The 55388-nt window shown below is 65.7% G+C and carries 54 protein-coding genes, 1 tRNA gene and 2 pseudogenes (2 of these 57 cut by a window edge); 26 read left to right on the top strand and 31 right to left on the bottom strand.

Features of this window, described 5'->3' with window-relative positions:
• On the bottom strand, positions 1-2611 hold the 5' end (the start) of the coding sequence (locus tag V3B30_RS14215; RefSeq protein ID WP_329809680.1) for a CshA/CshB family fibrillar adhesin-related protein. 3455 nt of this gene lie to the left of the window's left edge; only the first 2611 of its 6066 coding nucleotides appear in the window; its start codon is at positions 2609-2611; its stop codon lies beyond the left edge, outside the window.
• Between the two features lie 480 nt (positions 2612-3091).
• A complete protein-coding gene (locus V3B30_RS14210; protein WP_262083818.1) occupies positions 3092-3658 on the bottom strand; it encodes a TetR/AcrR family transcriptional regulator in 567 nt (188 codons plus the stop codon).
• A 170-nt stretch (positions 3659-3828) separates the two neighbouring features.
• On the opposite strand from V3B30_RS14210, the gene V3B30_RS14205 reads away from it, so the two are divergent.
• Positions 3829-4659 (top strand): universal stress protein, encoded by an 831-nt coding sequence (locus V3B30_RS14205; RefSeq protein WP_262083819.1) that lies wholly within the window; start codon positions 3829-3831, stop codon positions 4657-4659.
• On the opposite strand, the pseudogene V3B30_RS14200 reads toward V3B30_RS14205, so the two are convergent.
• Positions 4607-5013: pseudogene (locus tag V3B30_RS14200) on the bottom strand (helix-turn-helix domain-containing protein); the annotation flags it as partial. The gene V3B30_RS14205 and the pseudogene V3B30_RS14200 overlap by 53 nt on opposite strands.
• Between V3B30_RS14200 and V3B30_RS14195 the strand changes: the two are divergent.
• Complete coding sequence (locus tag V3B30_RS14195; RefSeq protein WP_262083820.1) at positions 4989-5273, top strand: hypothetical protein; 285 nt, start codon at positions 4989-4991, stop codon at positions 5271-5273. The pseudogene V3B30_RS14200 and the gene V3B30_RS14195 overlap by 25 nt on opposite strands.
• Before the next feature lie 7 nt (positions 5274-5280).
• Here the strand turns inward: V3B30_RS14195 and V3B30_RS14190 are convergent, their stop codons facing one another.
• A complete protein-coding gene (locus V3B30_RS14190; RefSeq protein WP_262083821.1) occupies positions 5281-5745 on the bottom strand; it encodes a GNAT family N-acetyltransferase in 465 nt (154 codons plus the stop codon).
• Between the two features lie 164 nt (positions 5746-5909).
• On the opposite strand from V3B30_RS14190, the gene V3B30_RS14185 reads away from it, so the two are divergent.
• The gene (locus V3B30_RS14185) at positions 5910-6800 is read left to right on the top strand and encodes a dihydrodipicolinate synthase family protein (protein ID WP_262083822.1); all 891 of its coding nucleotides are present in this window, start codon (positions 5910-5912) and stop codon (positions 6798-6800) included.
• Between the two features lie 107 nt (positions 6801-6907).
• On the opposite strand, the gene V3B30_RS14180 is transcribed toward V3B30_RS14185, so the two are convergent.
• Both V3B30_RS14180 and V3B30_RS14175 read right to left on the bottom strand, forming a co-directional pair.
• Positions 6908-7453: a hypothetical protein gene (locus V3B30_RS14180; RefSeq protein ID WP_262083823.1), complete on the bottom strand. Its 546-nt coding sequence runs from the start codon at positions 7451-7453 to the stop codon at positions 6908-6910.
• Between the two features lie 346 nt (positions 7454-7799).
• Positions 7800-8357, bottom strand: coding sequence for a hypothetical protein (locus tag V3B30_RS14175; RefSeq protein WP_262083824.1), 558 nt, complete (start codon positions 8355-8357; stop codon positions 7800-7802).
• 409 nt (positions 8358-8766) lie between these two features.
• On the opposite strand from V3B30_RS14175, the gene V3B30_RS14170 reads away from it, so the two are divergent.
• Complete coding sequence (locus tag V3B30_RS14170; protein ID WP_262083825.1) at positions 8767-8970, top strand: hypothetical protein; 204 nt, start codon at positions 8767-8769, stop codon at positions 8968-8970.
• Between the two features lie 731 nt (positions 8971-9701).
• Here V3B30_RS14170 and V3B30_RS14165 read toward each other — a convergent pair.
• Positions 9702-9778: transfer RNA gene (locus V3B30_RS14165), tRNA-Arg, on the bottom strand.
• A gap of 183 nt (positions 9779-9961) precedes the next feature.
• Between V3B30_RS14165 and V3B30_RS14160 the strand changes: the two genes are divergently transcribed.
• From V3B30_RS14160 to V3B30_RS14130, 7 genes are all read left to right on the top strand, one after another.
• The gene (locus tag V3B30_RS14160) at positions 9962-11494 is read left to right on the top strand and encodes an aldehyde dehydrogenase family protein (RefSeq protein ID WP_049445849.1); all 1533 of its coding nucleotides are present in this window, start codon (positions 9962-9964) and stop codon (positions 11492-11494) included.
• Positions 11494-12297: an SDR family NAD(P)-dependent oxidoreductase gene (locus tag V3B30_RS14155; protein WP_329809675.1), complete on the top strand. Its 804-nt coding sequence runs from the start codon at positions 11494-11496 to the stop codon at positions 12295-12297. Before V3B30_RS14160 ends, V3B30_RS14155 begins: the two co-directional genes overlap by 1 nt.
• 138 nt (positions 12298-12435) lie before the next feature.
• Positions 12436-12720 (top strand): DUF4190 domain-containing protein, encoded by a 285-nt coding sequence (locus tag V3B30_RS14150; RefSeq protein ID WP_100472091.1) that lies wholly within the window; start codon positions 12436-12438, stop codon positions 12718-12720.
• A 4-nt stretch (positions 12721-12724) separates the two neighbouring features.
• Positions 12725-13495, top strand: coding sequence for a class I SAM-dependent methyltransferase (locus V3B30_RS14145; RefSeq protein ID WP_262083827.1), 771 nt, complete (start codon positions 12725-12727; stop codon positions 13493-13495).
• An 8-nt stretch (positions 13496-13503) separates the two neighbouring features.
• Positions 13504-14559, top strand: a complete 1056-nt coding sequence (locus tag V3B30_RS14140; RefSeq protein ID WP_100472089.1) for a quinone-dependent dihydroorotate dehydrogenase — start codon at positions 13504-13506, stop codon at positions 14557-14559.
• Between the two features lie 8 nt (positions 14560-14567).
• Complete coding sequence (murB, locus tag V3B30_RS14135; RefSeq protein WP_262083828.1) at positions 14568-15629, top strand: UDP-N-acetylmuramate dehydrogenase; 1062 nt, start codon at positions 14568-14570, stop codon at positions 15627-15629.
• Positions 15630-15661: 32 nt separating this feature from the next.
• Complete coding sequence (locus tag V3B30_RS14130) at positions 15662-16549, top strand: DMT family transporter (RefSeq protein ID WP_262083858.1); 888 nt, start codon at positions 15662-15664, stop codon at positions 16547-16549.
• 33 nt (positions 16550-16582) lie between these two features.
• Here V3B30_RS14130 and V3B30_RS14125 read toward each other — a convergent pair whose 3' ends face one another.
• Together V3B30_RS14125 and V3B30_RS14120 are read right to left on the bottom strand one after the other, a co-directional pair.
• A complete protein-coding gene (locus tag V3B30_RS14125) occupies positions 16583-17587 on the bottom strand; it encodes an aminoglycoside phosphotransferase family protein (RefSeq protein ID WP_100472087.1) in 1005 nt (334 codons plus the stop codon).
• A 119-nt stretch (positions 17588-17706) separates the two neighbouring features.
• The gene (locus tag V3B30_RS14120) at positions 17707-18114 is read right to left on the bottom strand and encodes a hypothetical protein (protein ID WP_262083829.1); all 408 of its coding nucleotides are present in this window, start codon (positions 18112-18114) and stop codon (positions 17707-17709) included.
• A 318-nt stretch (positions 18115-18432) separates the two neighbouring features.
• Here V3B30_RS14120 and V3B30_RS14115 point away from each other — a divergent pair, with 318 nt between their 5' ends.
• Entirely contained in the window at positions 18433-18858 is a 426-nt protein-coding gene (locus V3B30_RS14115) for a DoxX family protein (RefSeq protein ID WP_262083830.1), read from the top strand.
• On the opposite strand, the gene V3B30_RS14110 is transcribed toward V3B30_RS14115, so the two are convergent.
• Together V3B30_RS14110 and V3B30_RS14105 are read right to left on the bottom strand one after the other, a co-directional pair.
• Positions 18831-19634, bottom strand: coding sequence for an APH(3')-II family aminoglycoside O-phosphotransferase (locus tag V3B30_RS14110; protein WP_262083831.1), 804 nt, complete (start codon positions 19632-19634; stop codon positions 18831-18833). The two genes, V3B30_RS14115 and V3B30_RS14110, sit on opposite strands and share 28 nt — an antisense overlap.
• 41 nt (positions 19635-19675) lie before the next feature.
• On the bottom strand, positions 19676-20179 hold the full coding sequence (locus V3B30_RS14105; protein WP_100472084.1) for a DUF2938 domain-containing protein: 504 nt from the start codon (positions 20177-20179) through the stop codon (positions 19676-19678).
• Positions 20180-20234: 55 nt separating this feature from the next.
• On the opposite strand from V3B30_RS14105, the gene V3B30_RS14100 reads away from it, so the two are divergent.
• The 4 genes from V3B30_RS14100 (at position 20235) to V3B30_RS14085 (ending at position 24440) form a co-directional block, all read left to right on the top strand.
• Positions 20235-20909 carry a metalloregulator ArsR/SmtB family transcription factor gene (locus tag V3B30_RS14100; protein WP_262083832.1) on the top strand — a complete coding sequence of 225 codons (675 nt, stop codon included), beginning with the start codon at positions 20235-20237 and terminating at the stop codon, positions 20907-20909.
• A 14-nt stretch (positions 20910-20923) separates the two neighbouring features.
• A complete protein-coding gene (locus V3B30_RS14095; RefSeq protein WP_262083833.1) occupies positions 20924-21652 on the top strand; it encodes a GNAT family N-acetyltransferase in 729 nt (242 codons plus the stop codon).
• Between the two features lie 28 nt (positions 21653-21680).
• Positions 21681-22397 (top strand): SDR family oxidoreductase, encoded by a 717-nt coding sequence (locus tag V3B30_RS14090; RefSeq protein WP_262083834.1) that lies wholly within the window; start codon positions 21681-21683, stop codon positions 22395-22397.
• 96 nt (positions 22398-22493) lie between these two features.
• On the top strand, positions 22494-24440 hold the full coding sequence (locus V3B30_RS14085) for an EAL domain-containing protein (protein ID WP_262083835.1): 1947 nt from the start codon (positions 22494-22496) through the stop codon (positions 24438-24440).
• On the opposite strand, the gene V3B30_RS14080 is transcribed toward V3B30_RS14085, so the two are convergent.
• Entirely contained in the window at positions 24437-25048 is a 612-nt protein-coding gene (locus V3B30_RS14080; RefSeq protein WP_262083836.1) for a TetR/AcrR family transcriptional regulator, read from the bottom strand. The genes V3B30_RS14085 and V3B30_RS14080 overlap by 4 nt on opposite strands.
• Before the next feature lie 104 nt (positions 25049-25152).
• Between V3B30_RS14080 and V3B30_RS14075 the strand changes: the two genes are divergently transcribed.
• Both V3B30_RS14075 and V3B30_RS14070 read left to right on the top strand, forming a co-directional pair.
• Positions 25153-26229: an MBL fold metallo-hydrolase gene (locus tag V3B30_RS14075; RefSeq protein ID WP_262083837.1), complete on the top strand. Its 1077-nt coding sequence runs from the start codon at positions 25153-25155 to the stop codon at positions 26227-26229.
• Between the two features lie 197 nt (positions 26230-26426).
• Complete coding sequence (locus tag V3B30_RS14070) at positions 26427-29546, top strand: discoidin domain-containing protein (RefSeq protein WP_262083838.1); 3120 nt, start codon at positions 26427-26429, stop codon at positions 29544-29546.
• Between the two features lie 23 nt (positions 29547-29569).
• Here V3B30_RS14070 and V3B30_RS14065 read toward each other — a convergent pair whose 3' ends face one another.
• The 9 genes from V3B30_RS14065 to V3B30_RS14025 all read right to left on the bottom strand — a co-directional run bounded on the left by V3B30_RS14065 (position 29570) and on the right by V3B30_RS14025 (position 40172).
• On the bottom strand, positions 29570-30544 hold the full coding sequence (locus V3B30_RS14065) for an ABC transporter substrate-binding protein (RefSeq protein ID WP_262083839.1): 975 nt from the start codon (positions 30542-30544) through the stop codon (positions 29570-29572).
• A 16-nt stretch (positions 30545-30560) separates the two neighbouring features.
• Positions 30561-32306: an amino acid ABC transporter permease/ATP-binding protein gene (locus tag V3B30_RS14060; RefSeq protein ID WP_315973633.1), complete on the bottom strand. Its 1746-nt coding sequence runs from the start codon at positions 32304-32306 to the stop codon at positions 30561-30563.
• Positions 32303-32854 (bottom strand): GNAT family N-acetyltransferase, encoded by a 552-nt coding sequence (locus V3B30_RS14055; RefSeq protein WP_262083840.1) that lies wholly within the window; start codon positions 32852-32854, stop codon positions 32303-32305. Before V3B30_RS14055 ends, V3B30_RS14060 begins: the two co-directional genes overlap by 4 nt.
• Positions 32851-34071, bottom strand: a complete 1221-nt coding sequence (locus tag V3B30_RS14050; protein WP_315973634.1) for a M20 aminoacylase family protein — start codon at positions 34069-34071, stop codon at positions 32851-32853. The genes V3B30_RS14055 and V3B30_RS14050 overlap by 4 nt, the downstream gene beginning before the upstream one ends.
• Positions 34072-34075: 4 nt before the next feature.
• Positions 34076-35419 carry an LLM class flavin-dependent oxidoreductase gene (locus V3B30_RS14045; RefSeq protein ID WP_262083842.1) on the bottom strand — a complete coding sequence of 448 codons (1344 nt, stop codon included), beginning with the start codon at positions 35417-35419 and terminating at the stop codon, positions 34076-34078.
• Between the two features lie 18 nt (positions 35420-35437).
• Positions 35438-36415 (bottom strand): MsnO8 family LLM class oxidoreductase, encoded by a 978-nt coding sequence (locus V3B30_RS14040; protein WP_262083843.1) that lies wholly within the window; start codon positions 36413-36415, stop codon positions 35438-35440.
• A gap of 14 nt (positions 36416-36429) precedes the next feature.
• Positions 36430-36792 carry a DUF3088 domain-containing protein gene (locus tag V3B30_RS14035; protein WP_262083844.1) on the bottom strand — a complete coding sequence of 121 codons (363 nt, stop codon included), beginning with the start codon at positions 36790-36792 and terminating at the stop codon, positions 36430-36432.
• Between the two features lie 169 nt (positions 36793-36961).
• Positions 36962-37543, bottom strand: a complete 582-nt coding sequence (gene msuE / locus V3B30_RS14030) for an FMN reductase (RefSeq protein WP_100472070.1) — start codon at positions 37541-37543, stop codon at positions 36962-36964.
• A gap of 52 nt (positions 37544-37595) precedes the next feature.
• The gene (locus V3B30_RS14025) at positions 37596-40172 is read right to left on the bottom strand and encodes a TonB-dependent receptor (protein WP_262083845.1); all 2577 of its coding nucleotides are present in this window, start codon (positions 40170-40172) and stop codon (positions 37596-37598) included.
• Between the two features lie 262 nt (positions 40173-40434).
• Here V3B30_RS14025 and V3B30_RS14020 point away from each other — a divergent pair, with 262 nt between their 5' ends.
• Complete coding sequence (locus V3B30_RS14020; protein ID WP_262083846.1) at positions 40435-41436, top strand: helix-turn-helix domain-containing protein; 1002 nt, start codon at positions 40435-40437, stop codon at positions 41434-41436.
• Between the two features lie 26 nt (positions 41437-41462).
• Here the strand turns inward: V3B30_RS14020 and V3B30_RS14015 are convergent, their stop codons facing one another.
• A complete protein-coding gene (locus V3B30_RS14015) occupies positions 41463-41957 on the bottom strand; it encodes a hypothetical protein (RefSeq protein WP_262083847.1) in 495 nt (164 codons plus the stop codon).
• A 91-nt stretch (positions 41958-42048) separates the two neighbouring features.
• The gene (locus V3B30_RS14010; protein ID WP_262083848.1) at positions 42049-42636 is read right to left on the bottom strand and encodes a TetR/AcrR family transcriptional regulator; all 588 of its coding nucleotides are present in this window, start codon (positions 42634-42636) and stop codon (positions 42049-42051) included.
• Between the two features lie 207 nt (positions 42637-42843).
• Here V3B30_RS14010 and V3B30_RS14005 point away from each other — a divergent pair, with 207 nt between their 5' ends.
• From V3B30_RS14005 to V3B30_RS13995, 3 genes are read left to right on the top strand one after another with little or no spacing between them, the layout of a single operon-like run.
• Positions 42844-43299, top strand: a complete 456-nt coding sequence (locus V3B30_RS14005) for an SRPBCC domain-containing protein (RefSeq protein ID WP_262083849.1) — start codon at positions 42844-42846, stop codon at positions 43297-43299.
• 8 nt (positions 43300-43307) lie between these two features.
• A complete protein-coding gene (locus tag V3B30_RS14000; protein ID WP_100475187.1) occupies positions 43308-43622 on the top strand; it encodes a metalloregulator ArsR/SmtB family transcription factor in 315 nt (104 codons plus the stop codon).
• Between the two features lie 2 nt (positions 43623-43624).
• Positions 43625-44083, top strand: a complete 459-nt coding sequence (locus tag V3B30_RS13995; RefSeq protein ID WP_262083850.1) for an SRPBCC family protein — start codon at positions 43625-43627, stop codon at positions 44081-44083.
• Positions 44084-44117: 34 nt separating this feature from the next.
• Here V3B30_RS13995 and V3B30_RS13990 read toward each other — a convergent pair whose 3' ends face one another.
• Positions 44118-44537, bottom strand: coding sequence for a hypothetical protein (locus V3B30_RS13990; protein WP_262083851.1), 420 nt, complete (start codon positions 44535-44537; stop codon positions 44118-44120).
• Between the two features lie 151 nt (positions 44538-44688).
• On the opposite strand from V3B30_RS13990, the pseudogene V3B30_RS13985 reads away from it, so the two are divergent.
• Positions 44689-44918, top strand: a pseudogene (locus V3B30_RS13985) (hypothetical protein); the annotation flags it as partial.
• Positions 44919-44967: 49 nt separating this feature from the next.
• Here the strand turns inward: V3B30_RS13985 and V3B30_RS13980 are convergent.
• The 4 genes from V3B30_RS13980 to V3B30_RS13965 all read right to left on the bottom strand — a co-directional run bounded on the left by V3B30_RS13980 (position 44968) and on the right by V3B30_RS13965 (position 48063).
• On the bottom strand, positions 44968-45750 hold the full coding sequence (locus V3B30_RS13980; protein ID WP_262083852.1) for a 3-hydroxybutyrate dehydrogenase: 783 nt from the start codon (positions 45748-45750) through the stop codon (positions 44968-44970).
• Positions 45751-45830: 80 nt separating this feature from the next.
• On the bottom strand, positions 45831-46310 hold the full coding sequence (locus V3B30_RS13975; protein ID WP_262083853.1) for a hypothetical protein: 480 nt from the start codon (positions 46308-46310) through the stop codon (positions 45831-45833).
• Positions 46311-46394: 84 nt separating this feature from the next.
• Positions 46395-47126, bottom strand: coding sequence for a hypothetical protein (locus V3B30_RS13970; RefSeq protein ID WP_262083854.1), 732 nt, complete (start codon positions 47124-47126; stop codon positions 46395-46397).
• A 97-nt stretch (positions 47127-47223) separates the two neighbouring features.
• Complete coding sequence (locus tag V3B30_RS13965; protein ID WP_262083855.1) at positions 47224-48063, bottom strand: type 1 glutamine amidotransferase domain-containing protein; 840 nt, start codon at positions 48061-48063, stop codon at positions 47224-47226.
• A 96-nt stretch (positions 48064-48159) separates the two neighbouring features.
• Between V3B30_RS13965 and V3B30_RS13960 the strand changes: the two genes are divergently transcribed.
• The 3 genes from V3B30_RS13960 to V3B30_RS13950 all read left to right on the top strand — a co-directional run bounded on the left by V3B30_RS13960 (position 48160) and on the right by V3B30_RS13950 (position 50653).
• Positions 48160-49077, top strand: coding sequence for a LysR family transcriptional regulator (locus V3B30_RS13960; RefSeq protein ID WP_329809671.1), 918 nt, complete (start codon positions 48160-48162; stop codon positions 49075-49077).
• 366 nt (positions 49078-49443) lie between these two features.
• Positions 49444-49791 carry a hypothetical protein gene (locus V3B30_RS13955; RefSeq protein ID WP_262083112.1) on the top strand — a complete coding sequence of 116 codons (348 nt, stop codon included), beginning with the start codon at positions 49444-49446 and terminating at the stop codon, positions 49789-49791.
• A 520-nt stretch (positions 49792-50311) separates the two neighbouring features.
• Positions 50312-50653 (top strand): hypothetical protein, encoded by a 342-nt coding sequence (locus V3B30_RS13950; protein WP_262083111.1) that lies wholly within the window; start codon positions 50312-50314, stop codon positions 50651-50653.
• A gap of 47 nt (positions 50654-50700) precedes the next feature.
• Here the strand turns inward: V3B30_RS13950 and V3B30_RS13945 are convergent, their stop codons facing one another.
• From V3B30_RS13945 to V3B30_RS13935, 3 genes are all read right to left on the bottom strand, one after another.
• The gene (locus V3B30_RS13945; protein WP_262083110.1) at positions 50701-51084 is read right to left on the bottom strand and encodes a histidine phosphatase family protein; all 384 of its coding nucleotides are present in this window, start codon (positions 51082-51084) and stop codon (positions 50701-50703) included.
• An 86-nt stretch (positions 51085-51170) separates the two neighbouring features.
• Entirely contained in the window at positions 51171-52172 is a 1002-nt protein-coding gene (locus tag V3B30_RS13940; RefSeq protein ID WP_262083109.1) for a restriction endonuclease, read from the bottom strand.
• A 29-nt stretch (positions 52173-52201) separates the two neighbouring features.
• On the bottom strand, positions 52202-55388 hold the 3' portion of the coding sequence (locus tag V3B30_RS13935) for a type ISP restriction/modification enzyme (RefSeq protein WP_262083108.1). It continues 1733 nt past the right edge of the window; only the last 3187 of its 4920 coding nucleotides appear in the window; the start codon falls outside the window, past its right edge; its stop codon occupies positions 52202-52204.

Raw genomic sequence — 55388 nt, 5'->3', positions numbered from 1 at the left:
CGGTGAGGGTGACCACGCCGGTGGTACGCGCACGGCTCACGGTTACGCTCAGTGTGTAGTCGATGCGGTCGCCGACCCGCACCGGGCCGCCGGTGGAGGCCTGCTTGGCGTACACCACCTGTGGACTGGCCATCGGCGTGGTGGTATCGCAGCTGCCCACGCAGGACGGGTTGTCGGTGCCGCTCGGCACCACCGCGTTGCGCACCTGGCCGCTGGCCTGCGCATTGACAATGCCGGTATAGGAGAACGCGTAGCTGCCCGGCACCGTGCCGGCCGGCAGCGTGCACACCAGCGGGTTGCCCGGCACGCAGCTGAAACCGCCGGCATTGGTCAGGCTGCCGAAGTCCAGGCCGGTACCCAGCGTATCGGTCAGCGTGGTCACTGCCGTGGTGCGCGCATCGGCCACCACCGCGGTAACGGTGTAGGCGACGCTGTCACCCACCGCGACGGGACCGGTCGTACTGCTGGCCTTGGATACCGAGATCTTCGGCGCCGCCATCGGCGTGGTGGTGGTGCAGTTGCTGCTGCAGGTGGGCGTATCAGTGCCGGTGCCAACCACGGTGTTGACCACCTGGCCGCTGGCCTGGGCATTGACGGTGGCCGTATAGCTCAGGCTGTAGGTGCCCGGCGCGGTGCCGGCCGGCAGCGTGCACACCAGCGGATTGGCCGCGTTGCAGGTGAACGGACCGGCGTTGCTGACACTGGCGAAATCCAGGCCGGTACCCAGCGTATCGGTCAGGGTCAGCACATCGCGGGTATTGCCATCGGCCACGGTAACGTCGACGGCGTAGCTCACCGTCGCACCCACCGCCACCGGGCCAGCCGTATTGGAACGCTTGGCATAGCTGACGCGCGTCACCGGCACGGTCACGTCACTGCGCGTGCAGTGGTCGGCATCGGTGCAGCTGCTGCCCGGCGCCGGCGGCGTGCCGTTGTTGAACGGATCGTGGCCACCGCCCACGCTGGCGTGGTTGGTCAGCACGCCCGACGCCGAGGCGGTTACGGTGACCGGCAGCGTGAACACCGAGCTCGAGCCGGCGCTGCCCGCCGCCGCCAGCACCTGGTTGCTGGTGCAGGTGACGTCCTGGCCGCTTGCGGTGCAACTCCAGTTGCCGCTTGCATGCACGCCCATCCAGTTCGGCACGATACCGGCCGGCAGCTGGTCGCGCACGACGATCGGGCCGGCGGGCACATTCGGTGGATTGCCGGTCGGCACATCGCTGGTGTTGCTCACCGTCAGCGTGTATTCGGTGCCGGCTTGGCCGTAGTTCCATACACCCCCGGTGGCGTTGTTGCTCTTCACCACTTTCAGTGCAGGCGCGGTGATGGTAATGCGGTGATCCTCCACTTCGCCGTCGTCGGCCACGCCGGTCGGGCTCTGGATCTGCATCGCGTTGGTGGCGTAGCGCAGCCGCACATAGCTGGTACCTGCGCTGACCGCAGTAGGCACGGTCCAGCCCAGGTTGGCCTGGCCCCCAGTGCAGGCAGCGGTCGTGCTGCGTTCGCTGGCGTCGAACGTGCCATTGCGGTTGAAGTCGATCCAGCCCGCCACGCTGCCATTGCCCACGCAGGCCACCGGCTGGTTGATCTGGGTACCGGCCTGCATCACCGTCAACCGGTAGCTGGTCGGCCACGCATCTTCTTCGCGGCTTCCCGCCTGCGGGAAGTTGTCATCGCCCAGTGCATCAGCGCTGTAACTGCTTTTCTGCTCGGTATCCGGGCCCAGGCTGCCGAGGAAATCGGTCAGCGGCGGCGCCAGGCCACCCGGTGCATAGGCGGCGGTGTTGATGTTGAAGTTGCTGCTGCCCTGCGGAATACCGTCGGAGCGGAACTGCAGATCGTCCACCACGTGCATGGCGTCGCCGTAGCTCTGCGGTGCATCGCCGAAGTCGGCATACGGCACCAGCAGGCCGATGGCGATGGCGGTGGTGCCGCCGCCGCGCATCGAAAAGCCCATGTTCACTGCCAGGTTGCCCGGCGCATGCGCGGCGTTGTCGAAACTGAGGAAGGTGACCGCGGCCGTGTTGTCGTCGTTGCCCGGACCGAAGCGGATGACCTGGTTGCCGCCGCTGGTCGACTTGTTCACCAGGTAGGGAGTACTGTTGGCCAGGTTCTTGCGGACCTCCACCACGTTCCACGTGCCCTGCGCGCTGGCTTCGACGAACTCGCCGCTGTTGTTGATCGACTCGGCGTCGGCCATCACCACGCCACGCAGGCGGTACGGCGCACCGCCCATGGTCGAGGTGCAGGTGATGCTGAAGCTGGACGTGCCGGCCGTGCGCGCGATGCCGGCGATCAGCTGGTTGGCTGTACCCGTGCCACCGATGTTGTACAGGTCATCGAGGCTGTCGCCACGCCAGTTGCCCGGGCGATAGCTGCGCAGCACGTTGGTCTCGGCGGTATTCAACCGGCAGTCCACGCGCAGGTTCACCCCGGCAGCGATCGGCATGTCGATGGAAGAAGTGGCACCGTCGTTGAGCACGATGTTGTCGACGCCATTCGCGCCGCCGCCCCAGGTCAGCCACAACACGGTATTGCGGTAGGGGCTGCTGCCGCCGGTCGCATAGGCCGCCGCCGACGCCAGCGATGGCAACGCCATCGCCAGCAGCATCAGCACGACGATCGCCATCCAGCGGCGAGGGTGCAGGTGCTGCAGGTTTTTTTCAGGATGAACGCATCCACCGCCCGCGCGAATGCGCGACGTCGTCGACTGCCACATGGTGATTTCCCCGGTCGGCCCGCACGGGGCCGCAGTTCGGTGGGTAACCTGGGACGAACTCACGCGCCTGGCGACACGCGCGAACGCGCGTTCTGCCGGCTCCATGGCCACTACAACCGTCCCTGGACCCCGTTGGTCAGGTGTAAAGTTCTACGATTACGATACCGCACTGCAACAATAACGTGATGAACGTCTCATTTAATTTCGCGGAATCGAGCACGCTTTCACGACCACAGTTGTAGCAACCCGATGGCGGCACGCAGTGCACCATTCCGGCAGCACGAATGCCCTTTCCGGCAAGACGCCACGCAAATTCGGCGCACGTTGCAGTGCCCAACCATTACGACGCGATACGCGCCGCAGGCATCGCACTCAGACCTTCATCGCCCCATGACGGAACGACGCCAGCAACGTTGATGCCGCCATCGCCGGTGCCAGCCGACCGCGCGCCAGTGACCAGGTGATGCCGTAGAAGCAGGTCCAGTAGAAGTCCGCCAACCACACTGCACTGAATTCGACGTTGAACACGCCTGCGTGCTGGCCGCGCAGGAAAAATGCCTCGAAACGCTCGCCGATCGGCGCCCAGCGCTCGGGCAGCAGGTGCAGGTCACCCTGCCGCTGCTGCTCTTCCATCATGCGTGCAAACAGCAGCGTCACCAGTTCCCAATCCGCCAGCAGCGTGTGGGTGACCTGCTCGAGCACCTGCATCGCATCGGCATCCCCGTCGAACCACGTGGCTGCGGCTTCCAGCCGCTCGAAGCCCGCGGCAAACAACGCCTCGTCGATCGCTTCGCGGGTAGGTGCGAAGCGGTACAGCGTGGCCCGGCTGATACCGGCGCCACTGGCCAGCTCGCTGAGTGTGCAGCGCGGATGGCTGACCAGGGTGGCAGCAAGGGCGTGGTGCAGGTCGCGGCGTGTACGTGCTGCGGCAGGTCGCATGGAGGGGCCTGGAGGCGGTGTCCACTCACGCTAGCATGAATCATCAATTAATAAACTGAATCAAAAATGATTCATTGGAATCACGGATGCGCTACAACGGAGGCGCGTCCGGTGCACCCGGGTCGGTGCATGGCAGGGAACGCGTCACAGGCATCGAAGGAGACAACGCCATGCTGCATCCACTACGCGACATCGCTGTGCTGTTCGATGCCAGCGACACCGGGGACCGCGTACTGAACATCGCCGCCCATCTGGCGCAGGCCCAGCAGGCACACCTGGTTGCGGTATCCACCGCCCAGCATCCCACCGACATCGCCAACGGTTTCGCCCGCGGCGCGGGCATCGCCGCCGCACTCGACCATGAAGCACGTGCCGATGCCGCCTGCACCGCACAGCTCATGCAGAACCTGCGCGCGGCCTCCGAGCCGCTGCAGATCAGCACCGAACTGCGCATCGTCTCGGACTATCTCGGTGGCGCCGACCTGGCCCTGCAATCGCTGTACTGCGACCTGATCATCGCCGGCTATCCGCACACGCCCGGCGCGCCCTCCGGCTGGCGTCCGCTGGGCACGCTGCGCCAGACCGGCGTGCCGATGCTGCTGGTGCCACCGCACTGGCATGGCGAACAGGTCGGCCGGCGCATCGTGGTGGCCTGGAATGCCAGCAAACAGGCCCGTCGCGCTGTAGCCGATGCACTGCCGTTGCTGGCGCGCGCGCAGGCGGTGCACCTGCTGATGGTCGACACGCCCAAGGCCGAAGCCACGCCCGGTGCCGAGATGGCCCAGCACCTGGCCCGCCACGGTGTCGAAGTCGAGATCCAGGCGATCAGTTCCACACAGGGCGGTGTTGCCGCAACCATCCGCCAGCATGTCCTCGATGCCGAGGCCGACCTGCTGGTGCTGGGCCCTTATAGCCGCAGCCGGGTGGTCGAACGCGTGCTTGGCGGGGTTACCGAAGATCTGCTGTCCGAGGTACCAGCACCGATGTTCGTGTCCCACTAGCGTCGCCCTGCCCCGCACGGCGGTAGCCGGTCAGCGACTGCCCGGTGTGCCGCCGGAAGTAGCGGTACAAGTAGGACGCATCCTCAAAGCACAACCGCTCGGCAATGCGCCCGATCGGCAGCTCGCTGTAGCTCAGCAGCGCCTTGATCGCCAATACCACCTGGCGGTCGGCGCTGCTGCCGCCTTCTGCACCGGCAGCAGCGTGGCGAACTTCAGGAAAAAGGTCTGCAACAGGTTGCGCCGCATCACGTGCCGATAGCGGCCACCCGCGTGCTGTGCGTCCATCAGCTGCTGCAGCCAGCCCTGCAGCAGCGGCGCCTCCAGCGGCGATGGCACGCAATGCGGGTGCTCATGACGTCCATGCACTGCAACGTCGCGAGGATGGTCCCGCCGTCGGCTGTATCGGCATCCTGATCGGACCCGACAGCAAGGTCGGTATCGGCGAGTTCGCCGACAACCTGCCATCGCCGGCCACACGGAGCAGATGCATTTTCCAGCATGCTGAGGGGGACAAGTTCAACCGCTTCCTCGCCAACCACCGCACCGAACACATCAGCTGCATCACACGCGAGCAACGGCAGGAGCAGAAAGCTACTACCTTGCTGCGTGCATGATCACGACTCAGCCGGCACGGTGCTGCATGAACAGCAGTTCCGGCGTCGAAGCGTCTTCCATCGACTGGAAACCAAGGTCGCGGTACAGGGTCATCGCCGCGACGTTGTCACGATAGACACGCAGGGTCAGCCGCTCCACCCCGGCGGACTGCAACGCCTGCCCCATCAGCGCCTGCATCAGTACACGGCCCAGTCCACGCCCGCGTGCCTGCGGCGAAACGATGATGCGGCCCAGGTGCAGCGTTCCGGAGGTCGTTGGCCAGTACTGGCCGAAACCAACGCAGTGGCCGCGCGCATCCAGCAGCACCCACCCCGGCCGCTGCTGCAGTTGCAGTGCTTGCGCGAATGCATCGGGCGCGAGTGGATACGGTACGCCGGGGCCTGCCCAGCGCTGGGTTGCGCTGGCCGAATCCAGCCACGCGCCGATGACGGCGTAGTGCGGGGGCTGCACGGGGTGAAGGCACTCAGTCATGGCATGCGCGCGAGCAAGGATGGCCGCCATGGTGCGCGATCCTGGCCACCAAATCACGTTGCAGGGCAGCGCTTGAATTTTGTCCTAGGACAATAAACAATGCCGATCATCCACGGTCGCCACACCTGACGCCCTCTCCTTTCCTTCTGCCCTCGGGGTTCGCCATGATCCACGGCCTCAGCGCCTTTCCTCTTACGCCGATGACCGAATCGGGCATCGACCTGCGCGCCTTCGCCGGGCTGGTCGAGCGCCTGGCCACCGCTGGCGTGGACTCCATGGGCGTGCTCGGCTCCACCGGCAGCTACGCCTACCTGGAGAACGCCGAGCGCATGCGCGTGCTGCGCGAAGCCCTGTCCCATTCGGGCGCCGTCCCGGTCATCGTTGGCATCGGTGCGCTGCGCACCCGCGATGTGCTGGCTCTGGCAAAGGATGCCGAGGATGCCGGTGCGGCCGGCCTGCTGCTGGCACCGGTGTCCTACCAGCCATTGAAGGAACACGAGGTCTATACGCTCTTCGAATCGGTGTGCACGGCAGTGCGCAGCCCGATCTGCGTCTACGACAATCCCGGCACCACCCACTTCCGTTTCAGCGATGACCTGCACGGGCGGATCGCCGCCCTGCCCAACATCGCCTCGATCAAGCTTCCACGCCTGTCCGACGATCCTGCAGAAGCAGCAGCGCGCGTCACCGCACTACGCGCCCATCTTCCGGCGCACGTCACGCTGGGCATCAGCGGCGACGCGGCCGCCGTACATGGACTGGCCGCTGGCTGCGATGGCTGGTACTCGGTAACCGGCGGGCTGTTGCCCGAGGTGGCGCAACAGATCACCCGCGCGGCCGGCGCGGGCGACATGGCGACGGCGCAGGCCATGTCGGCGAGGCTGGCGCCGCTCTGGGCGCTGTACGACCGCTTCGGCGGCATCCGCGTCATGGCATGCGCAGCGGCGCTGATGGGCCTGTGTGCGGAGGACTGCCTGCCACGGCCCTTGCTTGGGCTGCACGGTGAAGAGCAGGCGCGCGTGGCGGAGGTGCTGCGCGGCCTGGAGCTGCTGTAGCGCTCGAAGACGGGCGCCCCGTACGGCGCGTGGATGGTGACCCCGGCCCGATTCGAACGGGCGACCGTAGGGTGAGCCACCAAGCCAACAGCCAGGCGGCTACTCAATCACATGAAGACGTAGCCTTGCGGCCCATCGTTATGGGCGCCCGAGATTCCTTCGCAGCCGATATCGCGGGTGTCGAAATGACGCAACTTTCCCTTCCAGGCATAAGCGCATCGATACAGTGGCGCGGTTCCTGGCAACTGGACCGTCGAAAGGTAGCCGATAATCCCTCGATAGGGAGGAATGACTTGCCCCTCACAGTTCATGTCAGTTGAGGTGAAATCGTCATACGGCGTGTGGCTCAAACACGCCCTGATCGCATGACCACCCTCAAAAGGAGTCGAGGAGACAAATCCAATGACACCTTCGTCGATAAATCCCGATCGCAACCACGATGCAATGTCGTAGTGAATGATCATGTGCGAGTTTTGCTTGGGGTGATAGAGGCGATGCAGTTCTGCCAGCGTGACACCCGCCGGCACAGCAAGACTGGGATCCATCTGCACCGCCGCATTCGCCACGGATGCAAGGTCAGTCCCGCTTGCATGGGCGACGGGCGCGCCACCAACTACGAGAAGCAAAGAAATACTCAGAAGACTCGATTTCACGAAAATGCTCCGTTTCTTCAATCACGAACATTTTGTTCGCCGCTCGATCCTATCCAGTCTTGCGAGCCCACAATGTGACAACGCTCGCATCGATCACCCTCAATCAGCTTTTAGGCAGATGGCATTGAATTGAATTTCGGCCGCACCGGACTCTTCAACCAAACCCCAGCGGTACCCTGCCAGGTCCACGATGAAGATCGTGGCGAAGCATCCGACGGCCGCCGACGGTAGATGCCTACCGCATTAGCCGGGCAGTTAACACGCCTCGTAATAGCCACGAAGATCTCTTGGAGGCAGTCGCGTAGCGACTGCCTCCCTTCTGACGGCGGTGTAGATCAGCGATAAATCAGAGCCAGATGTAGCCCATGATTCCTTCGTTCACTGGATACTTAACACCTTCGCAGTTGGCGTCCAACGTATCGAAGTGATCTGCCCAGTTGTTCGGCTTCAGACCTCCGCGCATGCAGCGGTACAACGGCACGGTGCCCGGGAGCTGCGTCGACGCGATGTAGCCCGTAATTGGCATGCCGTTCGTAGCCTTCATATGACCCTCGCAATTCGGGTCCATCGAAGAGAAGCTATCCAGCCAGTTATTATTGAGGCAGGCATACATCGTCACGCTGCCTTCGAACGGATAGTAGGAAATGAAGCCCAAGGTTCCTTCCTTCCTACCCGGGTGCTTCATTCCACCCGGAGTGTTCAGCGGCCGCGCAGAGAATGTGTCCTCCCGATGGCGCCAGCGCTCAAGTTCAACCAGCTGAACGCCTGCCGGCAAATCTGCCGCCTGCGCATTGGCTTCCGCCAAGAGCTTGGGCGAGGCCCCCAAGTAATCCACTTCCTGTGCGGACGCGGTCAGCGCCAGAGATCCTACCAAGGCGGCTACTACAGCGATCATCTTCTTCACATCTACTCCTTAGAGAATGGACGTACAGATTTCCAGCAGGCGTCATGCCCACACGTCGATTGTAGGACATGAAAATTTGCACATCCGAGACATAGTTCGAAATTGGCGTGCAAAGAACGCAAATTCGCGTTACCTGTGATCAATTGAAAAACCCCCTCTAACCGAACCCAAACGGAAACTCAGCAACGTCCACGATGAAGATCATGACGGAGTTGCTGTCGGCCGCCGCCTGCCATGGAGTCCAACCGGTCAGCCTCGTGTTGAACCTAGCGCCGAACAGCCACGAGGATCTGCTGCAGCAGTTGTCCGACATCCGCGTCATGCAGACGCGAATGGTTCTCCGTAAGGACCGAGACTGTCCCACGCGCCACCCTCTGCCTTGTTTGCAGCACAGCACAAAGAGAGAGTCATGCGCGTACTGATCACCACCGCTTTCATCGCGACAATGCTTGCCACCAGCTGCACGACTGCACTAGGTGTGATCCACGGCCGGGTGGTTGAACTGCACCAGGAAACCGCCACTGATAGCGAGACGCTGGATGCGTTCGTTGTCAGAATCGTCCCACGCGTCCTGCAGGCATCGAAGACAGCCCGTGCCACGGTTTGCGGATAGGTAGAACAGGTCGCTGGTCGGAACACCGTCCAGCTGAGGATTGATGGATTCCTGAGCGATTGCGGTCTGCCGCAATCGGATCTGCCCTACCTGCTGGTGAATGGGACCGCTGTCGACGGCAGGGAAAACCATTTCTCACTGGCCAACCGCGATCACCCGGGCTACTTGATCACCCTGTGGCCAGTGAAGTTCCAGGGTGCTTCCGGCGCCCGGACGGTCAGTCGTTCCTGACGTCCGCGACCAACCCAATCGCTTGGTAGGAACCATAGAACGCCGGCGGTGGCATGGGAGATGGCGTGGGGTCTCGCATGCATTTCGAGAGATGTCGAAGCCCTGGGTATAGACAGCGCCTGACCCGGTGCGAAATCCGACTGCTTTCGTGTAGACCCATCGCGTCCACCATTGAGGGCCACCGCCGGCAGCCGTACAAATGATCGCTGTGAAGACGCTCACGTTCGAGAGCGCCACGCAGAATCCATCAGCCTGTGGCATGGGGTAGGTAATGGCCTGCGTGCTGTTGGCCATCGCGATGATTCGGAGATATTTGTACCGAGAATCGAACACCACCCGGTTGCTTGCCGGGTTCTCACCCGAAGCCCACCGGTAGTGAGGAACGCAATCTGCGCAACGTCGGTCGTGTCGAAGCTGTGCCAAGCGTGCCAAAGCAGCGCTTCACCATGGCGTCCTAACACATCGCCCAAACCTGCCAAGTGCCGCAAGCCATTGATTTATGGTGACCCCGGCCCGATTCGAACGGGCGACCTTCCCCTTAGGAGGGGGACGCTCTATCCAGCTGAGCTACGGGGCCATGCAGCCGGGAAGTTTACAGGCAACGTGCCCTGCCCTCCAAGCATTCATGTTCGGCCCCGCCCGGCTGGCGCGTTGCACCATGGCCGGACAGGGCGCTCTGCTACCATCGGCGATTCAGTTCATCGCGTCCCCCACCTGCCCGCGATGGCGCCAAACAACGTAACGAAACACAGGAGTCTGCATGTCTTCCGAGCTGCTCAAGTCCCTTGGCCTGGACGCGATCAACGCTGGCACGTACCTGGGCAACGGGGAGTGGTCGAGCGCGACCAGCGGTGAGCTGATCACCCCGGTCAACCCGACCACCGGCGAGCCGATCGCGCAGGTCCGCGCGACCACCGAGGCCGAGTACGAGACCGTCGTCGCCCGCGCCCAGGAAGCCTTCAAGGTCTGGCGCACCACGCCGGCCCCGCGCCGCGGTGAAGCCGTGCGCCTGTGCGGCGAAGCGCTGCGCAGGCACAAGGACGCCCTGGGCTCGCTGGTTGCCCTGGAAATGGGCAAGAGCAAGCCGGAAGGTGATGGCGAAGTGCAGGAGATGATCGACATCGCCGATTTCGCCGTGGGCCAGAGCCGCATGCTGTACGGCTACACGATGCATTCCGAGCGCCCCGGCCACCGCATGTACGAGCAGTACCACCCGCTGGGCCTGGTCGGCATCATCTCGGCCTTCAACTTCCCGGTCGCGGTGTGGAGCTGGAATTCCTTCCTGGCCGCCATCTGTGGCGACGTGTGCATCTGGAAGCCGTCCAACAAGACGCCGCTGACCGCCATCGCCTCGCTGAAGATCTGCAACGACGCCCTGCGCGAAGCCGGCTTCCCGGACATCTTCTTCCTGATCAACGATGCCGGCACCGCGCTGTCGGAAAAGATGGTCGATGACCGTCGCGTGCCGCTGATCAGCTTCACCGGGTCGACCCAGGTCGGCCGCACCGTCAACGAGAAGGTCGCACGCCGTCTCGGCCGCTGCCTGCTGGAACTCGGCGGCAACAACGCCATCATCCTGGACGAAACCGCCGACCTGAAGCTGGCCGTGCCGGGTATCGTGTTCGGCGCCGTCGGCACCGCCGGCCAGCGCTGCACCACCACCCGCCGCCTGATCGTGCACCGCTCGATCTACGCCGACGTGCTGGCCACCCTGGTCAAGGCCTACAAGCAGGTGGAAGGCAAGATCGGCGACCCGACCGACGCCGCCAACCTGATGGGCCCGCTCAACAGCGACGGCGCCGTGCAGCAGTTCCTCGATGCGATCGCCCAGGCCAAGGCCGCCGGCGGCACCATCGAAACCGGCGGCACCCGCATCGACCGCGCCGGCAACTTCGTGCTGCCGGCGATCGTCTCCGGCCTGAAGAACAGCGACGCCGTGGTCCAGCACGAAACCTTCGCGCCGATCCTGTACGTGATGCCGTACGACAGCATCGACGAAGCCATCGACATGCAGAACGGCGTGCCGCAGGGCCTGTCGTCCTCGATCTTCACCCAGAACCTGAAGACCGCCGAGAAGTTCCTGTCGGCCGCCGGCAGCGACTGCGGCATCGCCAACATCAACATCGGCACGTCCGGTGCGGAGATCGGCGGCGCCTTCGGTGGCGAGAAGGACACCGGCGGTGGCCGCGAGTCCGGTTCGGATGCATGGAAGGTCTACATGCGCCGCCAGACCAACACCATCAACTATTCGGATTCGCTGCCGCTGGCCCAGGGCATCAAGTTCGACCTGTGATGGCAAACGACGCGGACACGTCCATGGGTCAGAGCCCCTCCGGGGCTCCGACCCTCGATTTCAGCGGGCGCCGCGTGCTGATCGCCGGCGGCAGCAAGGGCATTGGCCGTGAAATGGCGCTGGCGTTTGCCGGCGCCGGCGCGCAGGTCGCGGTCTGCGCGCGCGGCCAGGCCGGTCTGGATGCCTTGCGCACCGATGCACGGGCGCAGGGCTTCGAACTGCACGCGTTTTCCGCCGATCTGGCCGACCCCGGCCAGATCCAGGCCTGGCTGCAGGCCGCTGCCGACGCGCTCGGTGGCATTGACGTGCTGGTCAACAACGCCACCGGCTACGGCATGGCCGACGACGAGGACGGCTGGGCCGCCAGCCTGCAGATCGACCTGATGGCCGCCGTGCGCGCCTCACGCCTGGCACTGCCGTGGCTGCGCGCATCCGGCGATGCCTGCATCCTCAACCTGTCTTCGATTGCCGCGCAGCAGCCGCGTCCCGGTGGCGCACCCTATGCCGCCGCCAAGGCCGCGCTTTCGCACTACACCACCTCGCAGGCGCTGGCGCTGGCCAAGGACCGGATCCGGGTAAATGCCATCGCGCCGGGCTCGATCGAGTTCGATGACGGCCTCTGGGACCGCCGCCGCAACGAAAACCCGGCGCTGTACCACGGCACCCTGGCGAAGATTCCGTTCGGCCGCTTTGGCCACCCGCGCGAGATCGCCGACGCCGCCCTGTTCCTGTGCTCGCCGCTGGCGCGCTGGGTCACTGGCAGCGTGCTCAACGTGGATGGCGGCCAGGTGTTGATGGGCTGACACCGGCACTCCGGTAACTGCCAACCCGGGTTGGCATGCCTTTCGTCGACCAGGGTCGACGCCTGCCATCGTATCCGCCGGGCATGGGATTGCCGGGGCAGACGCACTATCATGTGCACACTGCCAAGGAGGACCCCGATGAGCGTGGCACCCCGACAGACAAGCGCCCTGGCCGTGGTCAGCCTGGTCATGGGCATCGCCAGCTGGACCGTCCTGCCCTTCGTGGCCAGCATCGTGGCCATCATCACCGGCCACATGGCCCGCGCCGAAATCCGTCGCCGCCCGCACGAACTGGAAGGCGATGGCCTGGCCGTCACCGGCCTGGTGCTGGGCTGGGTGATGGCCGGCGCCGTGATCGCCGCCATCCTGGTCTTCATCCTGTTCTTCGGCGGCCTGGCCTGGCTGGCGGCGGTGTCGAACTGACGCCATGACCACTTCCGACAGCACCGAACGCTTCAGCAGCCGTGTCGCCGACTACGTCCGCTACCGGCCCGACTACCCACCCGCGCTGCTGGACTGGCTGCACGGCCCGATGGGCGTCAGCCAGCAGGCGCGTGTCGCCGACATCGGCGCCGGTACCGGTATTTCCAGCCGCCTGTTCCTGGCCAGCGGCCATCCCGTTGTCGCGGTTGAGCCCAATGCGGCCATGCGGGCCGCGGCCGAAGCATGGCTGGCACCGCGGTATCCGCAGTTCCGTGCGGTGGACGGCCGCGCCGAGGCCACCGGACTGGCCGACACCAGCATCGATCTGGTCAGTGTCGCGCAGGCGTTTCACTGGTTCGACACCGTGGCGGTGCGCGCCGAGTGGCAGCGCATCCTGCGCCCGGGTGGCCTGGCACTGATCTACTGGAATTCGCGCCTGCTCGACGCCAGTCCGTTCCTGGTCGGCTACGAACAGCTGCTTCTGGATTACGGCACCGACTACTCCGCCGTGGCGGAGCGCTACCAGGACGATGCCACCATGCAAGCCTGGTTCGGCGCAGGCCTGCGCGGCATGGTGGAGCTGCCGAACGTACAGCACCTGGACTTCGATGCCCTGCGCGGGCGCCTGCTGTCCTCCTCCTACGCGCCCCAATCCGGTCATCCGCGCCACGCGCCGATGATCGACGCTCTGCAGGACCTGTTCGCCGCCCACGCGGTCGACGGCCAGGTCGCTTTTGAATATCGAACCCGAGCCTTCCTCGGCACGCTGGACTGAACCGACGCATGTATTCGCTTGCCCGCCCCTTCCTGTTCTCGCTCGACGCCGAGCGCGCCCACGGCCTCGGCCTGTCCGCACTGGACCTGGCCTATCGCACCGGCACCACGCCGCTGCTGGCCGCACGCATCGCGCCGATGCCCAGCACGGTGTTCGGGCTGACCTTCCCCAATCCGGTCGGCCTGGCCGCCGGCCTGGACAAGAACGGCGAGCACATCGATGCATTGTTCGCGCTGGGGTTCGGCTTCGTCGAGATCGGCACCATCACGCCGCGCCCGCAGGCCGGCAATCCGCAGCCGCGCCTGTTCCGGCTGCCGGCGCACAACGCGATCATCAACCGCATGGGCTTCAACAATGCGGGCGTGGACGCACTGGTGCGCAACGTCGAGCGCGCACGCAACCGCCGCGGCCTGCTCGGCATCAACATCGGCAAGAACAAGGACACCCCCAACGAACAGGCCGTGGACGACTACATCGCCTGCATGGACAAGGTGTACCCGCTGGCCGACTACATCACGGTCAACATCTCCTCGCCCAACACCGCCGGCCTGCGTGAACTGCAGGAAGAGACCGCACTGCGCCAGCTGGTCAGCCAGCTGCGTGACCGCCAGGAAGCCCTGGCTGCGCAGCATGGTCGCCGCGTGCCGATGCTGGTGAAGGTGGCGCCGGACCTCAGTGACCGCGACATCGATGCCGCCGCGCGCGTGCTGGGCGAACTGCAGGTGGACGGCGTGATCGCCACCAACACCACCATCGACCACGGCAAGGTGGCCGGCGACCCGCTGGCCAACGAGGCCGGTGGCCTGTCCGGTGCGCCGGTGCTGGAGCAGTCCACACTGGTGCTGCGCCGCCTGCGCTCGCGCCTGCCCGAATCCGTGCCGCTGGTCGGCGTCGGCGGCATCCTGTCCGGCGCCGATGCCGTGGCCAAGATGGCCGCAGGCGCGGCACTGGTGCAGTGCTACAGCGGCCTGATCTTCCGTGGCCCTGCCCTCGTCTCCGAATGCGTGGAGGCGATCCGTCGCCGCCGCGAAGCGCCGAGCCGCGGCGCGGTGGCGCCGCTGTGAGCGCGCCCATGGATACCAACGATGGCGACACCCCGGTGCGCTGGACGCTCACCCGCAATGCCCCACTGCAGGCACTGAATACCTTCCATGTGCAGGCGAGCGCCGCGCAGCTGCTGGAGCTGCACGATGCCGCGCTGCTGCCGGAAGTACTGGCGCTGCCCGAGGTGGCCAACGGCCCATTGCTGGTGCTGGGTGCCGGCAGCAATGTACTGATCGCCGAGGACCTGCCGGGCACCGTGCTGGTGTTCGGCAACCGTGACATCAGCTTCCTCGAACATCGTGCCGACCATGCGGTGATCCGCGCCGGTGCGGGCGTGCCGTGGCACGGGCTGGTGATGTGGTCGCTGCAGGAGGGCCTGTCCGGCCTGGAGAACCTGGCCCTCATTCCCGGTACGGCCGGTGCCGCACCGATCCAGAACATCGGCGCCTATGGCGCGCAGGTCGGCGAGTTCATCCAGGCGGTCGAAGCCTGGGACTGCCAGGAGCAGGCCTGGGTACGGCTGGACAACGAACAATGTGGCTTCGCCTACCGCGACAGCGTGTTCAAGCAGCAGCCTGACCGCTACCTGATCACCGCCATCGAACTGAAGCTGCCGCTGCTGCATGACCTGCGCATGGACTACGCCGGCATCCGCGAGGAACTGCAGGCACAGGGCGTGGAGCTGCCGGGTGCGGTCGACGTGGCCAATGCGGTGATCGCGATCCGCCGCCGCAAGCTGCCCGATCCGGATGTGCTCGGCAACGCCGGCAGCTTCTTCAAGAACCCGGTGCTGCCGCTGGAACAGGTCGACGTGCTGCTGCAGCACTTCCCCGACCTGCCCGTGTTCCCGGCCGAGCACGACGACAAGCGCAAGGTCTCTGCGGCGTGGATGATCGAGTCCTGCGGCTGGAAGGGCTTCCGCGAAGGCGATGCCGGCGTGGCCCCCAGCCATGCACTGGTACTGGTCAACCACGGCAACGCCACGGGTGCTGAACTGCTGGCGCTGGCACGCCGCATTTCGGCCTCGGTGCTGGAGAAGTTCGGCGTGCCGATCGAACCGGAGCCCCGCCTGCTCGGCGCACAGTGGTGAACAGCCCCGTCCTTTCCCCCGGCGCCACCCCGATGCGGGCGGCGCTGCTGATGCTCGGCAGCACCATGGCATTTGGCCTGATGGCGGTGGCCATCCGCTATGCCACCCGTTACGTGCCAACCCAGGAAGTGGCCTTCTTCCGCAACGCCTTCGGCCTGCTGGCGCTGCTGCCGATGCTGTTGCGCCCGGGCCATGCACCACTGAAGACGCAGCAACTGCCGCGCTATTTCGTGCGCAGTGCGATCGGCCTGGGTTCGATGCTGTGTGCGTTCTGGGCGCTCGGCCACCTGCCGTTGGCGCAGGCGGTCTCGCTCTCCTACTCCACGCCGCTGTTCGTCACCATTGCCGCCGTGCTGTGGCTGGGCGAAACCGTGCGTGTGCGCCGCTGGGCGGCGGTCGTGGTCGGCTTCATCGGCGTGCTGGTGATCGTGCGTCCCGGCACCGCCGGTTTCACCGCTGGCAGCCTGGTCGCGGTGGCCGCCGCCGTGCTGAGTTCGCTGGTCGCGATCCAGATCAAGCAGCTCACCCGCGTCGACAGTGCTGACACCGTGGTGCTCTACACCTACGTGTTCTGGGTACCGCTGTCGCTGGTACCGGCGCTGTTCGTCTGGGTCTGGCCGACCGGCACTGCTTGGCTGTGGCTGCTCGCCACTGGCGTGCTCGGCACCATCGGCCAGCTGCTGTGGACCCGCGCGCTAAGGCTGGGCGAAGTCTCCGCCCTGACTCCGATCAGCTTCCTGCAGCTGCCGCTGGTGACGCTGTTCGGCTGGTTGCTGTTCAACGAAAGCGTGGACCGCTGGACCATCATCGGTGCCGGCATCATCCTCGCCGCCAACGCCTATATCGCCCACCGCGAAGCCGTGCTGTCGCGCCGCGCCGCAAGCGCAGCGGCGTCGGCAGCGGCCAAGCCCGCCGAGTAGATCCCCGCCACGCGTGGATGATTCCTGTGCGCCTTACAGCGCGCGATATGCACGCTCTGCCGCGTCGAACACATTGCCCGGTGCGAACTGCTCGCCCAGGTAGTGCAGCGTCTGCCGGCGCAGCTGCGGCGAACGATCCTCTCCATCGCTGCCCAGCAGGACCTGCTGGAACTCGATCAGGTCCTGCAGGATGCGCCAGTGCCGGTACCAGGCGATCCAGCGCGGGTCGCCGTGGTCGCTGCCATAGCCTTCCTCGAATCCCCCCGGGTTCTCGCGGCCCCAGCGCCCGCCCACCGCAGCACCGATGAACATCAGGTCGCGCTCGCGCGGCGCCAGCGACAGGCCATCCCAGTCGATCAGGTGCAGGCCGCCGTCGTTGCCCATCAGCAGATTGCCGGCATGCAGGTCGGTATGGCACAGGTGCAGCGCCACCGGGACATCCTGCAACGCCGCGTGCAACTGCAGTGCCTGCGCATGCAGCGCCGCGATGCGCGCATGCTGCTGGTCCCATACGGAAACAAAGGCACGGCCCAGCCCATCCTTGGCGGCGGCCAGGCCCTCACCAGCCAACCATTGCCCGACGGTATCAAGCGCCGCGGTCTCCATCCGCAGGCTCGGCAACGCCTCCTTCAGCTGCGGTGGCGGGCATGCCTCGTGCAGGCGCCGCAGCACCTCGCCCAACCGTTGCCACTGCGTGCGACTCAACGCCGCCTCGAAGCCGGACTGGCCTTCCACATACGGGAACAGGGTGAACTGCAGGCCCCAGCGCTGCACCGACGCTCCACCGGTCAGGGCCGGCCAGGGCGCGACGATTTCCTCGATGCCCAGCGTGCCGCGCAGCCAATGCAGGGTATCCCAGACGGCAGGGGCAACCTGGTACCTGCGGCATTTCAACCACCATTGCCCGCGCCGTGCGTCGACGCGGTACACGCTGGCGTTGGCATCGGCGCCAACCGGGCGTGGCACCACGGCAGTGGGGGTGATGCCATAGGATTGTTGCAGGACTTCGCCGAGATGCTGCGCCGAAGCGAATGACATGGATGCAAGCGGAAAGTATTACCTGCCGCTACTATCGCAGATGCACGGGCCGAGACACAGACATGTCCGTCACAGCATCGTGCAAGCGCGCCCGACGTGCCAGGCGGCGACGCGCCGCATCACCGCTTCCAGCTGCCCCCGCGCGAACCGCCAGGACCACAGCCACGCTGCCCCCGTGGCCAGCACCACGCCCACCCCGCCAGCGTGACGGAGGTCGCCGATGCCTGGCCTTCCGGAAGGTGGAAGAAGCCCGCCAGCCAACCCGTGCTCTCGGCCGGCACGGCCATGGCCAGGCGGAAATTGACCAGCACGTGCTGCAATTGCCTGCGGTGGGCGGCGAAGGCCTCGGCCAAGGCAGGGTTGCGTGCACTCTCGGCCACCACTTCGGCCGCAAGCGTTGCCCATTCCGGCCGCCGGTACAGCGCATGGAAATCCTGCGGGAACACCAGGACCTGCGCGCGTGCCCCATCGGCCGCCGCCAAACGCTGCAGCATCGGAGCCAGTTCTTCGTTTTCGTCCAGCGCCACCGCGAGGATGATGCCTCCTTGCCCGGGACATGGTTGTGGAGGTTGCAGAAGCTGACGCCGGCCGCCTGCGCGATGCCTCGCATGCTGGCCTGGTGCAACCCCTGGCACGGAAGCACTGCAGCGCCGCCTGCAGGATCAGGGCCACGCGCTGCTCATTGCGGTCGATTCGGCTCACCTCGCAAATAGCGAACGTACGTTCGTGCATTTAAAGGATGGAGAGCATGCCGCCGCCGGGCTTCGTTCAGCCCGCCTTGACCTCAACTGCGGTTGAGGCCCGATGCTGCGCGGCCTGTCCCACGCTCAACCCGGAGTTCCTGCATGCCACAGATGATCACCACCCTGCTCGACAGCCGCGTGCTGTGGTTCCTCGCCCGACTGCTGCTGGCCGTGGTGTTCCTGTCCTCGGGCCTGGCCAAGCTGCTGGCGTGGGACACAAGCGTGGCCGAAATGCACGCGGCCGGATTGCAACCGCCCGTGCTGTTCAACATCGCCAGCGCCGCGGTGCTGCTGGGCGGCGCACTGTGCCTGCTGCTCGATCGCCTGCTCTGGCTGGGCAGTGGCGCGCTGGCAGTGTTCATGCTGCTGACCATCGTCATCGTGCATACCTTCTGGAACAAGCACGGCGCCGAACAGCAGCTGGCCCTGTTCTTCGCGTTGGAACACCTGAGCGTGGTCGGTGGCCTGATCTGCGCGGCCATCGCCAGCCATGCGCGGGCTCAGAAGAACTCGTCGAGCAACCGGTAGAACGCCAGCCGGCGCTCGTCGGCCACCGCGCCGTAGCGTTGGAACAGCGGCGCGACCCAACGCGTGTCGCCGAAGTTGTGGACCAGACTGCGCGCGGCCAACGCCAGGTCCTGGTAACGGTCGGCCACACCCAGCCGGCCACAGTCGATGAAACCACTGAAGCGTCCCTCGGCCACCATCAGATTCGGCAGGCACGCATCGCCATGGCTGACCACCAGGTCTTCATGGTCGGGCCGGGTGCTGCACAGTTCGGCGAAGACCTGCTCCGGACTCTGCCCCAGGCGCTCATCATCGAAATCATCGGCATCCACCAGGTCCGCTTCAACGCGGGCCTGCGCGGCCTGCACGCGCGACGCCAGTCGCTGGTCGAACGGACAGGCTGCCACCGGCAACGCATGCAGCCCGCGTAGCGCGTCGGCCAGCAGGTCCACCAACTGCTGCGGCGCGAGTTCCGGCGACGAGGCCAGATCGCGACCGGGCAGCGCGCTCATCAGCAACCAGCGCCGGCCCGTCTCTTCGGCAGTGGCAATCACCGTCGGTGCCGGTTGTCCCTGTGCCTGCAGCCAACGCAGGCGCGCGATCTCATCGCCCAGCTCACTGAAGGCGTCGATCACTTCCGACTTCAGGAAGGCATCGGCCTGGCCCGGCCGACGCACGCGGGCAACATCCGCACGCGACACACCGATCGATTGCCGCTCGATGCGCGCATCGGCCAACGCGTCCTGCCACGCCCACGGCAGCGGCATGTCATCAGTGGTGGATTTGGGTGATTCCATGCCGAGGTGTTCCTGTTGCCGGTGACCCTGCGGATTCTTGCTCATCCTGCACGGACAGCGGCCAACAGCAGCGCGGAAAGGTACATGCCTGCACCGAACACACTGTGCGCCACCAGGCTGCGCAGGCGCGCCTTGCCCGGCGCCGGGGTCTTCGAAGCGGCAATGCCCGCGCCCATGCCCGGCTGCAGGATGAGGAACGGTGCGGCGACGCTGAGGATGCCGAAGGCCAGCGCCGGCCACAGTGTCGGCGCCTGCACCCAGCCGTTCCCCACCGCGGCCAGCAGCAACGCGGCGAAGACCACACCGATCACGTAATGCGCGGTCCAACCCAGCGCGCGCTCGCCACTGACCGCTGCCGAGCGGCCGATACCGTCGTGGCGGAAGCGCCCGCGCGGCAGGTGGCCCAGCCAACGCCCGACCATCGCGAAATCCAGCGAGGGAATGCCGAGCAGCCTTCGCTGCACCAGCGCCCACAGGTCCATCACTGCGGTTGCTCCCACGCCGACTACCACCGCATCCATCACCAATGTCGCCACGCCAACCATATCACCTACCTTCAATTATTTGCTTGAATGATAGAGCGATGCTAGCGTGGCCCGCATGAACGCTGCAACAGAGCCACCGCCCTCACCGCCCTCACCGCTGGAGGCCTTGGCCGAGATCGCCCGCACGCTCGGCCACGCCCATCGCCTGGCCCTGCTGGAGCACATCGCCCAGGGCGAGCGCGCCGTGGAACGCCTGGCCGAACTGACCGGGCTGTCGGTGGCCAATACCTCCCAGCATCTGCAGCAGCTGCGCCGTGCCGGCCTCGTTCAGACCCGACGCGATGGCAAGCGCATCCTCTACCGCAGTGGTGAGGGTCCGTTGGGCAACCTGCTGGCCGCGCTGCGCGACTATGCCGACCACCAACGCAGCGAAATGCATGGCGTGATCCACGACAGCCTGCAGCGCCGCGATGCTCTGGAAGGCCTGACCGTCGAGCAGTTGCTGGAACAACGCGGCAGCGTGGTGCTGCTGGATGTGCGGCCGCGCGAGGAATTCGATCTGGGTCACCTGCCCGGCGCGCTGAACATTCCCGTTACGGAACTGCGTGCACGGATGGACGAACTGCCGCGTGCCGTCCACATTGTCGCGTACTGCCGCGGTCCCTACTGCGTGCTGTCCAACGACGCGGTGGCGATGCTGCGCGAGGCCGGACTGACCGCGCAGCGGCTCGCCGCCGGTTATCCCGAATGGAAGGCCGCCGGCCTGCAGGTGGACCTGCCCCGGCGCTGAGCGAGACACCGGTCATGGATGATGTGTTTGCCCCATTAATCGATGCGACCTGGCGCAGCGTGTTCTCCGGGCAGCGCATGATGCAGGATGATCCACTGCTGCAGTTGGCGTGCAGCGATGATTTCGATGAGGGCGAGGACGGCATGCTGCTGCAGCCGGTCGCGGGCCCCGCGCGCGCACTGCTGCGCCCGGCCCTGGCCGCTCGCCTGCAACTGCACGCGCAGCCGCACTGGACGCTCCCGCAGCTGCAACTGCGCCTGCAGCAGCTCGGCCAGCGCACGCATGGCGCAGATCGCGTCTTCTACTTCCCCGCCGCAGAACTTGCGGCCCTGGCCGAGTGCCCTGCACCGCCATGTATCCGGCGTCTTAGCCCGGCCGACGCAGCCGCGTTCGACGGGTTCCAGGCCAGCGCGAGCGAGGAGGATCTGGATGCCGCCTGGGTCGAGCTGGACCACTGGCAGGTGTTCGGCGCCTTCGATGGCGAGCGGCTGGTTGCCGCGGGAAGCATGTACCCGTGGAGCCTGGATCCAGCCCTGGCCGACATGGGCGTGCTGACCCTTCCCGAAGCCCGCGGTCGCGGGCACGCGCGCCAGCTGGTACGCGCCATGGCCATGTCCGCACAGACGGCCGGGCTGCAGCCGCAGTACCGTTGCCAGCTCGACAACACCGCCTCGATCATTACCGCCGAACGCAGCGGCCTGCGTGCGTTCGCCGATTGGGACACCGTTCTGACGGCCGACTGAGGCCGCCGTAGTACAACAAGGAAGCAACATGAAATTGATGGTCATCGGCGCCAGCAGGGGCCTCGGTCGGGCGTTCGTGGAAGGCCTGTGCAGTGCAGGCGACACCGTCATCGGCGTTTCACGCAACCGACCGCGCGATATTGAATGCCCCGAGGGCGTCACCCTGCAGTGGATCAAAGCCGATCTGTCCCAGCCCACCCTGGCGGCCAATCAGATCGCGGCGCAGGCACCTGCTGATCTGGATGTGCTGATCCACAACCTGGGCATCTGGGAACAGACCGCCTTCAGCGACGAGTACGCCTTCCTCGACGAAACCGATGCCTCGCTCACCCAACTGGTCGACGTCAACATCACCGCCACCCTGGTGCTACTGCAGCGCCTGTTGCCGCGGGTGCTGGGCGCACCACGCCCGCAGCTGGTGCTGACCGGCTCGACCTCGGCACTGCCACGCAGCGGCCGCCCGGAAGTGGCGTTCGGCGCATCCAAGTTCGCGCTCAACGGCATCGCCGATGCACTGCGTGAGGGCTTCCGCGATCGCCGCCTGGCGGTGACCAGCCTGCAGCTGGGCTACCTCAACACCGACGATGCACTGTCGGTGCCGGTGGAAGAGGCCGCAGCACGCGGCGACGGCGAGCTGGTGCCGGTGCACGACGTCGTTGCGATGGTGCGCGCGTTGCTGCAGCTGTCACCGTCCGGCTTCGTGCGCGAACTGGTGCTGCCGGCCATCGCCGACCCGCGCTACTGACCCGGGCGGGCGACGCCGGGCAGCATCAGTGGCCGCGCGCGCGGCCGTGGTTTACCCTGCTCGTTACTGGCCGTCGGTCACAGGCGGGAACCTGCTATGGATGCGCTTTCACGGGTCTCGGCCCAGGTCCTGGACAGCGCCCTGCCCAGCCTGCCGCTGTACCTGCTGCAGGCCACGGCGGTGATCGGCATGATCGGTGTGCTGCTGATCGCCACCCGCCGCGCCGGCCATGCCATTGAAGGCCGTCGCCTGTATGTGGGCGTGGCACTGGGCCTGATCTACCTGTTCAACGCCTGGTTCGTGGCCCGCTATAGCCAGGGCGTGGTCAAGCTGCACCTCGGCTTCGATATCCTGCTGGTCAGTGGCCTGCTCGGCGGTTGGCGTGGCGGCCTGACCTGCCTGGCCGCCAGCCTGCTGGCCCGCTACCAGTTCGCCGGCGCCCAGTTCTTCCTGCCTGCCGGCCTGGAATCCCTGCTGCAGATGCTGGCCGGCATCTGGCTGCGCAGGCGCCTGCACCCGCGCATGCTCAACGAACTCTCGCTGCGCATGATCCTGCAGGCCTGGGGTGTGCGCATCGGCGTGACTGCGCTGGGCCTGGCACTGGGCGTGGCGATCATCGGCGCCGATCAGCTGCCGGTGGCTGAACTGGCGATCCAGCGCCTGCTGGCGCTGCCGGTCTCGCTGCTGATGCTGGGCGCGGTGTTTGCACTGGTCTACAACGACGCGCAGATCGACGCCCAGCGCCAGCGCGAGCAGGCCTGGCTGCGCATCGATCCGATCAGTGGCCTGCCCAACATGCGCGCGCTCGGCGAGCGCCTGCAGCACTACTGGCGCGACAATGATGGCGTCGGCAAGGCCTGCCTGGTGGTGGTCGAAATGGGGAACCAGCGCGATCTGCGCCTGCGCTACGGCCCACTGCAGGACAACGGGCTATGGCATCGCGGTACGCCGGCGGACGTGCACCGGTTGCTGCCATCGCTGCAGGCCGGGCAGCTGGAAATCTACCAGTTCGGTGATGCCGCGCTGGCAATTCTGGTACGTGACCTGTCGCTGTCCGAACTGCGCACGCAGCCGCAGATCACCGAGCTGGCCAGCAACCTGGCCGATCGGGTCGGCCGCGATTGGCCCGGCTTCCGGCCGCTGTTCCGCTGTGCCGTGGTCGAACTGAAGCCACCGGCCGCCGCAGACGATGGCCACCTGCCTTTCCGGGCAATCACCGTGGCGCTGAGTGCGATCGAATCCGGCGTCGTGTTCTTCGATGACCCGATCCAGCGCGACAGTGAAATCGATGCGCTGATCGAGGTCGCGCTCGAGCGCTGGCTGCAGCAGGGGGACGCGCCGCTGTGTTACCAGCCCAAGCATCGCCTGCAGGACCGCCAGCTGGTCGGCGCCGAAGCACTGCTGCGCATGCGCGACGGCGAAGGACGGCCGATTGCACCGATGCGGGTGATCTCGCTGCTGCGCCGGCAGGGCCGGCTTGCGGACCTGGAGTGGGCCACGCTGCAGTCGGCGGTGCACTTCCTGCAGCACTTCCAGCAGGACGGCGCGGCGCTGACCATTGCGGTCAATGTGTCAGCCGAATCCCTGCGCCTGCCCGACTTCGGTCTGCGCCTGCAGGAGCTGCTGCAGTTACGCGGCATCCCCGGTGCGATGCTGCGGCTGGAGATCGTCGAGTGGACCGAGATCGTCGAGCGCGACGTGGTCGATGCCAACATTGCACAGCTGCTGGCGGCCGGGGTCACCCTGTCGCTGGATGATTTCGGCGCGGGCTATTCGACCCTGATCCTGCTTTCGCAACTGGCCATCGCCGAGGTCAAGATCGAACAGGCGTTGATCGCCACACTGTCCGATGCCAAGTCGCAGTCGATCGTGCGCTTCATCGTCGAAGTCGCGCACCGCTGCGGTGCAATCGTCGTGGCCGAAGGTACTGAAACCCTGGCGCAGGAACAGCAACTGCGCGCACTGGGGGTCGATGTCGGCCAGGGCTACCTGTACTCGGCAGCGCTTCCGGCCGACGAGTTCCGTCGCTTCGCCGCCAACTAGGCCGCGTAGAAACCCAGGAACATGGCCACCGCCGATTCGGCCACCCGCGCGCGTTCCTGCGCGTTCAACGGTGGCTGCCCCATCGTCACCTGCGGCCAGAACGCGAAGCTCTTCACCAGGCCGTGCAACTGGTGGCCGGCGAACTCCGGATCGACCTGGCGCAGTCGGCCATCGGCGATTGCCGCGCGGATCCACGCACTCTCGCCGCTTTCCTTCTCGCCCATGCGGCAGACGATGGCCTGCGCCCGTTCCGGTGAGTGGATGATCTCGGCCATCGCCACCCGCGCCAGGTCGATGAAGTTGGCATCACTGAGCAGCTCAAGCTTCTGCCCCAGCAGCTGCATCAGCTGCGCCTGCAGCGGCTGGTCGGCGCGGTACGGCAGTGCGTCGCTGGCCACGCTGCGCTCCCACAGCTCCTCCAGGATCATCGAGAACAGCGCTTCCTTGCTCGGGAAGTGGTTGTAGACGGTGCGCTTGGAGACCCCGGCCGCCTCGGCGATGCGGTCCATGCTGGTCGCCTCGTAGCCCGATACACGGAACTCCTCCACCGCCGCGCGCACGATCGCGTCACGTTTACGGTCGGTCAGGCGTTGCGGGGCACGGGGCATGGCAGGAACCGGATAACTGAACGGATCTGCACATTTTACACCTGCCAGTGTACTTTTGAAAAACACGAAACTACACTGTGCAGTGTACCCAGCGGACGTCACCCATGAAGCGCCTGCTCCTTGTCCTTTTGCTTGGAATCCTCGCCGTGACCGCCTACACCTTCTGCAAGTCCTGGTCCCTCCCCGACTTCCCCGATTCGCCGCAGTACCGCGACGGCAAGTTCCGCAATGCCCTGCCCCGGCCGGCGATGGGCCTGCGCGACGGCGCGGAGATCTGGTGGACGTTCCTGTTCAACAAGCCCAAGGGCACCGTGCCCGCTCACCCGATTCCGGTGAAGCCGCTGGACCGCGCCACCCTCGATGCTGCACCGGATCGCAGCCTGTTCCGGTTGGGGCACTCCACGATCCTGCTGAAGCTGCGTGGCCAGTACTGGCTGACCGACCCGGTGTTCTCCGAGCGCGCCTCGCCGGTGCAGTGGATGGGGCCGGCGCGCTTCCATGCCCCGCCGATCAGCATCGACCAACTGCCGCCGATCGCCGGCGTGATCCTCTCGCACAACCACTACGACCATCTCGACCATGCCGCGGTAATGCAGCTGGCCGGCAACACCGCGCGCTTCATTGCGCCGCTCGGCGTGGGCGACCAGTTGATCGCCTGGGGTGTGGATGCCAGCAAGGTCGAACAGCTGGACTGGTGGCAGTCGACCGAAGCCAACGGCCTGCGCCTGACCGCTACCCCGGGCCAGCACTTCTCCGGTCGCGGGCTGGGCGACAGCGACCGCAGCCTGTGGGCATCATGGGTGATCCAGGACGGCGATTTCCGCATCTTCTTCAGCGGCGACACCGGCTACTTCGACGGCTTCAAGGCCATCGGCGAGAAGTACGGCCCGTTCGACCTGACCATGATCGAAACCGGCGCCTATGATCCGCGCTGGGCGTTCGTGCACATGCAGCCCGAGCAGACCCTGCAGGCGCACCTGGACCTGCGCGGCAAGTGGCTGCTGCCGATCCACAACGGCACCTTCGATCTGGCGCTGCACGCATGGCAACAGCCGTTCGAGCGCATCACCGCACTGGCCGCCGCAAAGAATGTGCCGGTGGCTACGCCGATGATGGGCGAAGCGCTGGACATGCAGGCGCCGCAGGCGGGCACGCGCTGGTGGGAGACGGTGGCGCTTTAACGGCGGGTGCGCGTGACCTGCGGGAAACCATGTAAAGCCGAGCCATGCTCGGCTGCGCCTACCCGAACGGCAGCCGAGCGTAGGCTCGGCTCTACGCAGAAGCGGTCTGCGCCGCTGCAGTGCGTCATGTAACCGATTACATCTCTTGCTAGCGTAGCGCTCGCCCGATTCCGGCCGAACCTGCGAGGCAGTCCGTAATGACGTTGCGCGCCGAACGCTCCATGGTCTCCACGCCGCTTTTCCCGCTGCCCCCTGCCGCTACCCTGCTGTTGGCCGCCCTGGCCTTCAGCGCACAGGCACAGACGCTGCCGCCTCGCAGCCAATGGCAGGCCAGCGCTTCCTCGCAGCAGGTACCGGCGATGGCGATCAGCCACCTGATCGACGGCGACCCCAAGACCGTCACCGGCGGTGCCTTCAGTCCGGGCCACTGGTTCCAGATCGATCTGGGTGCACCGACGATGCTGGCGGGCGCACGCCTCACCTGGGATATCTCCAATCCAGAAGGGTATTCACTACAGACCTCGCTGGACGGCACGCAGTGGCAGACCGCGTACACCATGACCGATTCGCTGGGCGACGTGGAAACGTTGTACTTCGCGCCACGCCAGGCGCGCTTCCTGCGGTTGGCCAGCCCGCAGCGCACGTCCGACTGGGGCGTGTCGATCTTCGAGATGGAGCCGCTGGACAGCACGCTCAGCGCACGCATCAGCGGTGTCGATGCAACGCAGGCAGCCGCGCTCTGGCAAGGCGGCGGCACCGTCGCGGTTCCAGCTGGAAAAGGTGGATCGCATACGCTCGAGATCATGCTGCCTCGCGCCCAGTCCACGGCCGGTCTCGCGGTCGACTGGGCCGATGGCGGGCGCGGCGTCGCCCGCTTGCAGGTGCAGGACGCACAGGGCCGCTGGCAGGATCTCGCACACGATGCACAGGCGGCCAGCCATCGGCAGAGCTGGCTGGCTGCTGACACGGCACAGCCTGTACGTGCGTTCCGCCTGAGCGTGGACGGCGCTGCACCGCAGATCACGCGCCTGCGCCTGCTTGGCCCGAAAGCCGTGATGACGCCGATGAAGCGGTACCAGATCGCTGCCAGCGGCGCGCAGCGTGCGTTGTTCCCGGCATCGCTGCAGATGCAGCAGACCTACTGGACTGCGGTCGGTGTGCACGCGGGCCGGCAGAAGTCGATCTTCGACGAGTACGGCAACATTGAGGCCTTCAAGGGCGCACCGCTGGTGCAGCCGATCTGGCGCAATGCCGATGGCAGCGCAGCCGGGGCCGCGGGGCAGAAGGTGCAGCACGCGCTGCGCGACGGCTGGAAGCCGATGCCGTCCGCCACGTGGGCACCGCAGGCGGGACTGGAACTACGCAGCGAGGCCTTCGCCATCGAACGCGATGGGCAGCCGGTCACCTTGGTGCGTCATTGCCTACGCAACACCGGCGCCACCGCGGTCGACGGCACGCTGACCCTGGCGGTACGACCGATGCAGATGAACCCGCCGTGGCAAAACGGCGGGCTGTCGCCGATCCGCGAGGTCGCCGTCGAAGCCAACACGGTGCGCGTCAACGGCCGCACGCTGCTGCGCTCGCTCACGCCGGTGGATGCTGCCGGCGCCGCGCCGTTCGGCACCGAAGGTGCAACGGAAATCACCGCCGGCATCGCAGCCGGGCGTCTGCCTGCCACCCAGCAGGCACGCGATGAGCAAGGACTGGCCGCGGCCGCATTGAGCTACCGGATCCGCCTCGCGCCCGGTGCCAGCGATGCGGTGGTGGTGGCGTTCCCACTCGGCACCGCCGCTGCCGATGCCAACGGCGCGCTGCCGGAGCCCCCCGCGCTCGACCTTTCCTCGCTGCCTCGCGACGGCAACGATGCCTTCGACACCTTGGCCAACCAGGCCTCCGCAGACTGGCAGGCACGTCTGGGCGGGGTCGGGCTGCGCCTGCCTGATCCATCACTGGTGGACATGCTGCGCGCGCAGGCCGCCTACATGCTGATCAACCAGACCGGCCCAGCCATGCAGCCGGGCCCGCGCAACTACAACCGCTCGTTCATCCGCGATGGCATGGCCACCTCGGCAGTGCTGCTGCGCATGGGCGAGGCCAAGGTCGCACGCGACTACCTGGCCTGGTACAGCGAGCACGGCGTGCATGCCAACGGCCTGGTCTCGCCGATCCTCAACGACGATGGCAGCGTCAATACGGGTTTCGGTTCGGACATCGAGTACGACAGCCAGGGTCAGTACGTGGCGCTGGTGGCCGATGTCGCCCGCCTCGATGGCGGACCCGAATCGGTGCGTGACTACCTGCCGAAAGTGAGAGCGGCGCTGCGTTTCCTGCAGGAGCTACGCGAGCGCACCCTGGTACCCGGGTACAAAGCCGATCAGCCGGCGCCGGAGCGCTTCGCCGGCATCCTTGCCCCCTCGATCAGTCATGAAGGCTATCCGTCACCAACCCACAGCTACTGGGATGACTACTGGGGCCTGAAGGGGTGGCACGACGGTGCGTGGCTGGCCGAGGCGCTGGGCGACCACGAGACTGCGGCGTGGGCGCGCGAACAGTACAAGGCGTTGTACGACGCGCTGCATGCATCGATCCGGGCGACGATGGCGTGGAAGGGTATCGACTTCATTCCTTCCTCGGCCGACCTGGGCGACGGCGATCCGACCGGCGTATCGATCGCGCTGGACCCGACTGGGGCGCAGAGCGTGCTGCCCGCCGAGGCGCTGCGGACGACCTTCGCCCGTTACCTGGAGGACGTGCGCAAGCGCGGCCAGCCCGGTGCACTGTACGCCTACACGCCCTACGAAATCCGCAATGTGCTGAGCTATGTGCATCTCGGCCAGCCGGACGTGGCCGATGAGCTGCTGCAGGGGCTGCTGCATGATCGGCGCCCGCTTGAGTGGCAGGTCCTGGCCGAGGTCGTGCACTCCCGCCTGCGCTTCCCGCGCTACCTCGGCGACATGCCGCATACCTGGATCGGCGCCGAGTACGGCCGCACGCTGTTCGGCATGCTGATGCGCGAGGACGACGACGCCCTGTCGCTGCTGCCGGGCACACCGCCGTCGTGGGTTGCTGGCGAAGGGTTGGCGGTGGAGCGGCTGCCGACCGCGTATGGCACGTTGCAGATGCAGGCGCGGCAGCGCGACGGGGTGCTGACGGTGGCGCTTGGCGAGGGGCTGCGCGGCGGAACGACGGTGAAGGTCTGGTGGCCGGCGCGCACGATGCCGAAGGCGGTGCGTGTGGATGGACGCAGCGTTTCCGACTTCGATGCCGAGGGTGTGCGCGTGGCGAAACCCTTCAAGACTTTGGAAGCCGTCTGGTAGCTCCAGGCCATGCCCGGCGGCTTCTACAAGGTCGGCAATCCCGGCGGGTTGGTCTGCGACTGTGGCACGGCTTCTTCGGCCACGTTCCAGCGTGCCAGTGCCTGCGCGTAGGTGCCGCTGCCAATCTGGGTATTCAATGCCTGTGTCACCGCATCGGCCAGGCCACTGCCTTTGCGCGTGGTCACCGAGATCGCTGCAGCATTCGGCCAGCCACCGGGGAACAGGCCGACGCGCCGCACTTTGCCATCGCGTGCCGAGTACGCGCCGGTGGCGTTGGGCTCGAACGAGACATCGGCACGGCCGGTGATCACCGCCAGCCGCCCCACCACGGCATCATCGAAGTACTGGTACTCCACCGGCTTCAAGCCAGCGGCGATGTTCTGCTGGTCCCACTGCCGCAGGATCTGGTCCTGGTTGGTGCTGGCACCGACCACCACCTTCAACCCGGCCACGTCGGCCGGCTTTTCGATCTTCTGGATCGGCCCATCAGTGCGTGTATAGATGCCGAGCAGATCGTAACGGTAGCTGGAGAAATCGAATTTCTTCTTGCGCTCCTCGGTGACGGTCACGTTCGACAGCACCGCATCGTACTTGCCTGATTCCAGCCCCAGCGGCCAGTCGGCCCACGCCACCGGCACGATCACCAGCTTCAGGCCCAGCCCATCGGCAATCAGCCGTGCGATGTCCGGCTCGATACCTACCACGTCCTTGCTGTCGGCGCCGTAGTCAGCCAGCGGCAGCTGCCCCGGATGGGTGGCCACGGTGAACGTACCGGGCGTGACAAAGCGATAGTCAGCCGGGATCAACGCCTGCGCATTCGGATCGAGCGTGCCCTTCAGGATGGTGGTGTTCGCACTCGCCAGGCTGGTTGCGGCCACGGTGCCGGCATCCGGTGCCTGGCGCACGCGCGAATAGACGATGCCGGCGATGCCGATGACCAGCACGCCCACGATCAACAGGGTGCTGCGTGAGGGGCGACGCGGTGCTGCAGGGCTCATGGTATTCCTTTCGCAGTTACAGGGTCTTGGCCAGGAAATCGGCGGTGCGTTGCTGGCGCGGACGTTCGAACAGCGCCTCGGGCGTGCCCTGCTCGATCACCCGCCCCTGGTCCATCATCACCACGTGGTCGGCCACGCGGCGGGCGAAGCTCAGCTCATGGGTGACGATCACCAGCGTGGTGCCGGAACGGGCGAGTTCCTCGATCACGCTCAGCACCTCGGCCACCAGTTCCGGGTCCAGCGCCGACGTGGGTTCGTCGAACAGCAGCACCTTCGGCTGCAGCGCCAGCGCGCGGGCGATCGCGATGCGCTGCTGCTGGCCACCGGACAGCTGGCGCGGGAAGGCATCGGCCTTTTCGGCCAGGCCGACCCGTTCCAGCAGCGTGCGCGCCTGCTGCTCGGCCTGCGCGCGCGTCACGCCACGCACCGCGATCGGTGCTTCGATGATGTTCTCCAGCGCGGTCAGGTGCGGGAACAGGTTGAAGCCCTGGAACACCATGCCCACTTCGGCACGACGGCGGCGGATCTCGCGCTCCGGCAGCTCGTACAGGGTGTCGCCATCGCGGCGGTAGCCGATCAACTGGTCGCCCACGGTCACGTAGCCGCTGTCAGCACGTTCCAGGTGGTTGATCAGGCGCAGCAGCGTGGACTTGCCGGCGCCCGAAGGGCCGATCAGCACCGTCACGCTGCCCGCGCGCAGGTCCAGGTTCACGTCTTCCAGCACCGGCTGGTCGCCGAACAGCTTGCCTACGCCATGCAGCGACACCGATGCGCCCTCGCCCGCTTCCACCTGCGCAGCGACGCGAGGGCGGTTGGCCACGCGCGATGCAGCCTCACCTGCGGCGCGCGTCGGCGACGAGACACGCGACACCGAGCGCTCACGCTGCAGCTGGCCGCGCGCAAAGCGCTGCTCCACGCGCCGCTGCAACAGCGACAGCACGGTCAGGATCACCAGGTACCAGACCGTGGCCACCATCAGCAGCGGCACCACTTCCAGGTTGCGCCGGTAGATCACCTGCACCGTGTAGAACAGCTCCGGCAGCGCCAATACGTAGACCACCGACGTGCTCTTGGCCAGGCCGATCACATCGTTGAACGCGGCCGGCAGGATCGAGCGCATCGCCTGCGGCAGGATGATGCGGCGTACCTGGCGGCCACGCGGCAGGCCCAGCGCGGCCGCAGCCTCGTACTGGCCGTGATCGACCGAGAGGATGCCGCCGCGGATCACCTCGGCCGAGAACGCGGCCTGGTTCAACGTAAGGCCCAGCACTGCGGCAGTGAACACACCGATCAGCTGCGTGGTCGGGTACGAGAACAGGCGGATGCCGGTAAACGGTACGCCCAGCTCGATGGTGCTGTACAGGTAGCCCAGGTTGTTCAGCAGCAGCAACAACACCAGCAACGGAATCGAACGGAACAACCACACATAGCCCCACGACACCGCCGACAGCAGCGGCGAGCCGGACACGCGGGCCAACGCCAGCAAGGTACCCAGCGCGAAACCCAGGCCGGTACCGAGTGCGGTCAGCAACAACGTACGGCCCAGGCCTTCCAGCACCGGGCGCGCGAAGAACCACTCGGCGAACGTGCCCCAGCCCCAGCGTGGATTGCCCAGCACGGATTGCAGGCCGATCAGGATCAGCGCCAGCGCCAGCAACGTGCCGAACACCTGCAGCGGATGCCGGGCCGGCACGATCTTCAACGCTGGTGCTGGTGCCGGACGTGCGGCAATGCCATCCAGCGCGGTCGAAGGCGTGCTCATGCGTGGGCTCCATGCAGCACGGCCTGTGATGGCACAACGACCGGCGCCGATACGCTCAGGTGCTTCTCGAACGGCAGATGCGCGATGGATTCCGGATCGGCCTGCAGGTCGAACAGCGCGGTGTAGCCGTGGCTGAGGTACAGGCCGACCGCTTCAGGCTGGCGGAAGCCGGTCGTCAGGAACACCCGCCGATACCCTTGCCGCGCCGCTTGGTCTTCCAGTTCCTGCAGCACGCGCCGCGCGATGCCCTGGCGGCGCAGCCCCGGCAGCGTCCAGATGCGCTTGAACTCGGCGGTGTCCGGATCGCGGTGCGGCATGAAGGCACCGCCAGAGATCGCCACACCGTCGCGCAGCAGCAGCACGAACGCCCCTACCGGCGCAGCAAAGGCCTGCGCCGGGTAGCGTTGCAGCTCCTCGCGGGCGCTGCCGCCGATGCGTCGGCGCACGTCGGCGTAGCGGCTGTCGTACTCCTGTTCCAGACCATCGAACAGAGGCCGCGCCAGCGGATCATCCACCGAGGTATAGAGGAAGCGTTCGTTGCTGCTCATGCCACGTCCTTCACCAGATAGTCTTCAGCCAGCCGCGCCCACAGGCTGGCGGCGGGTGCAATGGCGGCGTCGTTGAACACATAGCGCGGGCTGTGCAGCGGTGCGCTGTCGCCGTTGCCGACAAACACGAAGCTGCCCGGCCGTGCCTGCAGCAGGAACGCAAAATCCTCACTGGCGGTGCGCGGTGCGAGTTCGGGCACCACCTGTTCCGCGCCAAAGCTCCGTACGGCCACCTCGCGGATATAGGCAGTCTGCTCAGGGTGGTTGATCACACTGGGGAAGCCGCGCGGGAACTCGATCTCGGCGCGCGCGCCGAACGCGGCGGCGGTCTGCTCGGCAATCTCGGTGACGCGGCGGCGCAGGGTGTCGCGCACCTCCGGCAGGTAAGCGCGCACGGTCAGCTTCAGCTCCACTACGTCCGGAATCACATTGGCGGCCTGCCCGCCGTGGATCGAACCGACGGTGACCACGCCCATCTGCCGTGGATCCACATTGCGCGAGACAACGCTCTGCAGCGCGGTGACGATGTGCGCTGCCACCAGGATCGGGTCGACGCTGCCCTGCGGCTCGGCGCCGTGGCCGCCCTTGCCGATCACCTTCAGCCGCGCCCAGTCCACCGACGCCATCGCCGGGCCATCGACGAAGCCGAAGTGGCCGACAGGCACGCCCGGCCAGTTGTGCAGGCCATAGATCGCATCCACCGGGAAGCGTTCGAACAGGCCATCGGCGATCATCTTCGAAGCGCCCGATCCGGTTTCCTCGGCCGGCTGGAACACCAGCTGCAGGGTACCGTCGATGCGACCGTGATGGGCGAGGTAGTGCGCCGCAGACAGCAGGATGGCGGTGTGCCCATCGTGGCCGCAGGCGTGCATCAACCCCTCGGTCTGGCTGGCATAGGCCAGCCCGGACTCCTCGTGGATCGGCAGTGCATCGATGTCGGCGCGCAGGCCGAGGCGACGGCTACCCTGCCCGCGTTGCAGCGTGCCGACCACGCCGGTGCCACCGAGGCCGGTGGTCACCTCATAGCCCCACAGCTGCAGCAGCTCGGCCACACGTGCGCTGGTGCGGTGCTCCTCGAAGGCCAGCTCCGGGTGCCGGTGCAGGTCATGACGGATCGCGATGGCCGCCTCGGCGCGCGCCCCGATTTCGGGCACTATGCCCGTCGCTTGGGAATTCCGCCGGGCATGGCCCGGCGCTATTGCGGATTCTCCGCTCATCGCCTTACCCCACCTTCCGCGCCGGCTCGGCGTCGGTCGAATGGCGGCTGGCCTTGTACGGCAGGCCCAGATGCTCGCGCAGGGTGTGTCCTTCCAGCTCGCGCTGGTGGTAACCGCGCGCCTGCAGGATCGGCAGCACCAGGGTCACGAAATCGTCCAGGCCTTCGCGCTGAGCGGCGAAACCAAGGATGAAGCCGTCGCTGGCACCGGCGTCGAACCAGCGGATCAGCTCATCGGTCACGTGCTCCGGCGTACCGATGAAGTTCGGCCGCGGGCTCACCGCTTCCAGCGCCACCTGTCGCAGGCTCAGGCCCTTCTCACGTGCATCCTGCTTGATGCGGTCGGTGGTGGAACGGAACGCGTTGCTGCCGATGTCACCCAGCTCCGGGAACGGCGCATCCGGGTCGTACTGGCTGAAATCGTGGTGATCGAAGAAGCGGCCGAGATAGGCCAGCGCATCTTCCAGCGTGGCCAGCGCAGCAATCGCCTGGTACTTGGCCTCGGCCTCCTCGGCAGTGCGGCCGACGATGGGGCCAATGCCCGGGAAGATCTTCACGTCATTGCCGCTACGCCCGTGCGCGATCGCCGAGTTCTTCACCTTCTGGGTGAACGCGCGGGTTTCTTCCAGCGATGGCGAATGCGTAAACACCGCATCCGCATACTTGCCAGCCAGCGCGATGCCATCGTCGGACGAACCGGCCTGGAAGATCACCGGCTGGCCCTGCGGCGAACGCTGGATGTTGAGCGGCCCCTCCACCTGGAAGAAGCGGCCCTTGTGGTCGAGCCGACGGAACTTATCCGATGCGAAGAACGTGCCACTGTCGCGCTCACGCACGAAGGCATCGTCATCCCAGGAATCCCACAGCCCCTGGACCACCTCCAGATACTCGTCGGCGATCTGGTAGCGCAGCGCGTGCTCGGGGTGCGGGCGACCGTAGTTGCGCCCCGAACCCTCCAGCGGCGAAGTCACCACGTTCCACCCCGCACGCCCTCCGCTGAGCAGGTCCAGCGAGGCGAACTGGCGGGCCACGGTGAACGGGTCGCTGTACGAGGTCGACAGCGTGCCCGCCAGTCCGATCTTCTTCGTTGCGGTGGCCAGCGCCGACAGCAGCGAGATCGGCTCGAAGCGGTTGAGGAAGTGCGGGATCGACTTCTCGTTGATGTACAGGCCGTCGGCCACGAAGCCGAAGGCGATGCCGTTGTCCTCGGCGGTGCGAGCGATGTCGACGTAGAACTGCAGGTTGACGCTGGCATCGGCCGGGTTGGACGGATGCTTCCAGGCATGCATGTGGCTGCCAGGGCCCTGCAGCATGATGCCGAACGGAATGTGGCGCGGGGTCGTGCTCATGGGAAACGCTCCTGCAGGTCAGGCCACCGCCGCGCGCGGCGCGGGCGACAGCAGTTCAAGGGATGTCAGGCGCGCGTCGAGGTCGGCCACTGGCGCGTCGAGGATGAACTCGCCCACGCCGAAGCGCCGGTGCAGCGCATCCAGTTCGTCACGGACGTGCTGCGCATCACCGGACAACACGCTCGGGCGGGTTTCCTCGATGCGGAAGTCCGCCACGCCCACCTGGCGCGCGTACTCTGCAGCCGCCTCGAGGCTGGGCAGGTTTACGGCCTGGCCGGAACCAAGGTGCAGCTTGTAGACGCGCAGCGCACCGATATGACGCGCCGCGGCTTCGGCAGTCGGCGCGGCGAAGGCCACCGTGGCCAGCAGCGGTGGCTGGGTGGAGACGCTGCGGTAGGCATTGAATGCCGCCTCGATGTGCTTCGGGTCACCATCGAAGTGCGCTGCGTAGACGAAGCGCCAGCCCAGCTCGGCCGCCTGCTGCGCGCTCTGCGGGCTGGCGCCGAGCAGGAAGCGCTCCGGCGCCTGCTGCGGAACCGGCCGGGCAAGCGCCTCGGTATCGGCACCGGAAAGATAGCCCTCCAGATCGCGCAGTTGCTGGTCGAAGTCGGCGAACGCCGGCCTCCCGGCCGCCAGCGCAGCGGTCGATGCCGGCAGGCCGCCGGGCGCCTTGCCCACACCCAGATCCACCCGTCCCGGCGCCAGCGCCGACAGCAGGTTGAAGTTCTCCGCCACTTTGTAGGGCGCATAGTGGCGCAGCATCACCCCGCCGCTGCCGATGCGGATGCGGCGGGTCTGCGCCAGCACCCAGGCTGCCAGCACTTCCGGTGCAGGGCTGGCCAGCGTCGGTGCGGCATGGTGCTCGGCAAACCAGTAGCGGTGGTAGCCCAGCTGCTCGGCGCGCTGCGCCAGCTGCAGGCTGTTGCGCAGCGCCTGCTCCGGCGAGGCACCTTCGGCCACCGGGCTCTTGTCCAGCACGCTGATCTGATAACTCATGGTCGCGTCCTCGCTCAGGGGTGGGCCACGGGAATGCCGAGCAATCCGTTCAGCGCGGCCAGGATCGGCTCGGCACCAGAGATGTACTGGCGGTCCTGATGGGCGCCACTGGCAAGTTCGCTGCGCACGCCCTTCGGCAGCACCAGCTTCGGCAGCGACTGGTCCTGCTCGCCAATCTCGGCGATCACCTCGCGGCGCGGCCGTGCGAAGCCGATGCGACGCACGTCCAGCTGCGCGTCCAGGCCGTCAATGCTCGACAGCGCGCCCTCCAGCAACAGGCTGTGGCGGCAGAAGAAACGCTGGCCGGGAATCTGGCCGTCCTCGAACTCACGGTCGAGCAGGAACAGGATGGGTTTGCTTACTGCGTCCAAAGCCACGGGGTCGTCCTCATCTGGGCCGGCAATGCGATGCCGCTTCGATATCGATGCTAGAGACGCCGGCAGCCGCAGCAGCGACGCCTGGCGACAATCGGCGGTCAGATCCGGCCACGCAGATGCGGCGTCGCCATAAGCAGACTGCTGCTGGTTATTCCTGCTTCCTCAGCTGCTATGCGATTCGCCGCAATGGCACCGGCACGGCCAGTGCCCGTGCCGCCAGATGCCCGGCCGCACGCTCGGTCGCCAGCGCGATCCGCGCCTGCAAGGCCACACTGCTGATGTGCTCACCCTCGAAATCGGCAGGCGTGGCATACACCCCGATCGGCAACGTGTGCGCCTGCAGGAAACTGAACAACGGCCGCAGCTGGTGGTCGATCACCAGCGCATGGCGCTCGCTGCCACCGGTTGCCGCCAGCAGTACCGGCACATCCACCAGCGCCTCCAGCCCGATGAAGTCGACCAGGTGCTTGAACAACCCGGGATACGAGCCGCGATAGACCGGCACTGCCACCACCAGCAGCTCGGCGGCCTCGATGGCCTGCAGCGCCTGCTCCACTGATGGCTCAGCTTCGTCGCGCGACAGCGACTGCCCCAGCGCGCGCGCGATCGGCGCCAGCTCAACCAGCTCCACGCTGGCATGCACCCGCTGCTGCAGCGCCTCCAGCAGATGTCGCACCAGCACCAGCGTGCGCGACGTCGCCGAACTCGTCGGTGACCCGACCAATGCAACCACCTTCAATGCAGAAGACATGACCCGCTCCTCGGTAGCGCCGGGCCATGCCCGGCGGCGTTTCGCCTGAACCTCAAAACCGGTAACTGACCCGGCCAAACCAATACGCGCCTACATTGCTCAGCACATCGCCGCTATCCCAGGTGGTCTCGATGCTCGCCACATCGGTGGCGCTGCGCGCGTACGCTGGCACCTTGCGCGTGCGCTTGTCGAATACGTTGTTGATGCCCAGCGCCGCACTCCAGCCCGCACCCAGCTCCACGCCACCGGACAGGTTGGTCACCAGCACTGGCGGCTGCGTGTACTCCACGCCGTTGTTCAGGCGCTTGATCGGGCCGTAATACGTGAAGTCGACATTCGAGCGCCAGCGCCCGTTCTGCCAGCCCAACCCCGCCACCTGGGTGTAGCTGGGCGTGCGGAAGCGCAGCGCGTACTCGCTGGATCTGGTCAGCAGATTGATGTTCGGCAGCCCCTGCAGCGCCGCCGGAATGTCGCTGACCTTCTGGATCGTGGTACGGCCGACATTGGCCGCGTAGCTCCAGCGCAGCTTGCCCCACGCTGTCTCCTGGTTCGCTTCCAGGGTCAGCTCCACACCGCGCGTACGGGTATTGCCCACGTTGGTGAAGTAGCTGGCGTAGAACGCATCACCCGGCAGGATGCTGATGCCGGCCGAACCCAGCAGTGCATCGATGGTGTTCTTCTGCGCCGCGCTCAGCACCGTCCCGCTGTTGTCGGTGATGCGCGCGGGATCCTGCGCGTTGTAGCCGATCTGGCTGGACTGGCCGAGCTGGCCGCGGATGTCGATCTGGTAGGCATCCACTGCCAGATGGAATGCCGGGCTCGGGTCCCAGGTCACGCCCAGGCTGTAGTTGGTGGCCTTTTCCGGCTTCAGCGGTGTGGCACCCAATGCGATCGCCGCCGGCGATGACACCTGCGCCACCAGCGTGGTCCCGCACGGGCAACTGCCGGTGGCCTGGTAGTACTGCGCGCCCAGGCTGGGGGCATGGAAGCCGTTGCTGACCGTAGCGCGCACACCCAGCGCGTCGGTGAAGTCGAAACGCGTGGTCAGGCGGCCGGTGGAGACGCTGCCGAAGTCGGAATGCTCTTCCCAGCGCGCGGCGGCATCCAGATACCAGCGTGAGGTAATGTTGGTGGCCGCACCTGCGTACACCGCCTTGCTGTTGCGGGTGGCCTTCACCGCGTCCGCAGTGGAATAACCAACGAACGCCGCCGCACCGAAGCCGGTATACGACTCCCACTGCCCTGCGCCGCGCTCGTACTGCTCGTGCTGATACTCGGCGCCCGCGCTCACTTCCAGCGGCGAAGCAAAGGCCGCCACCTCGAAGCCACGACGCAGGTCCAGGTTGGCGATGCCCTGCTGGTAGTCCAGCTTGCCGTCATAAAAATCAGTGGGCGAACCGGGATACGGCAGCGAGTAGTTCACCGAATTACGCGTATAGGTGCGCACCGTACTGCGGTTGCCGGTCAGGCTGGCGTCGTAGTCCCAGCCTGCGATCTGCCCTTTCACGCCCACGGTGCCGGTGTACTGCTTCTCCTTGGTTTCCAGCACCGGCAGGAAGCCATCGGGAAACACACTCAACACGCCGGGGGCCTTGTAGGTGGTGAAGATGGTCGCCGGCAGGCGGAAGTTCTGGATCGCCTGCGCGGTGCGATCACTGGCCGTAGCGTTGGCGTAGAACTGCGCGCTCTCGCCCAGGCCATGGCCCACGTTCACGGCAAACGCCTTCAACGCATACGACGGCGAGCTGAGGATGGTATTGGCCTCAGCATCGCGGCCCACCTCGGCCGGGTTCGGCGTAGCGCCTGCTGGCAGCCGGTTGTTTGGTCGCAACGCCACCAGATTGCCGCTGCCATCCACCGCCGGGTAGCTCAGGTAGCCATCGATATAGCGGCGGGTGCGGATCGCATGATGCTGGCGGGTGGTCTCGCCGGACAGGTTGACGAAACCATCATCGCCCCACGGCAGGCCCACGTTGGCACGCACGCTGGTGCGCGAGCCATCGCCATCGATGCTCTGCCCGCTTTCCACGGCAAATTCGCCACCATGCGCCTGCGATTTCAGGATCACGTTGACCACGCCGGTGATCGCGTCCGAGCCGTAAATGGCCGAAGCGCCATCACGCAGCACTTCCACATGGTCGATGGCCGAGACTGGAATCAGCGCCAGGTCCGCCCAGGCGTGCCCCGGAAAGCCGCCACCGTTGGCTCCGCTCACATAGGCGCTGGCATTACGGCGCTTTCCGTTCACCAGCACCAGCGTGTAGCCCGGCGACAGGTTGCGCAGCTGATAGCCGCGGATCAGGCTTTCCTGGTCGCTCTGGTAGCCACCGATCTGGCTCAGCGACGGCAGGCTGCGCTGCAGCGCTTCCAGCAGGTTGCCCTGCCCGGTAGCAGCGAGGTCCTCGGCGGAGATCACATCGATCGGTGTGGAACTGTTCTTCACCGTGCGCGTGCTGGTGCGTGAACCGGTCACCACCACCGCATCCAAAGTGGATGCTGCAACGTTCGCCGTCGCCGCGGTGGTGGCAGGATCCGCATCGGCTTCCGCGGCAAGGCTGGGCGTAGCAGCGAGGGCGGCAGCGATCAGGACAGCGAGAGTACTCAGGGCTGGGGCGTAGGCGGCAGGCATGGGGGCTCGTGGGGGTGGGCCGGAAACACGCTTCCATTCAAGGGCCTGTTCACCCACCGCGACAGGCGGGATCGCGTCACCCAACCGTCATATCCGGCCACCCACATGACCACTGGTAATGACGTTAGGCGGCCCACTCCCACGGGGTCGGATCCCTTTCCAAAGGAAAGGGCTCTGACCCCAGCCTCCATATACCGACCCGGCATCACCTCATGCCCGCGCGCCACTCTGCGGCGCGCACCACCGCCCGTAGCATCAGGCCATGCCCAGCCCACCCGCCGATCCCACCGCGCCGCTCGTCGCCATCGTTGCCTGCCACGGCCAGGGGCTGTTCGAGTTCGGCTGCGCCGTTGGCCTGTTCGCACCGATACGGCCAGAGCTGGGGGTGGCGTGGTACCGCACCCAACTGTGCGCAGGCGAGCCCGGCGCGCTGCGCATGCTCGGCAGCACCCAGGTGCAGCTGCCCTACGATCTCAGCAGCGTCGATGATGCCGACATCATCGTCATCCCCGGCTGGCGCGAGCCCAGCGAACGTCCGCCGCAGGCGTTGCTCGATGCACTGATCCGCGCCCACGCACGTGGCGCGCGCATCGCCTCGATCTGCTCCGGTGCCTTCGTGCTGGCCTGGGCCGGGCTGCTCGATGGCCGCCCGGCCACCACCCATTGGCGCCTCACCGAAGCGCTCGCACGCGATTTCCCCCGCATCGACGTGCGCGAGGATGTGCTGTACGTAGATACCGGCAGCATCATCACCTCGGCCGGCTCGGCCACCGGCATGGACATGATGCTGCACATGGTGCGCAACGATTACGGCGCACGCGTGGCCAACCTGGTCGCCGAGCGCCTGGTGCTTGCACCCTGGCGCGATGCCGAACGCAGCCAGCGCGTCAGCCGCGCAATCCCGCTGGGCGAACCCACGCGGCTGGCGCGACTGATGGAATGGATGCGCCGCAACCTGCGCCAAAGCCACTCGCTCGCCAGCCTGGCCGAGCAGGCCGCGCTGAGCCAGCGCACCCTGCAGCGGCAGTTCCTCGAAGCCACCGGCCTGTCGCCCATCGACTGGCTGATCCGCGAACGCGTGGCCTACGCGCGCGAGCTGCTGGAGACCACCGACCGCCCGCTGCAGTGGGTGGCCGAGCAGGCCGGGTTCGGCTCGCAGGAATCCTTCCGCCGCCATTTCCGCAGCATGGTCGCAGCCAGCCCCATCGAATACCGCAACCAGCATCGCAGCGGCATCGCAGCAGAGCGGTTGGTGGGCTGCTGATCGCCGCGCACGGCCGGCGCAACGCTTTACCGGCGTCCGCCGCGCGCATGGATCCGCCAGCACTGCGCCAAGAATCCGATCACGAATGCCACCGCGCAGCCCAGCAGCGTGTGCAGGATCACCGGTGCCAGCGGCGCCGCGGCGATCGGATGCGACAACGGCAGGCGCGTCAGCGTTTCATTCACGCCCGGCACCAGCGACAGCAGAAAACTCAATGACAGCGCGAAAGTGGACAGGTACGTTGCAGTGCGGCCGAGGACGCGCAGCCGTGCCGCCAGCACCCCGCCGAACGCCACCAGCAGCACGATCACGCCGAATGCGTGGCCGGGATTGAGCCCGCCGGTGCTTGACACGGTGAACGAGGTCACCACCGACAGCACCAGGCCCAGCAAATAGAGCTTGCCGGCGCGGGTGGCCGGATCGATCGCGCGGTGGCGGAGGAAGCCGTACAGCCCGGCCAGGATCGGAACCAGACTGATGGCGGTGTGGATCGCACCAAGCGCAGACAGAGGGTGTGCCATGGAAATCTCTCTTGATGAGTATAAACCTACTAGTAGGTAGGCTGATGGAGTAAAAAGAAGGCCCGCGCTGCCGCAGGCCACCGCACAACCGTCAGGCCTTCGCACTCACCCGTGCAATGGCCAGTCGCGCCAGCGTCGCGAACATCGCCGCATCGCCCAACCCGCGCGCGGCCAGCATTGCGCCGTGCACTGCCGACATGAACGCCTTGGCCTCATCGGCTGCCGGCCCCTGCAGCCGCAGCTGTCCTTGGGCCACGCCCTTCTCCAGGGTCACCGCCAGCCACCCGCTCAGATCCTCGAAATGCCCACGCACCTCCTCGGCAATCTCGGGCGGAATCATCGGTGCCTCGGCCGCCAGCATCGCGCAGATGCAGAACGAGGACGTACCGCCGGCAATGCAGGTGGACCAGTAATCCACATAGGCGTTGAGCTCCTGCAGCGGATCGTCCAGTTGCCGGTCCAGCAGCGCCAGCCCCTCGCGGGCCTCGGCGCGGTAGAGCACCACCACCGTGCGCACCAGGTCGGCCTTGCTGGGGAAATGGTGATGGATGCTGGCCTTGCTGATGTTCACCCGCGCGGACACGTCCGCATAGCTGAAACCGTTGTAACCACCGGCTTCCAGCAGCGAACGGGCGTGCGCCAGGATCTCCTGTGCCTTGGGCGAGAGTGCATCTTTCATGCATTCAACCTACTAGTAGGTTGACTGGCTGTCAACCACCCTTGAAGGCGCTCGCCCAGTGACAGCCCGGCCTGAACAAAACCGGGCAGAGCGCGACCGTCGCCACGGAAGGGGATGACGGTCATTGACATGCAGGCATTTACCTGCCTATTCTCGGTCCATGGACGGCCCACACCGCAGGCCGCCCTCCCACCGGAGGAACCAGACATGCTCGAGATCGCTCACAGAATCGGCATCAAGGCACCCGTCGCCCAGGTCTACCAGGCCTTGGCCACGCCCGAAGGCGTCGCCGGCTGGTGGACCGAGGAAACCGAAGGCGACCGCCACCCAGGCGGCATCCTGCAACTGCGCTTCACCGCCAACGGCGAAGACCGCGGCGCCATGCAGATGAAGCTGCGCGAACTGCAGCCCAGCAGCCTGGTGCTGTGGGAAGTGCTGGCCGGGCCGCCGGAATGGACCGGCACCCACATCCGCTTCGCCCTGCACCAGGAAGGCGAATACAGCATCGTGCTGTTCACCCACGATGGCTGGGGCGAGCGCGCCGAGTTCATCCGCCACTGCAACACCAAGTGGGCCATGTTCCTGATGAGCCTGAAATCCCTGCTGGAAACCGGCCGCGGCCAACCCAGCCCGCGCGACATCAAGATCGACGAGTGGAACTGACGCACCGCATGGATCCAGACAAGGTCTTCAAAGCCCTGGCCGATCCCACCCGCAGGACCCTGCTGGATCTGCTCTGTGCCAACAACGGCCAGACCCTAGGCCAGCTGTGCGAGCACCTGCAGATGACCCGGCAGTCGGCCACCCAGCACCTGGGGCTGCTGGAAGACGCCAACCTGATCAGCACCGTGCGACGTGGCCGCGAGAAGCTGCACTTCATCAACCCCGTGCCATTGCACGACATCTACGAACGCTGGGTACGCAAGTTCGAACAGCAGCGCCTGAGCCTGCTGCATGACCTGAAACGAGAACTGGAAGGAGAATGACGATGTCCGCAGAGTCCACCCGCTTCATCCACGTGATCTACATCGCGTCCACCCCGCAGAAGGTGTTCGAGGCCATCACCCGCCCCGAGATTGCCCGTACCTACTGGGGCCACGAAAACGTCTCCGACTGGAAGCCAGGCTCACGCTGGCAGCATGTGCGCGCCAGCGACGAACGCAAGGTCGAGCTGGTCGGCGAGGTGGTGGAAAGCACCCCGCCCTCGCGGCTGGTCATCACCTGGGCCGCTGCCTCGCAGGCAGAGAATCCGGATGCCTATAGCCGCGTCACCTTCGAGATCGTGCCGTACCAGGACATGGTGCGGCTGACCGTCACCCACGACCAGCTGCAACCGGGCAGCGGCATGGACACCGGCATCCGCCAGGGCTGGCCGATCGTGCTGTCCAGCCTGAAGTCGTTGTTGGAGACCGGCAAGGGATTGGATGTGTTTGCCAAGCCGAGTTGAACATCCCGGCCCGGGCTGAAGGAGCGTCGCCGCGCTAATGGCAAGCGGCGACGCTCTTTCCCTGCCACACCGCCAACGATGGGATCAGGTTTTCCGACGAGCTGCCCGCAGCGCTCAGCTGGCCATCAAGGTAGGTCAGCCGCAGGGTCTTCCCGTCCTGGCGCAGCGCAATGGAATCCGTTGCGCCGCTCACCAGCACAAGATCACGCTCGCGTTGCTTCACCTGCATCAGCACCGGCGCGATGGCCGCGCCCTCGTAACGCTGGACCAATGCGTAGCCGCCATCGGCCTCGCTGATAAACGACACCTCCAAGCCCAGCAGATCGCCCGAGTCGGCATGCCTGCAGACACTGGAATACGTGGCATCCCGAGGCTGCGCGTCGTCACTGGCTACCGGCCCGGACAACACCAGCAGCCCCACTGCCAACGCAAACGATGGAATCGAACCGGTCATTCCCTGTCTCCCCGTCCCAGGTGCTGGCCGCAGCGTAGCGCGTTCCCCTGCTGAACGCCCGCCCCACGCTCACCGCTGCCAAACCCCACTCCGACTGCACTCCGACGCCGACCTCCACAGCATCACCCGCAGGCTCCCCAGGCGACGTTCGATGAGTGCTTCAGACGCAGATTCCCTGCACAGCAAAGTGGCGGCGGTCACCCTGTCCTTCTGGGTGATGAAGATCGCCGCCACCACGCTCGGCGAGACCGCCGGCGACCTGCTGTCGATGACGCTCAACCTGGGCTACGTGCCAGCTCGGCCATCCTGCTGGCGATCTTCGCCGACCTGCTGGCCGTGCAATTGTCCGCGCGGCGCTTCCATCCGGTGCTGTTCTTCTCGCCACGCTTGTCGCGCTGCCGATGCTGCAGCGGCGGGCACAGTCCGCTGGCTAGCGCGCCGTCCAGCCACCGTCCACCGGCAGCGCCGTGCCGGTGATCTGCGCGGCAGCGTCCGAGGCCAGGAACACCACCATTTCGCCCAGCTGATCGGGCGTCACGAACTGCAACGAGGGCTGCTTTTCAGCCAACAACGCGCGGGCCGCAGCTTCCTGATCCGTGCCGTCCTTCTCTGCCGACGCGGTGATCTGCTGCTCGACCAGCGCCGTACGCACCCAACCCGGGCAGATGGCATTGGCGGTGATGCCGGTGCCCGCGTTCTCCAGCGCGGTCACCTTGGTGAACCCCACCACGCCGTGCTTGGCCGCCACATAGGCCGACTTGTTCACCGAGCCGACCAAGCCGTGCACCGAGGCGATGTTGATGATGCGACCGGCGCCCTGCTGCTTCATGCAGGGCAAGGCTGCCGCTGTTGCATGGAACACCGCTGACAGATTCAACGCCAGGATCGCATCCCACTTCTCGACCGGGAACTCCTCGATCGACGCGGTGTGCTGGATGCCGGCGTTGTTCACCAGGATGTCGATGCGGCCCATCTTCGCGACGGCGCGGGCGATCATTTCGCGCACCGCTTCGCCACGGGACAGGTCCGCGCCATCGTGCACCACCCGTACACCGAACTCGGCTTCCAGGTTGGTACGGATGCGTTCGATCTCCACTGCATCGCCAAAGCCATTCAGCACGATGTCGGCACCCTGCCGCGCCAATGCCGTAGCAATGCCAAGACCGATACCGCTGGTGGAGCCGGTGATCACTGCGACCTTTCCACTGAACATGGGCGTGCTTCCAACAGGCATAGGCGGCCAGTGTAGCTTCACCGGCTCGTCCCTTTAAGTGCCCCCCTGTTGGCCCTCAGCTAGAAGCGGATGCCTGCTCGATCAACCGTCGCCAGTGGGTTGGCCTTCCGCACCGCCTCCAGAAAGAGCAGGAAATCGCGGTTGAACAGCGTCAGGTTGTTGGTGAACGTCACGCACTTTCTGCCCGATGCTTTGCTGAAGCACACCTGCCAGACATAGCGACCGTAGATGACATCGGACGTTCGCGTGACTGAGGTGATCTGCGAGAGCGGAACGGCCGTAGGCACCGGGCCACGCCGCAGGTAGAAGGACTCCGCATCAAAGAAGTAGTGCTCCCGGTCCTCTTTGCCGTCCACCATCACCAAGGTCATGGATGTACCGGAAATCCGGCGAGGGGGATTCAAACGCAGCCCTGATCCCAATGCAGAACGCGCCGTCGCTGACATTCGCCGCAGAATGAACCAGAGGATCACCAACGGAAACGCCGCAACGACAATGAAGCCTACAGTCTTCAAAACAGTTTCCAGCGTGCTGGGCACACAGATCTCCAGGATGAATGTTCAGGCATTGGTGACGCCCGGGTAGATCCACCCCACGCGTGGATGCTCTCCCTCAACGCCCCATCACTTCCAATGATCCGGCCCCAGGAACGGCAGGCTCAACACAAACACCGGAACCGCCACCGGCACCAACGCCGCGCCCAGCACCTTCCCAGCCGCCGTCCCAACACCCGGCTTGTCCTCCCTCTCCGGCAGGATCCGCTGCGCCCGCGCACTGATCGGCTGCGCCAGCTTCCCCTTCTCCGCCAACGCGGCAGCATCCGGCAACTTCACCCGCTCGCCGTCGCCCTCGAACAGTGCGCTGTAGTAACTGCCACCCTTCTTTGAAAGATTGCACGCACGATCAAACGCCAGCGCGTAACGGGTCCGGTCCAGCGGCAGGTAGTAGCGTGCCCGCTCTTCCACGGCCTTGGCCTCGCGCGGGGTGACCTCGATCCGCTCCAGCTTGAACTGCGCGGCCTGTTCCGGCGTCACCTGCTCCGGCCGCAGCAGCAGCGCATAGCTGCCGTGCACCTTGGCCTTGTTGGCCGGGTCGCGCCAATCCTCATGGAAGTACATCTGCGCGCAGGCCACCGCCTCGCGCAGCGGGCTGTCCATCAGCGCGCGGTACTCGCGGAACGGCGCGGCATTGAAACGCATCGGCTCTTCAAAGCGCGGCAGCAGGTACAGCTGGCCATCGTCGGCCACGAATGCACCGGTGATCTCGCGGCTTGAGGCGTGCTCCTCCGGGCCACTGGCGCAGCCAGACAGCAGGCCAAGGCACAGGGCGGAGAGAATGAAAAGAGACGTTCGCATGTCGTGTTCGAGAGCTTCCTTGGGAAAACGGCCCCGCCCTGAAGGACGAGGCCAGCCCATCATGGTGCCATGGCAGCGCATGCGATGCAGAATCGCCCTACTTCAACCGCTCCACCAACCGCTGCCCCACCTCCAGCGCCGAAGCCGGGTTCTGCCCGGTAATCAGCTCGCGGTCCACCACCACATGCCCCGTCCACGGTGTGGCATTGCTGCTGAACCGCGCACCCGCCCGCACCAACGCGGTCTGCGGGTAAAACTTCATCTCTCCACCACCCAACAGCGGCTTGGCCTGCTCTTCTTCCTGGTTGCTGATCACCGTCATCTGGTAGCCGCTGTAGATCCACTTCGGCGTGGCCGGCGTCGCACCCACGTCCAGCTTCGCCACGAATCCACCCGCATCCGGCAGCGTGGACAGCAGCGCGATCGGCCCGTGGCAGACCAGCGCGGTGGTCTTGTTGCGCTGGTGGAAGTCGGCCAGCAGCCGGCCCAGCGCCGGGCTCTTCAGCAGGTCCTGCATCGGCGCGTGGCCACCGGGAATGTAGACCGCATCGAAACGCGCGTAACCCTGCTGCTCGATGCGCGCCAGGCTGACCACCGGCGAGGCCGTCGGCGAGGTCAGCGCCAGCTTTTCCAGCAGGTCCTTGTGCAGCGTCAACTGCGCGGCGTCGTTGCCGAAGTACGCCGGCGTCACCGAGGACGCATCCACCGTCGGCGCCCGCCCCTGCGGCGTGGCGAAGGTCACCTCATGGCCCGCGTCCAGCAGCAGCTTGACCGGCTGCATCAGCTCGTTGAGATAGAAGCCGGTGGACAGCACCTTGCCGTCCTTCAGGTCCAGATGGTTTTCGTCGGACAGCACCACCAGCACGTTGGCGGCATGCGCGCCGCTGGCGGCCAGGGTCAGGGCCAGCGCTGCGGCCAGCCGGGTCATCAGGTTCATGCGGAGCTCCTATCGGGGTATGGCGGCCACTTTATTCACCGCCCCAGCGGCGATAAATTGGCCCCATCGCAAAACATCTGTTCCCTGGAGAGCCAAATGAGCCGCAAGTTCGACTACCTGGGCGATGTGGAGGTGTTCTTGGCAGTGGTCGAGCACGGCTCGTTCACGGCTGGCGCGGTGGCGCTGTCCACCACGCCCTCGGTGCTGAGCCGCGCGGTCACCCGCCTGGAAGCGCGGCTGGGCCGGCAGCTGCTGCAGCGGACCACCCGCCGCCTGGGCCTGACCGACGCCGGGCGGCTCTATCTGGAACAGGTGCGCACCGCCTTCGGCCTGCTGGACGACGCCGAGCGCGACGTACTGGCCCAGGACGGTGCGCTGGCCGGCCGCGTGCGCCTGAGCGTGCCCACCACCTATGGCCACTACCGGCTGCCGCCCGTGCTGGCGCGCTTTGCGCAGCAGTACCCGCAGGTGCAGGTGGAACTGAACATCACCAACCGCAACGTGGACCTGGTGGCCGAAGGCTTCGACCTGGCCATCCGCCTGGGCCAGCTGCCGGACAGCGGGCTGGTGGCGCGAAAGCTGGAAGACGCGCCGCTGCTGCTGGTGGCTTCGCCGGAGTACCTGAAGCGCCGCGGTACGCCGCAGACGCTGGACGACCTGCAGCAGCACCTGTGCCTGCCCTTCGTGATGCCGCGTACCGGGCGGCTGGCGCCGTGGATCTTCCGCGACGACGGGCGCGACGTGGACTGGCTGCCGCGTTCGTCCATCGAGACCTCCGACGATGTGCTGGGCGTGGTGTCGCTGGCCGAACAGGGCATCGGCATCTGCCAGAGCTATGCGTTCATCGTGCGCGAGCGGTTGCAGCGTGGGCAGTTGGTGGAAGTGTTGCCGCAGCTGCGGGGAAGATCGCGGCCGTTCTCGGTGATCTATGCGCCGCATCGGCGTCAGTCGGCGGCGGCAAGGGCGATGATTGAGCTGCTGGTGGGGAATGCGGGTGAGGATGGCGTCGGTTGAGGCCGGGTGCTTGTTAACGGTGTCGGGTTTGAACCGATTTTCGGGCTGTGCGGCTGATCCGGCGCCGCTGCCCGTCGAGACGGACTAAGAACTGTTGCAAAGAAGGCTGTCGCGCTATTCACTTGTGGCACTGGCGATTGCGTCATTTGGAATCGCAATCAACAGAGCAGCTGCGCGAATGCGTCTACTGACGTCGCGGCATGCACGCGGCATGCAACAATAGCTCTTCGCTCTCGGATTCAGAGATTCCTCCGCGAATTTCTATTGGCATTCGAAGCGGCTGCGTAAACACCATGACGTGTCACCGACAAGGGGTGGCCGGGTCTACAAACCGATCTTTCCCTTGGCGAGAAGAAGTCGCGTGACGTGCTGTTCAAGCGGTATGGACAATCTGACGACAAGGACTTGGTGCTCGCCTCCCACACCCTGCGTCACCTACAGAAAACCGAGCTCTTCCGTCTCGGTGTGGCTGGCACCATCATCTCCAAACGCTTCAATCGCCGGAGCGTGGCCCAAAGCTACGAGTACGATCATCGCAGCCTGGCGGAAGAGCTAGATCAACTCGAACCACCTGCAGACGTGGAAATGGCGCTAGGCGAGAAGGCCAGCACTGTCGCGAAGATTATCCAACCAGGCAAAGCCAGCAGGCCAATCGTGGATGAGTTAAGGAGATCCAAAGCACCGAGGGTGACACAGCCGCATTCGAACTCCTGAAGATCAAAGCCGACGGCTTTCACGCGACTCCCCACGAGCATCGCTTGAACAGCTTCACTTTCGACCCGTGTCCCAAGCATCTTAAATGCTGTGCCGGCTGCCGCCACCTTTCGGCAACCAACTTGCCAGAGAACCGCCGTTACCTGAAAACGCTCGAACTCAAGCTGGCTGCGGCTGTCGAGATCGCAGAAGCCAGACCATCAAAGACTATCGGCCGCACGAAGTAGATTCAATTTGCCAAGGTCAGACTTGATGGCGTGCGCACGCTCCTGGTGACCAAGCAAGGCGAAAATCCATTTCCAGATGGCCCCAACCTCTCTCGTCCTCGCCGTACCGGAGTTATTGAGGGATAACGACAGTATGCAACAAACCACATCCGGTTTCGATCCGGAAATGCGCCGACTGCTGGAGGACCTACTATCGCGCGACGAGTACATCACCGCGCGGGCGGTTGTACGCTTGGATCCGCAAATCTAAGCAGCACGATCGATCACCCGCAGCAGAGAATGCAGCCGTACGCTTGCGCAGTATCAGGAGCGGCAAGCCGAATTCCGTTCGTTGGCGAGGCAGACCGGGAAAACTCTCTGGTGATGCAGCGGCCAGCGCTTTGGCAGATCGCGATGTGCTCTTCGCCGAGCTCGAATCGCAGGTGGCTCTGCTAACGGCATCCCAAGTCGCGATGATCCGCGCAGTTGGCGAACTTGGCGGCTTCAGGGAGTGGGCACAGTTCTATGAATCGTACAGCGGCCCAAGGGACCAGCTGGCGCAGTTGGGCGCGCTGCCAGAAGCAACGGTGGAATCGCTTCCGCAGCGCAGGCCAAAGCAGCCGGGCATGCTCCGGCCGCATGCCGGCAGCGCGTGATTCACACGAATCTATTGCGGATTAACCACTGGGCGGGCGCCGATTCCTCAAGAGGGTAGACCGCGCCGTTGGGCAGTGGCAGGCCAGCCTGGAATGGGATCACCCTCTTTCCAGAACGCATCGGCGATCGGACGCCGTTGCGCTTGGTCCATGCCAGCGATCAACACCGGGTCGACCATGTCGAATTCCTGCAGCAACGGCTCCTCCTCGATCTTGACCTGCAGTCGCTTGGCGTAAGGCTCGGCGGTGTCCAGTGCCCCAACAAAGGGCGAGGCAAGAATCCTGGGAGGCTGGACAGGCAGTTGCGGAGATAGCGCGTCTGCCTGCTTGCGCCCCGCCTCTGTCAGTGGAATCAAGGCATGGGGCATGGTGATGCCTCCGGCGTTGGAGACACTTCCTCCGTGACGTACCAGATAGATGGAGCGAAGCATCAATGCGGATTCCTATCAGCTTGGCCTGATACCAGATGGGAATTCACAGCCTCTTGCGGGAATGGGTGATTCGCCCCCATGCCCCGTTAGTCCGCGTCCAGTACCTGCGGCACATAGATGCGGCGCAACGGCAGCAAGCCCTTGTGTCGCGAATCGAACTGCTCGTAGTGGGCGAAGACCAAGTCCACCAGTTCATCGCCGTCGATCAGGCGCAGGTTGGCCTTGCCCTGTTCGAAATTGCGACAGGCCGGGCTGTAGCTGCCCAGGGTCACGAACAGCCCGTATTCGCCGTGGGACAGCTTGCCGTACAACGCCGACACATCCTTGTCGGTCACGGTGTTGGGGCTGCTCTTGACCTGCACCTTGATGATGGGCGGTTCGATGCCCAGGTGGTCCTTGTGGGCAATCACGTCCACGCTGGGTTCGTTCACCCGGGTCTTGCGCGCGTGGTAGCCCATGCATTGCAGCAGATGCACCACAAAATCCTCCAGCGGGAGGCCCTTCAATTCCTGCGCCAAGCGCTTGAGCACGAAGTCGCGGGTGGTGTCTTCCATGTCATCGGTGACCAGGCCCACCGAATGGTCCTGGTCCACCGGCAGCGCAGGTGCAGACTTGCCGCCCACCGCCACGCGGAACTCGTCCGCATAGCTCTTGACCTGGAACAGGCTGAGCGCCGAGCCGATCTCGTACAGCGCGCCCTGAATGAACTGCAGGCGTGGCACGTGGCTCAGCCATTGCACGCTGCGGCGGTGCGGATAGCCTTGGATGGCATCGGCCACGTACTGGTACGGGCCAGTGACGCGGCCAATGTGCACTTGCTTGTCCTGCTTGGAGGGGTACACCACCAAGTCGCCGGACTTCATCTCGTGCAGGAACCGGTAGGGAATACCCGAAACGGTGGCAATGCCGCCCTTCTTCGCCTCCGGGTAGGCCTGCACATAGCACTGCCGGAAGGCGTCGCGGTCGGCTGCCAGCCGCGACAAGTCGCCCATGGCATCCCAGCCAATGGCAATGCAGCCTTGTTTGAGGAACAAGGCATCGGCATCGCCGGTGCGGCCTGCATGGATGCCCCAAACCACTTCATTCATCTGGATGGCCTTGTGTCTGCATGTGGGAGTCAGCCGTCTTCACGGATATCCAGCGGTGGCAACGCAGCGACGATCTTCTGGGTTTCGAGGCTGACGGTGACCACGCGCTGGAACAGTTCCAGCGGGTACTTCGGATCGTGCATGGTCTCGATGGCCCAGTCGTTGGCGTCGTTGACGATGCCGCTGTCCTTGTCCACGCGCACGGCCTGGCGTTCCATCACCCAGTCCAGCGCGGCCTTGCCGTTGACGATGTAGCCCCAGGCTGCCTCGGGAATGTCGCGCAGGGTGATTTTGGTGTTGTAGACCACGGTGCTGCGGTCCTTGACGGATTTGCCGGTCGCCGGGTCCTTGACCTTGGCGAACTTCATCTTCTCCACGCGATAATCGGCCTCAAGTAGCGGGCCCTTGGTGTCGATGGTCAGCGGATACGGGGCGACGGTTTCGTAGTTCAGGTGCAGCGCGGCCAGGTCGCGGCCGGCCCGGCTGAAGTGCCAAAAATCCTGTGCCGTCCGCGCGCGCGGGATGCGCGGAAGTTCCTTGGCCAGGTTGTCGGCATAACGCTGCCGGTAGTCGGGCGAATGCAGGAGGCCGTAGACGTAATAAAACAGGTCTTCCTTGCTGATCGCCTCGCCCGGGTAGGCGCTGGTGAAGTGGGCGAGGCCTGCATCGGTGATGGCGTCGCGGCGGCGTGGGCCGTTGCCGGCGTGGCCAGTGAACAGGCCGTCATCGGATTGCTGGGCTACTTCGTCGTAGAGGTAAAGCGGTAAGCATTGGCCTTTGGCCAAACAGTCGTAGTTGGGAAGCGTCTGCGAAATGGTCGCCGAGAAGTCACTGACTCCTCCCGTGCCGGAAACACAGATCACCAAGTTCTCCGCCGCGGCATCCGGGAAGATGCGCGGCATCTGATAGACCCTTTCGTTGAAGCGGCGATTGAAGTACAGCCATTGCTTCGTGAACGGGCGATACAGGCTGGGCACGAGGCTCCCGATCTCGAACGCGTAGCGATGATCCCGTACCAGATCCTGCTTGATGTTGTGCGTCCAACTGATCCGCGTCGGGTCGCTATTGATGAAGCTGTCCACGCGCTCTTGTCGAGCCTTGCTATCTAGCCCCGGATACGCGGCATCGAAACGTGCCACCTCGGCATTGTAGAAGCCGATCATGCCCGCCATATTCGCTGCGAGCTTGGCTTTGCTTTGGTTGTAGGCCCAGGCATCTCGCGCAGTCAGCACGCCTTGTGAGAAGTTATCGAACAGCTTTGCGGCATCGCCCTTCTTGTCGCCCAGCACGATGAAGCGCCCGAAACTATCATCGCGCTGCTTCAGCCAGTCGCCATGCGCATCCGGGGTGAGGCGCTGCCAATCCTGTTCGGGAATGCCGCCGATGCTGGCATAGGCCTCGATCTTCTCCAGCTTGTCCTCGCGGCTCAGGTAGTCGCCGATGTCGTGGAAGAAGATGCGGCCGTTCTCCGTCGCCTGTGGGTTCTTGACCAGCAGCGAGATGGCGATGGGAGCGCGACTGCCGCCTCCGAACACATTGTCCTTCTCCTTGCGTCGGGCTTCACCCGAAGTGCGTGCATTGCCGCGCAGATGAAACACATACAAGCTGGAAAACTCCTCGGCCAGGCACTGGCGCAGGCCATCGGCGGTGTTGGCTTCCAGCCAGCCGGCATTGGTGACGAAGCCGATGATGCCGGCATTGCCGATGCGGTCACTGGCCCACCGGATGGCGCGGATGTAGCTGTCGTACAGCCCCTTCGACAGGGTCGCATCCGAGCGCGCCGCGTAGGTGTCGCGGATGCGCGCATCCAGCGCCGGATAGGCCACGTTGTCGTTGTTGTCGTTCTCGCTTTTCTGGCCGATGGAATACGGCGGATTCCCCACGATCACGCGGATATCCAGCGCCTTCTGCCGCTTGCGGCGCTGGCTGTTGTCCACCAGCAGCGCATCGACCAGATCGTCCTTCTCGTACATCTGGAAGGTGTCGGTCAGCAGGATGCCTTCGAACGGCACGTAATCGCCGCCGGCCAGTTCGTGATACGTCGCCTCGATATTGACGGCGGCAATGTAATAGGCCAGCAGCACCAGCTCGTTGGCGTGCAGCTCGTGTTTGTACTTGTAGGCCAGCTCGCCCGGCTTGATCAGGCCGGACTGCAGCAGCCGGGTGATGAAGGTGCCGGTGCCGGTGAACGGGTCCAGGATGTGGACGTGCTTGCTGCCCAGGGTCTGGCCGAACTCTTTCTGCAGCAGGTGGTCCACGCTGTGCAGGATGAAATCCACCACTTCCACCGGGGTGTAGACGATGCCCAGGCGCTCGGTCATGCGGGGGAAGGCGTTACGGAAGAACTTGTCGTACAGCTCCACCACGATCTTCTGCTTGCCGGCGGCGTTGTCGATGCCTTCGGCGCGCAGCTTCACGCTGTCGTAGAAGGCTTGCAGGGTGCTGGCTTCCTTGTGCAGTTGTTCGCCTTCCAGCACGCCCAGCACCGCCTGCATCGCCTTGCTCATCGGGTTGTGGCTGGCAAAGCTGTAATCGGCAAACAGCGCGTCGAACACCGGCTTGGTGATCAGGTGCTGGGCCAGCATCTCGATGATTTCGGCATCGCTGACCTTGTCGTTCAGGTCATCGCGCAGTTCGGCGGCAAAGGCGTCGAAGGCGTTGCGGGCGGTGGTGTGCGCCGGGTCGGCCAGCAGGGCCTTGATGCGGTCGATATGGGTCTGGGCGATTTTGGCGATGTCGTTGGCCCATTCTTCCCAGTGGTGGCGGTTGCCGCATTTCTCCACCACCTTGGCGTACAGGGCGCGCTCGATCTCGCCCACTTCAAAGGCGAACTCGCCTTGCACTTCGGCTTCGTAGCCGGCCGGCGCTTCGCCAATGGCGTACTTGCCCTTGGCCTTGGCGGCCTTGGCCTCGCCGGTGTCGGTCAGCCGGGCGGTCTTGCGCTGGATGGTGTCGGCAATAGCGACGACTTCCATCTTGCTGCGATCCGGGCCCACCAGGTCCAGCTTGTTGACCATGGCGTCGAAGCGGTCGTCATGGCTGCGCAAGGCCTGCAACACCTGCCAGACCACGGCGTAGGTCTTGTTGTCGTCCAGCGCCTGCTCCGGCTCCACCCCGGCGGGGATGACCACCGGCAGCACCACGTAGCCGCGCTGCTTGCCCGGCGCGTTGCGCATGACCCGGCCGACCGACTGCACCACGTCCACCTGCGAGTTG

Origin of the sequence: Stenotrophomonas sp. SMYL41 (assembly GCF_036319965.1) — a bacterium.
Taxonomy (GTDB): Bacteria; Pseudomonadota; Gammaproteobacteria; order Xanthomonadales; family Xanthomonadaceae; genus Stenotrophomonas; species Stenotrophomonas maltophilia_R.
This window is presented reverse-complemented; position numbering and strand designations above follow the sequence as displayed.

Coding starts and splice junctions, on each gene's coding strand:
- V3B30_RS14210 (WP_262083818.1), bottom strand. CDS start 3,658: ATGCGACCTGCCGCAGCACGTACACGCCGCGACCTGCACCACGCCCTT.
- V3B30_RS14205 (WP_262083819.1), top strand. CDS start 3,829: ATGCTGCATCCACTACGCGACATCGCTGTGCTGTTCGATGCCAGCGAC.
- V3B30_RS14195 (WP_262083820.1), top strand. CDS start 4,989: ATGGCACGCAATGCGGGTGCTCATGACGTCCATGCACTGCAACGTCGC.
- V3B30_RS14190 (WP_262083821.1), bottom strand. CDS start 5,745: ATGACTGAGTGCCTTCACCCCGTGCAGCCCCCGCACTACGCCGTCATC.
- V3B30_RS14185 (WP_262083822.1), top strand. CDS start 5,910: ATGATCCACGGCCTCAGCGCCTTTCCTCTTACGCCGATGACCGAATCG.
- V3B30_RS14170 (WP_262083825.1), top strand. CDS start 8,767: ATGCGCGTACTGATCACCACCGCTTTCATCGCGACAATGCTTGCCACC.
- V3B30_RS14160 (WP_049445849.1), top strand. CDS start 9,962: ATGTCTTCCGAGCTGCTCAAGTCCCTTGGCCTGGACGCGATCAACGCT.
- V3B30_RS14155 (WP_329809675.1), top strand. CDS start 11,494: ATGGCAAACGACGCGGACACGTCCATGGGTCAGAGCCCCTCCGGGGCT.
- V3B30_RS14150 (WP_100472091.1), top strand. CDS start 12,436: ATGAGCGTGGCACCCCGACAGACAAGCGCCCTGGCCGTGGTCAGCCTG.
- V3B30_RS14145 (WP_262083827.1), top strand. CDS start 12,725: ATGACCACTTCCGACAGCACCGAACGCTTCAGCAGCCGTGTCGCCGAC.
- V3B30_RS14140 (WP_100472089.1), top strand. CDS start 13,504: ATGTATTCGCTTGCCCGCCCCTTCCTGTTCTCGCTCGACGCCGAGCGC.
- murB (WP_262083828.1), top strand. CDS start 14,568: ATGGATACCAACGATGGCGACACCCCGGTGCGCTGGACGCTCACCCGC.
- V3B30_RS14130 (WP_262083858.1), top strand. CDS start 15,662: ATGCGGGCGGCGCTGCTGATGCTCGGCAGCACCATGGCATTTGGCCTG.
- V3B30_RS14125 (WP_100472087.1), bottom strand. CDS start 17,587: ATGTCATTCGCTTCGGCGCAGCATCTCGGCGAAGTCCTGCAACAATCC.
- V3B30_RS14115 (WP_262083830.1), top strand. CDS start 18,433: ATGCCACAGATGATCACCACCCTGCTCGACAGCCGCGTGCTGTGGTTC.
- V3B30_RS14110 (WP_262083831.1), bottom strand. CDS start 19,634: ATGGAATCACCCAAATCCACCACTGATGACATGCCGCTGCCGTGGGCG.
- V3B30_RS14105 (WP_100472084.1), bottom strand. CDS start 20,179: ATGGTTGGCGTGGCGACATTGGTGATGGATGCGGTGGTAGTCGGCGTG.
- V3B30_RS14100 (WP_262083832.1), top strand. CDS start 20,235: ATGAACGCTGCAACAGAGCCACCGCCCTCACCGCCCTCACCGCTGGAG.
- V3B30_RS14095 (WP_262083833.1), top strand. CDS start 20,924: ATGGATGATGTGTTTGCCCCATTAATCGATGCGACCTGGCGCAGCGTG.
- V3B30_RS14090 (WP_262083834.1), top strand. CDS start 21,681: ATGAAATTGATGGTCATCGGCGCCAGCAGGGGCCTCGGTCGGGCGTTC.
- V3B30_RS14085 (WP_262083835.1), top strand. CDS start 22,494: ATGGATGCGCTTTCACGGGTCTCGGCCCAGGTCCTGGACAGCGCCCTG.
- V3B30_RS14080 (WP_262083836.1), bottom strand. CDS start 25,048: ATGCCCCGTGCCCCGCAACGCCTGACCGACCGTAAACGTGACGCGATC.
- V3B30_RS14075 (WP_262083837.1), top strand. CDS start 25,153: ATGAAGCGCCTGCTCCTTGTCCTTTTGCTTGGAATCCTCGCCGTGACC.
- V3B30_RS14070 (WP_262083838.1), top strand. CDS start 26,427: ATGACGTTGCGCGCCGAACGCTCCATGGTCTCCACGCCGCTTTTCCCG.
- V3B30_RS14065 (WP_262083839.1), bottom strand. CDS start 30,544: ATGAGCCCTGCAGCACCGCGTCGCCCCTCACGCAGCACCCTGTTGATC.
- V3B30_RS14060 (WP_315973633.1), bottom strand. CDS start 32,306: ATGAGCACGCCTTCGACCGCGCTGGATGGCATTGCCGCACGTCCGGCA.
- V3B30_RS14055 (WP_262083840.1), bottom strand. CDS start 32,854: ATGAGCAGCAACGAACGCTTCCTCTATACCTCGGTGGATGATCCGCTG.
- V3B30_RS14050 (WP_315973634.1), bottom strand. CDS start 34,071: ATGAGCGGAGAATCCGCAATAGCGCCGGGCCATGCCCGGCGGAATTCC.
- V3B30_RS14045 (WP_262083842.1), bottom strand. CDS start 35,419: ATGAGCACGACCCCGCGCCACATTCCGTTCGGCATCATGCTGCAGGGC.
- V3B30_RS14040 (WP_262083843.1), bottom strand. CDS start 36,415: ATGAGTTATCAGATCAGCGTGCTGGACAAGAGCCCGGTGGCCGAAGGT.
- msuE (WP_100472070.1), bottom strand. CDS start 37,543: ATGTCTTCTGCATTGAAGGTGGTTGCATTGGTCGGGTCACCGACGAGT.
- V3B30_RS14025 (WP_262083845.1), bottom strand. CDS start 40,172: ATGCCTGCCGCCTACGCCCCAGCCCTGAGTACTCTCGCTGTCCTGATC.
- V3B30_RS14020 (WP_262083846.1), top strand. CDS start 40,435: ATGCCCAGCCCACCCGCCGATCCCACCGCGCCGCTCGTCGCCATCGTT.
- V3B30_RS14015 (WP_262083847.1), bottom strand. CDS start 41,957: ATGGCACACCCTCTGTCTGCGCTTGGTGCGATCCACACCGCCATCAGT.
- V3B30_RS14010 (WP_262083848.1), bottom strand. CDS start 42,636: ATGAAAGATGCACTCTCGCCCAAGGCACAGGAGATCCTGGCGCACGCC.
- V3B30_RS14005 (WP_262083849.1), top strand. CDS start 42,844: ATGCTCGAGATCGCTCACAGAATCGGCATCAAGGCACCCGTCGCCCAG.
- V3B30_RS14000 (WP_100475187.1), top strand. CDS start 43,308: ATGGATCCAGACAAGGTCTTCAAAGCCCTGGCCGATCCCACCCGCAGG.
- V3B30_RS13995 (WP_262083850.1), top strand. CDS start 43,625: ATGTCCGCAGAGTCCACCCGCTTCATCCACGTGATCTACATCGCGTCC.
- V3B30_RS13990 (WP_262083851.1), bottom strand. CDS start 44,537: ATGACCGGTTCGATTCCATCGTTTGCGTTGGCAGTGGGGCTGCTGGTG.
- V3B30_RS13980 (WP_262083852.1), bottom strand. CDS start 45,750: ATGTTCAGTGGAAAGGTCGCAGTGATCACCGGCTCCACCAGCGGTATC.
- V3B30_RS13970 (WP_262083854.1), bottom strand. CDS start 47,126: ATGCGAACGTCTCTTTTCATTCTCTCCGCCCTGTGCCTTGGCCTGCTG.
- V3B30_RS13965 (WP_262083855.1), bottom strand. CDS start 48,063: ATGAACCTGATGACCCGGCTGGCCGCAGCGCTGGCCCTGACCCTGGCC.
- V3B30_RS13960 (WP_329809671.1), top strand. CDS start 48,160: ATGAGCCGCAAGTTCGACTACCTGGGCGATGTGGAGGTGTTCTTGGCA.
- V3B30_RS13945 (WP_262083110.1), bottom strand. CDS start 51,084: ATGCTTCGCTCCATCTATCTGGTACGTCACGGAGGAAGTGTCTCCAAC.
- V3B30_RS13940 (WP_262083109.1), bottom strand. CDS start 52,172: ATGAATGAAGTGGTTTGGGGCATCCATGCAGGCCGCACCGGCGATGCC.